The sequence below is a fragment of the Mycobacterium sp. 852002-50816_SCH5313054-b genome (assembly GCF_001667185.1).
In the GTDB taxonomy this organism is placed as follows: Bacteria; Actinomycetota; Actinomycetes; order Mycobacteriales; family Mycobacteriaceae; genus Mycobacterium.
On the sequence record NZ_LZIC01000054.1, the window covers coordinates 1 to 56,910 of the forward strand.

A 56,910-nucleotide genomic window follows, 5' to 3' on the forward strand; every position below is an offset into this window, starting at 1 on the left:
GCGAGTAGTAGGCGTACAGCGCAACCCGGTCGCCGAGGTCGTGCAGTGCGACGGCGAGGTTGGCGACCGCCGCGCGCTGTTGCTGGTGCACCGTGCGCCCAGAAGTTCCCGGCTCGGCCGCCGAGCCCGACACGTCGAGCAGGAGCAGCACCGACAGGTCCCGGCGGCGGCGCAGGCTGTCGAGGTAGACGGCCTCGTCGGGGACCGAACCGGCCCGCACCTCGACGCGGGCCTCCACCGCGGCGTCGATGTCGATGTCGTCGCCCTGCGATTGACGGTGGCGGCGGTGCAACCCCATGCCGAGACGCGACAGCGGCCGCCGCACCCCGATGGCGGCTTCGATTTCCTGAGTCGCCTGCGCTTTGATCGTCGGCTCGACCTCGCGCACGGTGCACCACGCGGGCCGGTAGCCCTTGCGCGCGGCGTCCCATTCCGGATATCTCAGTTCGTCCGCTGCCGCCGTGGCTGCCTCGTCACCGATGTCCTCGCTCGTGGCCGACGCGAGCGACGACACGGCGGGCACGCCGCGGATTCCCGAGTTCGTACGATGCGTCGGGGTGTCCGCGCCCGGCGGTCCGCCGCCGCTGCCGGTCTTGCGCACGGACGACAACATTTTCTTCAACCACTTGCCGATGAAGCCGCCCCCGCCCACCGGGCTCGTGAACAGGTCCGGATCGTCGGAATCGTCGGTCTCACCGTCATCGAGCTCGGCCAGTTCCTTCGCGCCCCGGCCGCGCGGCTCATGTCCGGGGTTCGCCTCGTCCCGCTGTTCGGCCCCGCGGCACGCGGCCAGCACCTTCGCCGCACGCAGCACACCGAATTCGGCCGGCGGGTCGTCGATCCTTGCCCGCCCCTTGGCGATTCGCAACGACGCCGCGGGGCAGTCGCTGCGGGCCGCGATCTCGCGGTCTCCCAACGACGCCAACAGGCCCGGGAGCAGGTCGCCGATGGTGACCAGCGCGCGGTGACCCTCGACCGAGAGGTAGCGCCGGGCCAACCGGGGCTGCCGGACCAACCGGCGCACGACGCCTGGGTCCAGGCTGCCCGCCGCGATCATCGATGCCTGCACGGCAACCGCTTCGAGTTGCGCGCGGCCCGGCGTCGCGGCGTCGATGTAAATGGTCTGGCCGTCCGTCCACGGGGGTTCACCCGGTCGCAGCCCGGCAACCGCCGTGGCGCTGCCCGCCAGCGCGGAGGCGAACATGCCCAAGGCCTGCAGCCGCCCGGCACGAGCGTCGTCCCCCACGCTCAACCTCCGAACTTTGACCAAATATCTGTTCCACCGTAGAGTCCGGCCTCAGACCAGTCAATCAACCCGGCCGTCGATTAGTCAGGAGCGCATCACGATTGACCTTCACCGACCGGGTGGCGGTGGCCACCGGCGCCGGTCCACGGAGAAGTTCATCGTGCCCGCGTCCATCGTCGACGAGGTACTGGAAGTGTGTGCGCGGCGCGGCGTCAGCGCCATGCCGGGCAACGCCGAAGTCGCATTCCCCGAGCACCCACGGACCTGACCGTGAACCGGCCCCTCGCGGCGCCGCGCGCGGTCACAGGCGTTGACCCACTATCTGCGCCAACGTAGTGTCCGGAAAAATGGATTTCTCCTACCCCTCGGAAGTGGAGCAGTTCCGCGCCGAGCTGCGCGACTGGCTGTCGGCGAACCTGACCGACGAGCTGGTGGCCGCCCGCAGGCCGCCCGGCCGCGACGACGCGGCCATCGAGCTGCTGCGGTCCTGGAGCCGGACGATGGCCGACGCCGGGTGGGCCGCGGTCTCCTGGCCGCGCGAATACGGCGGCCGCGGAGCTACCGTTCTCGAACAGCTCGTCTACACCGAGGAGACCACCCGCGCGCGGGCACCGATGCCGCTCAACGTCATTGGGATGAACAACATCGCCCCCGCCATCATGCACTACGGCACCGAAGACCAGAAGACAACGCTGCTTCCCCGCATGATGCGCGCCGACGACATCTGGTGCCAGGGAATGTCGGAGCCCGAAGCGGGATCCGATCTCGCAGCCTTGCGCACCCGCGCGGTGCGCGATGGCGATGATTTCGTCGTCAACGGCCAGAAGATCTGGACCTCGCTGGGGCATCGGGCGCACTGGTGTCAGCTGTACGTGCGCACCGATCCCGACGCCCCGAAGCACCAGGGGATCTCCTGCCTCATCGTGGACATGGCGCTGCCCGGCATCGAGGTCCGCCCGCTCGTCACGCTCAACGGCGACACCGACTTCGCCGAGGTGTTCTTCCACGACGTGCGGGTGCCGGCCGACGCACTGCTGGGTCCGCTCAACGCGGGCTGGCAGGTGGCGACCACCACGCTCAGCCACGAGCGCGCCGGGGCGGCGCGGCTGTACGCGGAGATGCAGGTGAGACTGGAAGAACTGGTGGACGACATCGCCGCGCAAAGCGATGCGCTCGAAGACCCCGTGATCCTGCGGCGCCTCGGCGAAATCGCGGTCCGCATCAAGTATCTCGAGGTGCTCTGCCAGCGGTCGATCTCGGCGACGCTGCACGGCGGCGACCCGTTCGCGTCCGCCAGCCTGGCCAAGACCGTATGGGGTGAGATCGGACAGGACATGGCCGCCCTGGCTTTCGACGTGCTCGGCACCGGCGGCGCCGGCGCTCCGTGGGCGAATTACCGCCTCACCTCACGTTCGCTGACCATCGCGGGCGGAACGACCCAGATCAACAAGAACATCACCGCGCAGCGGGTGCTCGGGTTGCCGCGCAAATGAAACTCGAACTCACCGACGAGCAGGCCGCGCTGCGCGACACCACGCGGCGCTTTCTTGCTGAGAAGGCACCGATTTCGGGCCACGTGCGCGAGCTGCTCGACGATCCGACCGGCGTCGACGAACCGGTCTGGCGCGGTCTGGCCGACCTCGGCGTGACCGGGCTGCTGGTGCCCGAAGAATGCGGCGGCGCCGGGATGACCATGATCGAGGCCGGCGTGGTGGCCGAAGAGCTCGGCGCCGCCCTGCACCCGGGGCCGTGGTTGTCCACCGCGGTCGCCGCCGTCCGCGCGCTGACGCGGCTCGGCGACAACGACAGTGCCGCCACAATTTTGGCCGGGATCGCCGACGGAACCACGGTCGCTACCGTCGGCTTTCTGGATGTCGAGCACGCCTCCGTCGCGGTTGCCGGGCGAGGTGACCACGTCGTCCTGCGGGGCGAGCTTGCCGGCGTACCCGACGCAGTGGCGGCCGACACCTTGCTGGTGCTCGCCGGGGACCAAGCCAGCACGGGGCTTTTCGCGGTAAGGACCGACTCCCCCGGGATTTCGGTGACGCCGGAGTCCGGAATCGACCAGACCCGCAAGCGGTTTCGCGTCGGGCTGGACGCCGCGTCGGCGCAGCGGCTGGCCACGGCGCCGCCGGATGCCGTCGCGGCCGTCGTCGACGACGCGCTCATCGCGACGGCGGCCGACGCGCTCGGCGCGGCGCGGGCGGTCATGCACCTCGCCGTCGAATACGCGAAAGTCAGAAAGCAATTCGGCCAGGTCATCGGCTCGTTTCAGGCGGTCCAACATCTGTGCGTCGACATGTATGAGACCGTCGAGCTCGCCCGCAGCGGCGTGATCCACGCGCTCTGGGCCGCCGACAACGCCGGCGCCGAGGTGCGCCACCTGTCCGCATTGCGGGCCAAGGCGTTCGCCGGGCGACTGGCCACCGTGGGCGACACCGCCATCCAGGTGTTCGGCGGCATCGGCTACACCTGGGAGCACGACGCTCACCTTTACCTCAAGCGCCTGCTGAGCTGGAGCGGACTCCTCGGTGGGCCCGACCGCTACCTCACTGAACTCGGTGCGCGCCTTGCGCGGAGAGGTCAGCATTGATGGACGTCGAGTACCTGCTCACCGCGACCCCGTCGGCGCGCAAGTCGCTCGACCTGGACGCACCCGTCGACCTCGCGGACATCCGCGCTTGCCTGCGCATCGGTTTGCAGGCGGCCAACGGGTCCAATCAACAGTCCTGGCGGTGGCTAGTGGTGACCGACCCGTCGTTGCGGGCCGAGATCGCCGGGCTGTACCGCGAGGCCTATCTGCTGCGGGTGGGCGGGCACATGCTGGCCGACCTGCTGCCGCCGGCACACCGGAGAGTCGCATCATGTCGTCGACGGAGTGGCTGGATCGAGGAACATGGGCCAAAAAGGCGACGTGCCGCTGCTGGTGATCCCATGCTATGAGCCCTACCTGCCACGCATCGACGGCGACGAGTCGTTTCATCAGGCGACGCTGTACGGCTCGATCTTCCCGGCGGTGTGGAATTTTCAGCTCGCCCTGCACACCCGCGGATACGGAACCTGCATCACGACCCTGCACCTGCACCGCGAAGCCGAGGTCCGCCGACTGCTCGGCATCCCGCAGACCTACACCCAGGGCTGCCTGCTGCCGGTGGGGCGCCTGCGCGCCGGGCGCACCTTTTCCGCGGCCCGCCGGCGCCCCATCGACGAGGTGGTCGCTCGCGACCACTGGGATGGCCCCGCGCTCTAGAATGGCCCCGTCACCTCTGCACGCAGGGCATTCGGCGCCGACGGTCTGATAGCCTTTAACAAACATTTGGTTCGGCGAGAGGGACGAATACGCATGCTCACGAGGCCGCAATCGTCCGGATCTGCACACCGTTAACATGGCCAAAGCGGAGCCATTGCGCGTCAGCGCCGCCGACGACTCCGGGACGCGCCGAACCGAAATCCTGCAGACCGCGGCGTCGTTGATCGCCTCCTCCGGATTGCGCACGTCCTTGCAAGAGATCGCCGACGCGGCGGGCATCCTCCCCGGCAGCCTGTACCACCATTTCGAGTCCAAGGAAGCGATCCTCGTCGAACTGATCCGCCGCTATCAGGAGGATCTGAACCGGATCGGGCAAACCGCGCTGGCGAGGCTGGATGAACCCGACCCGCGACCGGCTTCCGAGAAGATCGTCGAACTGGGAAAGGCGATCGCCAACTGCGCGGTGCGGCACGGCGCCGCCCTGCAGATGTCGTTCTACGAGGGGCCGAACGATGATCCGGAACTGATGAAGCTGACGCGGGAGGCACCCGACGCGGTGCAGGAGGCGATGCTGCAGACCCTGCGCGCGGGCAAGTGGAGCGGCTACATCAAACCCGACATCGACCTGCCCACCTTGGCCGACCGCATCTGTCAGACGATGCTGCAGGTTGGCCTCGATGTCATGCGCCACAAATCCCCCGCCGATCAGGTGGCCGCCCTGCTCTGCCGAATCATGTTGCAGGGGTTGGCAACCCGGCCGCCCACCGACGCCTTGCTCGACCGGTCCAATGCCTTCGCCGCGGCCACGGACGTCATCGAGACCTGGCCGGACGACAGCGACGCCGATCCCAGCGACAAAGCGGCCCACGTCCGTGCGGTCGCGCGAACGGAGTTCGGCCGCAGAGGGTATGAGGTCACCACCATCAGGGACATCGCCTCCGCGGCCGGCCTCGGCACGGGAACCGTCTATCGGGTGATCGGATCGAAGGACGAACTGCTCGCGTCGATCATGGAATCGTTCGGCCGAAAGGTCGAGGCGGGCTGGGTCAGCGTCTTGCGCTCGGACGCCACGCCGATCGAGAAGCTGGACGCGCTGAGCTGGGTCAATGTCAATGCGCTCGCTCGGTTTTCCGACGAGTTCAGGATCCAGCTCGCGTGGATGCGCCAATCGCCGCCGGACACCCCCAACCCCGGCTGGTTGTACGCGACGCGACTTCGGCAGATGAAAACGCTTCTCGCCGAGGGCATCCGGTCGGGGGAGATCAGTGTCGACGCGGCGTCCACCGCGATGCTGGCACGGTGCGTCATCGGCTTGCAGTGGATACCGGAGAACATCGTTGCCGAGGTCGGCAAACGCGCGGCGCTGGTGCACGCCCGCGACACGGTTTTGCGGGGCGCCGCGGTCCGCGCCAGGTAGGTGTTGAAACCAAATAACTGTTACCCATACAGTTGGGCAGTTAGAACCGGGTTAGCAGTGAACGAGAAGGAGATTTCCATGACTATCGTCGATCGGTTGCGCTACGACGGCAAGCGGGCTCTCGTCGTCGGCGGCGCCACCGGCATGGGCGCAGCGGCGGCCAAGTCGGCCGCCGAGCTCGGCGCCGAAGTGATCGTGATGGATTACGCGCCGGTGAGCTACGACGTCGCCAAATCCATCCAGGTGGACCTGCGCGACCCCGCGTCGATCGATGCCGCGATCGAGCAGCTGGACGGCCCGATCCACGCCCTGTTCTCGGCCGCGGGCATCGCCGACGGGACCACCGACCTGATGGCGATCAACTTCACCGGCCACCGCCATCTCATCGACCGCCTGGTCGAGAAGAACCGGCTTCCCTCCGGCTCGGCGATCTGCTTCATCTCCTCGGTGGCCGGCATGGGCTGGGAGAACGACCTGGACCTGCTGACTGAGTTCCTCGCCACACCGGACTTCGCTTCGGCACAAGAGTGGGTCAAAGCGCACGAATCGGAAGGCATCATCCACTACGGCTTCTCCAAGAAGGTCGTCAACGCGTACGTGGCGACGCAGGGTTACCCGTTGCTGAAGAAGGGCATCCGCATCAACGCGATCTGCCCGGGTCCCACCGACACCCCGCTGGCGCAGGCCAACGCCGACCTCTGGCTCACCTTCGCGCAGGACTACCGCGACGAGACCGGCTCCAAGGTCCACACCCCGGAGCAGATGGGCGACGTCATGGCGTTCCTCAACAGCGCGGCCGCGTTCGGCATCAACGGGATCACCCTGCTGGTGGACTACGGGCACACGATGGCCTCGCTGACCAACGCCTACCCGCCCGGCAAGCCGATCATCGACATCATCATGGGTCGCGTCAAGCTCTAGGGGCGAGAGGTGGTGGGGTCAGTGCACCTGGCCCACCATCCCCCAGGGTGCCCGCCTCGTCAGGGGGCACACCCAATGACACGGCACGTGGGGTTGTCCGCCGGCGGCGGGGGATTCGTTCCGTCGTAGAGATCGCTGGGCAGCTTGCCGTCATAGGGAACATTGCCCTTCCCGTTGACCCAGTAATAGGTGTGGCAGACATTCCAGTCCCAGCTGTGATGGGGGCCCGGCCCCGTCGGGTAGTAGATGGCGTCCCCCGGGCACCAGTGATGTGGGCCGGGTCCTTGCGCCTGGGCGGTGCCTGCGACCAGCCCGCCACCGGCAAACAGCAACGTCGCCGTCGCCAGCCCTCTCGGGCGTTACCGCACTTTGCTGACTCAGATGTGCGCCGCCGCGTTGCTACCGATCCCAACATCTCGCGCTCAGGCGATCAACACGATCCGATCCGGGGCGCCGGTCTAGCGCGGGTCTCCCCTCCGACCAGCCCACTGATCGCACCGCACGTCGACTTCACGACGGACCAGCTTTTCTCAGAGTGATCCACTACACGGCGGTAACGTCGGTTGGTATGGCACGCATCGTCGTCATCGGCGGACACGGCAAGGTCGCGCTTCAGCTGGCCCGCATCCTGACCGACCGCGGCGACGAAGTCACTTCGGTCTTCCGCAACCCCGACCACTCCGACGACGTCGCCGCGACCGGTGCCAGACCGGTGGTGGCCGACATCGAGCGGCTCGACACCGACGCGCTCGCGGGCCTACTGGCGGGTCACGACGCGGTGGTCTTCGCCGCCGGGGCCGGCGGCGGTAACCCGGCGCGCACCTACGCCGTCGACCGGGACGCGGCGATCCGGGCCATGGATGCCGCGGAGCGGGCGGGAGTCAAGCGGTTCGTGATGGTCTCCTACTTCGGTGCGGGGCCGGATCATGGTGTGCCGAGCGAGAATTCGTTCTTCCCGTATGCGGAGGCCAAGGCGGCGGCCGACGAGCACCTGCGTTCGAGTGACCTGGACTGGACGGTGCTGGGACCGGGACGGCTGACCCTCGAACCCGCGACCGGGCGCATCATCGTCGGCGCGGGAAGCGAGGTCTCGCGCGCCGACGTCGCGCTGGTCGCGGCGGCTGCGCTGGCCGATGACTCGACGATCGGCCGAACCATCGACTTCAACAACGGTGATATCCCCATCGCCGAAGCGCTGGCTGTTTGACCGCCGCACCGCGGAGATTCTGCAGGGATGGGCTACCGACGAGGGCTTAGTACCCGTCGGTCCCCTAAGGTTGCGCGGGACCGGGCGCAGGCGCCTTTCCCGACAGGCACTGCTGAAGCTCCGGACTACCGGGCGCGAAGTCGAAGCCGCAGTTGCAGTCGCGAGCATCCTTGGGCGGGAGCGCATTGCAATAGTCGGTGCCGGCCATGGCCGAGGGCGCGGTCCACATGACACCAGCGGCCAAGGCCGCCGCGGCAGCGCCGAACGTGGCCATCAATACTCTCGGCTTCATGTTGCGATTCCCTTCCTTTGGAGGCCCCGCTCGATCGCGGCAGTTCTGCCGCCGACCTGCAATTAACGGGCACGCTAACAGAGGATCAGTCACGGCTCATCTCGAGCAGGCGTTGATCGCTACCGCTTCGCTTCGATAGTCGGCGCGGTAAACTCCGCTGCGCAGCTGGTCTGCCGTCGCCGCAACCGTGGCGCCGGCATCGAGCGAGGCATGTTAAACGTGCGTCGCGAGAGGGAACCCGGTGAGAGTCCGGGACTGTCCCGCAGCGGTTTGCAGGAACGACCGCCGTCACAAGCACTGGTCGCAAGACCGGGAAGCGACGGCCAGTAGGAGCACCACCGGGTGCGCGCCTGCGAGTCCGAAGACCTGCCAGCTGTGCCGGGCGCGCCGCGTCCGGCCGGCTCATCGCCTCGTGGAATGGGCGTTTGGTCGTGGCCGTTAGCGGTTGTGTGCCTTGACGAAAATCAGGTACGCACCGCGACGGATTCGGCCGTGCGTCCGCCGGCGGTGATGACCACCCGTCGAGTGTTAGGACGAAACGTGACCTCTCAACCATTCACCGCCACCGTCACCGGCTCGCCGCGCATCGGCCCGAATCGCGAACTCAAGCGCGCCACCGAGGGCTACTGGGCCGGGCGCACCAGCCGGGCCGAGCTGGAATCCGTCGCCGCCGAATTGCGTCGCGACATGTGGTCGCAGCTGGCCGCCGCCGGCCTGGACTCGGTCCCGGTGAACACCTTTTCGTACTACGACCAGATGCTCGACACGGCGGTCATGCTGGGCGCGTTGCCGGCCCGGGCCGCGCGGGTTGCCGACGATCTGGACCGCTACTTCGCCGCGGCCCGCGGCAACTCCGACGTCGCGCCGCTGGAGATGACCAAGTGGTTCGACACGAACTACCACTACCTCGTTCCCGAGATCGAGCCCGCCACCAAGTTCTCCCTGAGCGCCGACAAGGTGCTCTTCGAGCTGAAAGAGGCCCTGCAGCAAGGGATTCCCGCTCGCCCGGTCGTCGTCGGGCCCATCACCTTCCTGCTGCTGAGCAAGGCCGTCAACGGCGGTGGCGCCCCGATCGAGCGGCTTGAAGAGCTGGTGCCGATCTACTCGGAGCTGCTCGGCTTGCTCGCCGACAGCGGGGCGCGGTGGGTGCAGTTCGACGAGCCCGCGTTGGTCACCGACATCTCGCCCGACGCGCCCGCACTGGCCGAGGCGGCGTACAACGCCCTGGGCGCGGTGGGCAACCGGCCGGCCATCCAGGTCGCCACCTACTTCGGGGACCCCGGCGCCGCCCTGGCGGGGCTGGCCCGCACGCCCGTCGAGGCGATCGGCGTTGACCTGGTCGCCGGAGCGGACACCGCGGTCGCGGGCATCCCGGAATTGTCCACCAAGCTGCTCGTGGCCGGCGTCGTCGACGGGCGCAACGTGTGGCGCACCGATCTGGAGGCGGCGCTGGGCAAGCTGGCCACCCTGCTGGGTTCGGCCGGCAGCGTGGCGGTTTCCACGTCGTGCTCGACGATGCACGTACCGTATTCGCTCGAACCCGAAACCGATCTCGACGACAACCTGCGCAGCTGGTTGGCGTTCGGCGCCGAAAAGGTGGGCGAGGTCGTCACCCTCGCGCGCGCACTGCACGACGGGCGCAACGCGGTGTCCGAGGAAATCGCCGCGTCCAATGCCGCCGTGGCGTCGCGCAGGGGCGATCCCCGGTTGCACAACGGTCAGGTTCGGGCGCGGATCGACTCGATCGTCAAGGAGGGTGCGCACCGCGGCGATGCGGAGCAACGCCGCGCCAGCCAGGAGGCGCGGCTGCACCTGCCGCCGCTGCCCACCACGACCATCGGCTCCTACCCACAGACCGCCGCGATCCGCAAGGCGCGCGCGGCGTTTCGGGCCGGCGAGATCGACGAGGCCGAGTACGTCGCCAAGATGCGCAAGGAGATCGCCGACGTCATCGAGCTGCAGGAGCAGCTCGGCCTCGACGTGCTGGTGCACGGCGAGCCGGAGCGCAACGACATGGTCCAGTACTTCGCCGAGCAGCTGCAGGGGTTCGTCGCCACGCAGAACGGCTGGGTACAGAGCTACGGCAGCCGCTGCGTGCGTCCGCCGATCCTCTACGGCGACGTGTCGCGACCGCATCCGATGACCGTCGAGTGGATCAGCTACGCCCAGTCCCTGACCGACAAGCCGGTGAAGGGCATGCTGACGGGGCCGGTCACGATCCTGGCCTGGTCGTTCGTCCGCGACGACCAGCCGCTGGCCGACACGGCCAACCAGGTGGCGCTGGCGATTCGCGACGAGACCGTGGACCTGCAGGCCGCCGGGATCGCCGTCATCCAGGTCGACGAGCCCGCGTTGCGCGAGCTGCTGCCGCTGCGCCGCGCCCAGCAGGACGACTATTTGCGTTGGGCCGTAGGGGCTTTCCGCCTGGCCACCTCCGGCGTCGCCGACTCGACGCAGATCCACACCCACCTGTGCTACTCGGAGTTCGGAGAGGTGATCGGGGCCATCGCCGACCTGGACGCCGACGTCACCTCCATCGAGGCGGCCCGCTCGCACATGGAGGTGCTCGACGACCTGAACTCCGTCGGCTTCGCCAACAGCGTGGGACCGGGCGTCTACGACATCCACTCGCCGCGGGTGCCGAGCGCCGACGAGATGGCCGAGTCGCTGCGCGCGGCGCTGCGAGCCGTGCCACCGCAACGGCTTTGGGTCAATCCCGACTGCGGGCTCAAGACCCGCAACGCCGACGAGGTGACCGCATCGCTGCGCAACATGGTCGCCGCGGCGCGGGAGGTCCGGGCGGGGGCCTAGGTCTCGGGCTTCTCGGCCGAATCCGACAGCACCTGGACCGGCACATCGTCGGCCCAGGGCTGCCGGCTCACCATGTCGGCGACCCGCACTATGCCCCGCTCGAACTCGCCGGTCGCGGCGTCCACCAGCCGGTAGGCCTGGGTCTGCTTGTGGATGGGCTGCGCGTCGAGCAGGACGACGCGCACCTCACCCGGCGCGAAGTGGCAGCGCTGCTGCATGGCGGTGATGAGCTGCTCGTTGTGCAGGTGGCCGTCGCCGAAGTTCCAGCCGATCGCGGTGCTGCAGATCCGCTCGCCGTCGGTGATGACGTAGTCGTCCTCGTTCTGCCCCGCCATGGCTCGGTGGGCCAGCGTGAACAGGGCCCGGCCGTGCGTGTTGAACCCGCGGAACGCATACCCCATGAAGATCGGGATCTGGGCCGCTTCCGGGCTGCCGTAGAACCGCTCCAGCTGGGCCTGCGGCATGCTCGCGATCGCGATGATGCCGCGGCCGATCTTCTCGTTGGCCGAGGGTTTGATGCACCACAGCGTGGTGTCCCAGTTGCCGGCGTAGTAGCGCATGCCCGGCAGGAACGAGACCTTGCGCGGGAACATGTTGCCCAGCAAGACGATTCCAGCGATGATGACGAACAGGATCGCGACCAACACCGGATGTTTCAGGTCGGTCAGCCCCAGGCGGGCGTGCGCGACGAACAACGACAGCACACCGAAGATCATGAAGACGTTCCACTCCAGCGGCACGCCCATCGGGATCGACACCAGGATGCCCAGGTGGAAGCACACCATCACGACGGCGGCCACCGTCGTCGGCCAGCCGCCGTGGCAGAAGAACAGCGGCAGCGGCACCAGCATCTCGATGGCGGTGCTCACGTGGGCGACGAACCGCGAGAGCCGGCCCGGCCGCAGATCGTCGGGGAACTTCTCGAAGAAGCGCCGTTTCAGCCACCGGGGCCGCATCAGCGGGTTGTTGGACATCATCGTGGAGATCACGAACGGGAAGTGCTTGTTGAGCTTCGAGGTCGCCGCGCCCATCCAGATGACCAGGAATACCACCTTCGACCCGACGATCATGTCGGGCCCGGCGAACAGGAAGGTCACCGCCATCGTCGCGTAGACCTCGCCGCGCGCGGCCAGGAAGATGACCTTGTCGCGCAGCCCCAGCACGCCGAGGATCAGCAGGATCCACACGATCTCCCACGTCGGCAGCAGCCCCACCTTGGTGCCCAGCTCGGGCACCGGACCGGTGCCGTCGGAGAACAACGCCCACAGCGTCATCACCAGCAGCGCGGCGTACAACAAGACGTCCACCGGGCGGCGGGCGCTGCCCTTGGTGAACGGGACGCGGTCCGGCCACGGTGGCAGCCGGATGGTGCCGAACCGCATCCAGTACAGGATCGAGCCCAGCGGCGGGAAGAAGCGGTTGTTCAAGGGCCCGAAGCCGCAACCCAGCCCGACCACCTCGAACAGCATCGTGTAGAGCACGACCTTCTCGAAGACGACGGGCTCCGACCACCAGTGCGCGACGTTGGTGAAACCGCCGAGTCCCTTGGTGGCCGAGGCGAACAGCCAGCCGCCGAGGATGTAGAGCAGGATCTTGAGGACGTAGAACAGGTGCAGTGCGACCGGCGTGCCGAAGCCCACCTCGGCCCAGTGCCGGGCCATCGGACGGATCTTCTCGCTGCGGGTGCCCTTGTTCCATTCCGCCATGTCGAGCTCGGGCAGCTCGGGCTTGAGGAATCCCATGGTTTGACAGATTAGAACGCGTTCTAGGCGCGCGGCTTGGGTAGGGGCAAAGAATCCTTTGCCTGGGGGTTAATCCCCGGATACCGTGAAGTCGCTAGGAGAACTCCACCATGAACAGACTTCGCTTCCTCGTCGCGGCGCTGATAGTAGCCGTCGCTCCGGTGGCCGGCGGCGGTGTCGCCAGGGCCAACGTCCCCGGGCCGGGCGACGCCTGCACGGTGCTGCACGCCACCACCCAGGACGCCAACGGCCGCACGATGTGGTGCAACCCGACCATGACCGGCAACCACAGCCTGGTGTGGCAGTACGGCGGGCCGTCCACGCCTTAGCGCGTCGCTCGATTTGCCATGCCGTCAAATCGTGGCGCGGCGACTCGCTGCGGAATAAAATGCCTTCGTCTCAATGATTTTGCCCGCAATATTGCTCTGCTAGAGGGAAATCATGCTCAAACTATTCCGGAGCAGATTGTCGGCAGTGGTCATTATTGTTGTTTTCACCGTTGCCTCATGCTGTTCGCCCTCTGAACGGGCAGATGCCTGTCAGGGCCCATCCGGGGAGACCACGACGCAACCCGCTGTCGACACGTATACGGACTCGGGTATGGACGACATGCAGACGGCCAAAAAGCCGGCTCGGGCCTGCCCCTTGTTCGACCTAGCCGAGGATGATCCACAGCCGCCGCCGTTGTACCCCTTCGTCGGAACCGCGCATTGGCCCGTGCCCGCGGGCCAGCCGTATTTTGATCAGGGCCTACAATTCTTTTTCGCGTTCAACAACCGTGAATCCTATAGGGCATTTCGCGCGGCCGCGGATGAGGCCGAGAGCGCAGGTATTGGTTGCTCGGCATGCTACTGGGGGCAAGCGCTCCCCCTGGGAGTGGACATCAATATGCCGGAACAATCAGAGCGAGACCGGAAGGCCGCGAGAGACGCGCTCCACCGCGCGATAGATGCGGATCCAAGTCCGGAAGACTGGGGGATCATCCGGGCTTTGTTCGAACGTTACCAGGATTGCACTGTCAAGGACCTGAAGGAATGCCAGAGGGTTCGCAACCAAGCCTATTACCGCGGGATGAAAAGAGTGCTTGACGAGTTCGGCAGCGACGACCCCAATGTCATCACGCTTTTCGCCGATTCGGCCATGAACCTGACGCCCTGGGATTACTGGGACGAAAACGGAAATCCGATCGCTGAGTGGAGCGGGCCGCTCCAGCAGGCACGGACGTCTCTCGAGAAGGCTTTGGACTTCGGCCGGTACTCGCAAAACGAAGGGCCCATACACTGGTATATCCACCTGATGGAGGGATCACGCACGCCGGGCAAGGCGAAACCATATGCGGGCCTGCTGGCGTCATTGGCGCCGAATGCAGGTCACCTGGTCCACATGCCGTCGCACATCTACTACCGCCTCGGGGAGATGCAGGACGCAATCTGGGCCAACAAAAAAGCCATCGAGGCGGACGAAGCGTATTTTGCCAAGGAGGATTTATATCGTCCGGACGACGATCGCTACAGGTATGACTATTACCTGCACAACATTCATTTCCTCCTCGCCGCCGCAGTGTTGAGCGGCGACAGTCAGGACGTCAACCCCTATGCAGATAAGCTGTTGAAATCGGCGCCCGGCAAAGGGAAGGGAAGCGGTGCGGACAGATACCTGACCATCTATTACCTCGCAAGGATGAATTTCTCAAGCACGGCGGATATTCGTAACTTCCGGGGACCGGATTCTTTCGACCAGCAGCCGCTCGCAAATCTTGCCTATGACTACACGCAGCTGATGGCGGATATCTGGGACGGAAATCGTTCCAGTAAATGGGCCGGCACATTCGGTAACGACCTCGCAAAATATCGCAAGAAGGCGTCGGACAAGGGCGAACAGAACGAGAACTGCAATCCTCCCGCGACCGGCGTCCAACTCCCCAGAAATTACAAAGGCCTATGCCTGGCCGCGATCCTGGATGAGCTGGGGCAGGCGCGGATCGCCGCCTCGGACGCCAAGTGGAACGAAGCGGTTGACCATGCGGACCGCGCCAGGATGATCCAGGACGCCCTGCCGTACAAGGAGCTTCCGGTATGGCTCTATCCCACGCGCCAGACCCTGGCCTCGGTCCTGATCCGGAGGGCTGATCCGGCCCGACACGATCTGGACACGGCCAAGCAGCTGCTGTTGGAGAGCCTGAATAAACTCCCGGGCGCCGATCCCGACCAAATCCCGACGGGAACTTTTCCCGGAAACGGCTGGGCTTACTACGGGCTATGGGAGATCGCGAACAAGGCCAGCCCGGCTGACGTTAATCAGGCCACGACGGATCTCGAAGCCCACTGGTTCGGGACCGACGAATTCCGAAACCTCGAACGCATGTAGGTCGGCGGGCACGCCTTGGCCGCGCCTGAGTGTGCGCTGACGGCTTTTGAGTGTGAGCCCTGGGCCACGACACGCCGAGCGGCTTCGCCCAAGGTTCACACTCAACGCCATGGCGCCGCAATGGCATTCACCCAAAGATGCCGGGCGGGATCGCCGGCGCGCCATCCAGCAGCCGCGGGTCGATGACCACGTTCAGCGCGTCCACCGACTCGAGGTCGGCCAGGGCGTCCACCGCCGACAGGAACCTGCGCTGCTGGTCCGGGTCCACGACGCCGTCGGCCAGCCCGGTGAACTTTTGCACGTACTGCGGGCGGCGGAACGGGTGGGCACCCAGCGGGTGGGCATCGGCCACCGCCAGCTCGTCGGAGATCACCTCGCCGCTCTTGAGCGTCACCTCCGCGCGCGCCCCGAACGCTTTCTCGGCCGGATCCGACGCGTGGTAGCGGCGCGTCCACTCGGGGTCCTCGACGGTGGAGATCTTGCGCCACAGTTCGACTGTGTCGGCCCGGTGCGCGCGCCCCGGGGAGTAGGAGCGGTCGTGATGCCACGTGCCGTCCTGCAGCGCGACGGCGAAGATGTACGGCAGCGAATGGTCGAGCGTCTCGCGTGACGCGTCGGGGTCGAACTTCTGCGGATCCCCGGATCCCGTCCCGATCACCACGTGGGTGTGATTGCTGGTGTGCAGCACGATGGCCGCGACCTGGTCGAGGTCGCCGATCCGTCGCCGCAGCCGCCGGGCCAGGTCGATCGGCGCCTGGCTCTGGTACTCCGCCGAGTGCTCCTTGGTGTAGCTGTCCAGGATGGCGCGCTTGGGTTCGCCGGGAGCCGGCAGGGGCACGTGGTATTCGCGCCCGGGCCCGCCCAGCAGCCGGGCGATCACCCCGTCCTCGCCCTCCCAGATCGGGGCCGGCGACCGCTCGCCGCGCATCGCCCGGTCGACGGCCTCGATGGCCGTCTTCCCGGCGTGCGCCGGCGCGAACGCCTTCCAGCTGGAGATCGAGCCCTTGCGCGATTGGCGGGTGCTGGTGGTCAGGTGCAGCGCCTGCCCGATCGCCTGGTAGATCGTCTCGGTGTCCAGCCGCAACATGGTGCCGAGGCCGGCGGCCACCGAGGGCCCGAGATGCGCGACGTGGTCGATCTTGTGCTCGTGCAGGCAGATTCCGCGGGCCAGGTCGATCTGGATCTCGTACGCGGTGGCCACGCCGCGGATCAGGTCGGCGCCGCGCACGCCCAGCTGCTGCGCGACCGCGACGAGCGAGGGGATGTTGTCGCCGGGGTGGGAGTACTCCGCGGCCAAAAACGTGTCGTGGAAGTCGAGCTCGCGCACCGCGACGCCGTTGGCCCACGCCGCCCATTCCGCCGAGTAGGCGCCGGCGACACCGAAGACCCCCGCCCCGGGTCGCCCGGGATGGGACAGCGCCTGCCGGCGGGCCACGGCGACGGGCCGGCGCAGCACCGCCGCCGCGCTGACGGCGGCGTTGTCGAGGATCCGGTTGGCCACCATCTCCGCCGTTGCCGGCTCGACGGCGACCGGATCGGCGGCGACGTCGGCGATCTTGGCGGCCAGGTGCTCGCCACGGGGGAAGTCCTCGGCGCTGCGCCGCGCCCGGACCGTATGCACGATCATCACCAACGATTATGAGGACGGACTGGTGTCCACCAACAATGGAGTACACGACTACTTAGTCCTGACCGATCGCACGGCTGCATGCCGAATGAGCCGTCGTCGCCGAATGCGCCGACTCCACGGCCGGGCAGGAGGACAGAAATGCCGGGTGTGATCGCGGTGCCGGAGGTAATGACCTCGGCAGCAACAGATTTGGCAACGATCGTGTTGATCCTCGACGCGGCGCACGCGGCCGCGGCCCCGCTGACCTCGGCGGCGCTGTCTCCCGCCAGGGACGAGGTGTCGACCGGCGTTGCCCACCTGTTCTCCCAGTACGGCAGTGACTATCAGGCGCTGGCCGGGCAGGCGACGGCGTTTCACGATCAGTTTGTCCAGCACCTGAGCGCGAGCGCGAACGCGTATACCGGCGCCGAGGCCACCAACGTTGCGTCGTTGCAGCCTTTCAGCGCGATTGCGGACTCGCTTGGCGGCTTGCAGGGTCAGGCGGCCAACTTGTTCAACAGCGTCCAGAGTCAACTGCTCAACTTGTTCAGCAGTGTCCACGGTGTGCTACTGAATCTGTTGACCACCGTTGCGGTTATCTTCATTGCGGTCTTGATCATCGCGTTTGTCGCAGCCGTCATCCGCATGAATACCTTTAACTCGGCACCGATGGAGTAACGGGGGCGCCCGACATCGAGCGGGCCGGCAAGGCCGCGGCACCCACGGCGGCGTTGTCGATGATCCGGTTGGCCACCATCTCCGCCTTCTCGGACTAGACGGCGACCGGACCGGCGGCGACCTTCCGATCTTGGCGGTCAGGTACTCGCCGCGGGGGAAGTCTTCGACGCCGCGCCGCGCCGCGCCGCGACCCGTAGGCAGCATCACGCTCCGCACATCAGGCAAGCGGGTGACGGGTCGACTTCGGACCCTCAGTGGTTCGCCGATTTGGCACATTTGCTTCGCCGATCGCCGTTTGATGCTGAGCTATCTCCTGGAAGGAGGTGCGCAGCGTGTCCCGATTCAAGTCGTGGGTGGGTCAGCCCGATCAGTTCGACTGGATCACGGCCGTCTTGCGCGAGCGCGGACTGCTTCGCGCGACACAGTGGAGCCTGGCCGGCATCTCCTCGATATCGGCGCTCGTCCCGGTGACCACCATGCTCAGCACCCGTCGGCCGACGGCCGAGGTGGCGCTCGTCGACACGGCCGCCGCGGTCTTCGTCGTCGCGGTCAGTGTCTTCTGGCTGACGCGGTGGCCGACCCGGGTCCAATCGGAAATTTTCGGAGTCGTCGCCGGGACATGCATTGCGGGATGGAGCCTGACCCAGCCGACCGCCGCTCTGGCGGCCGTCGGCTGCTGCGCCATGGCCACTAACAGCGGGTATGTCGCGCTCTTCCACAGCAATAAGTTTCTGGTGTTCAGCGCCGCCCTGTCGGCCGCCGTCTCCATCGCGACCGGGGTGCACCTGGCGCGTGAGTTCGACATCGGCACCGGGCTCGCCGCGTTTTGGGTGATCGCGATGCTCAACCTGTCGTTCCCCCTGGCGATGCGGGGAATGTCGCGGGCCATGGGGAGCTACGCGGAGCGCGCCGACGAAGACGCGCTGACGGGGTTGTTCAACCGCCGCGGGTTCATCGCCGCTCTCACCCGCAGACTCGGCGATCCGCGCGCCGGCGACACCCATCTGACCATGATCATGATCGACCTCGATGCGTTCAAACGCATCAACGACACCTTCGGCCACGCCGCGGGCGACCGCGCGCTGATCGCCGTCGCCGACGTGCTGCGGCAACACGTGGTACCCACAGCGCTGCTTTGCCGCGCGGGCGGCGAAGAGTTCCTGATCGCCGCGACCGGCCCGTCGCCGGACGCCGAGCCGATCTCGGCGCAATTGGGGGCTGCCATCGCCGAACTTCCTCAGGGACTGACTGCCAGCATCGGTACGGCCACCGCCGAACTGTCCCCGATGGGCGTATCCGACGTCCCCGGGCTCATCGAAAAGCTCATCGATGTCGCCGACAGCGCGATGTACACCGCCAAACGCCGCGGCGGCAATCAGGCCCACCACCTGTGATCCACCAATCACGGAGCACGACAAGGGCTTTGCAGCGCCGTCGGGGCCAGACAACGGCTACGGCCGGACAGTTGGCGCGTCAATCGATTTGAATCGCCCGAGAAATCCGGGTGAACACGCTACTGCCGGTCCGGCGATCGGTGTAGCTTGCTGCTGGGGCGGACTAGGTGAAGGAGCCGGTCGTGTCGGATGTCGATTACTGCGTGGTCGGGGCCGGATTCGCGGGTCTGACGGCCGCCCTTCGGTTGAAGCAAGCCGGTCGCTCGGTGGCCTTGCTGGAGGCACGTGACCGGATCGGCGGTCGCACGTTCACCGTCACTCGCGACGACGGCACCTGGATCGACCGCGGCGGCGCCTGGATCGGGCCGGGCCAGGATCGCATCTACGCGCTGATGGACGAGTTCGGCGTGCCCGAATACAAGCAGCACAACGACGGCGACGCGATGATGATCGTGGACGGCAAGAAGCACCGCTACGGCGGCACCATTCCGTGGTCGATGAGCCCGTGGGCGGTCACGAACCTCGGCATCGGCTTGATGTCGATCGAGAAGATGTGCAAATCGATTCCGCGCGAAGCGCCGTGGGAGGCGAAGCACGCCGACGAGTGGGACCGCATCAGCCTCGGGGAATGGATCGAGAAGAACACCATGTCCAAGGCCGCGCGCGAGATGCTGGACATGGCACTGTCCGGCGTGTACACCTCGGCCGGCTCGGAGACGTCGCTGCTGTGGGCGCTGACGCAGATGGGGTCCGGCGGCGGGCCCAACTTCGTCATCTCGGGCAAGGGCGGCGCCCAGGACGCCCGACCCGTGGGAGGCATGGGCGCCATCTACCGATCGATCGCCGCCGAACTCGGTGACGCGCTGCACCTTTCGCGTCCGGTCCGCCAGATCGCCCAGGATGCCGGCGGCGTCACGGTCACCGCGGACGGCTTGACGCTGCGGGCACGGCGGGCCATCGTGGCAATCCCGCTCGCCATCGCCAGTTCCATTGTGTACGAGCCGATGCTGCCGGTGGACCGCGCGTTTCTGCACCAGCGGATGCCAGGTGGCGCGGTCCTCAAGATCTCGATCATCTACGACGAACCGTTTTGGCGCGCGGACGGATTGTCGGGCCAGTCGGCCGCGCCGGGGACACCGGCGACGCTGACCATCGACGCCTGCACGAACACCGCCGACCCCGGGATCATGTGTGTGATCACCGAAGGACCGGCCGCACGTCGGCTGACAACGATGGAGGAGGCCGATCGCAAAGCCGCGGTCATCGGTGAACTCGTCGATCGATTCGGCGGCAAGGCCAACTCGCCGCTGGAATTCCACGAGCAGAACTGGACTACCGAGCGCTACTCCGGTGGCGGCATGATCAGCCACGCCCCGACCGGCGTGCTGACGGAATTCGGGTACACCCTGCGCGAGCCCTGCGGTCGGGTCCACTGGGCCGGCACGGAGAGCTCGGCCATCATGTGCGGGTGGATAGACGGTGCGATCCGCTCCGGCGAGCGGGCGGCGGCCGAAGTCATGACAGCCGACACCGCCGCGCCGGCCACGGCCCAGGCCTAACCGAGGATCACGGGAAGACGCTCGCCTGCCGCAACGCCGGGAACACGGTGCCGGACAGTTCGGCGATGACCGTGGCGGCGAGCGCCGACCGTCGCCGCGAGCCGTGTTCTTCCCCCCGGACGACCGCCCCGGTGAATCCGGTGGCGGCGACCGCGAAGAGCAGGTGCCCGGCAGTCATCACCGGCGCAGCCCACAACGCGACGAGGAGGCCGGATGTGATCGGGTGCCGAGCCGGCCACTGCAGCAGCTGAGTACCGAATCCGCGCCGCATATGGCGCTTTTCACGCCACATGAAGTACCTGATCCGTAGCTCGAACCAGTCGAGGTGCCGGATGCCGCCGGCTCCGGACACGACGATCGCCCAGCCCAGCCAGAACAAGACGTGCGGCCCCACCCGGGCCGCCGGTACTGGCACATCCCAGACCACCGCTGGCAGCGTCCGCCATTGCCAGTACAGCAGGAACAGGGCAAGGCTCCCGAACAGCGCGCCGGTGCCGCGTTCGATCGGCCGCGGCACGAAACGGTACCCAAACGCGAACAGCGCGAGCAGCATCAGGTCGATCACGATCGCTTTGTCGAGGGGTGCCCCCACCGCATGGTCGATACTTCGCGGAACCGCGACGCCTCCGGTGAAGCCGATCCCGTAGAGCAACGCCAAGCGAGACAACGCGTAACACGCGGCGCCATACCAGCGCACGAAAGTTGGCGACCCGCCGAGGAAAGGGTCGCCAACTTCCCTGCGCCGCAGCATCTGGTCAGGCCCAGCCGGAGCCCACCGCCGAATCGGTGCTCGCCATGTTGCTGCCCGCGGACTGCACCTTGGCGCCGTGCGCATTGGCCTGCTCGTAGATCGCCTGAAAGTTGCGGCCAAGCTGCGTGATGAACTCCTGGCAGGCCACCGATCCGGCGCCTCCCCAGAAATCCCCCGCCGCCAACACATTCCGCACGATGGCCTGGTGCTCGGCCTCGAGCGACGCCGCCTGGGCCCGGATCAACGCGCCATGCGCGTCGACGTCACCGAATTGATAATTGATCGTCATCGCGAAATCTCCTAACTGCCCAGAACCTGCTGCGAAGCCTGCTCTTGCTGCTCGTAGTTGTTGGCGTCGCGAACCAGCCCGTCGCGAACGCCGTGCAACATGCCCACGATGTTGCGAAACGCCTGATTCATGTGCCCCATCGTGTCGTAGGACATCGCCTGCGCCGCACCGCTCCAGCCCGCACCCGAAATGTTTTGCGACGACGCCCACATCCGGCGCGCCTCGTCCTCGACCGTCTGCGCGTGCACCTCAAACCGGCCCGCCATGGCCCGCATCGCGTCCGGGTCCGTCATGAACCGAGTAGTCATCACGGTCTCCTTTCAACAAGTGAATAGCTGTCTAATCACGCGCCGCCACAGGGCATTCGGCGGCCCCTCCGAAAAACCCGACCGCTCACCCCCGCCCTATCCGACCCCGACGCGCGGCACCACGGTCGGCCGCGACTGCATCACATGCGGACTGGCCCCGCCGCGGCCCAACATCCCGCCGGGCATTCCACCGCCCATCCCGCCGCCCATCGGCATCGGCATCATCGGCATACCGCCCGTGCCGGGCCCGACTCCCCCCGCGGCACCGGGCATTTCACCGCCCAGCCCTGACATGGCCGCACTGACCATGCGGGCCGGCGTCGAACCCTGCCACGTCGGTGGCACCGACATCGCGCCCACCAGCCGGGCCTGGCCCAAGCCCGCCGACACGGTCGGCCCCAGGCCCGCTCCTCCGCCGAACGGCTTCATGGCCGGGTCGGTGCTGCTCACAAACTTCGGGACGTCAGCACCGACCGTCGCGGCATTGGCCAGTCCCGCGGTGCCGGCGTTCGCGCCCTGCGCCAGCGACATGATCGGGGACATCAGCATGCTGACCGGGAGCGTCGCGACTTGCGCCAGCGACGACAGCGACTGCAGCGGCGTCCCGGAAACCAGCGACTGCACGAGGCCCGCCAGGGGCGAGGCGGCGTCTACGGCCTGGGATACCAAGCCCGCCAGGCTGATTGGCGGCGCCGCGAACGGCGTCAACGACGCCGCCACGGACATCGCGCCGGCGTGGTAGCCGACCATCGCGGCGACGTCCTGAGCCCACATCTCCACGTAGTGGAACTCGGTGACCGCGATCGCCGGCGTGTTCTGCCCTAGAAAGTTGGTCGCCACCAACGCCATCAGTTGCGTGCGATTGGCCGCGACGGCGGCCGGATGCACCGTCAAGGTCTGCGCCGCCTCGAACGCCGTCGCCGCCGCCTGCGCCTGCGCCGACGCCGCCTCGGCCTGTGCCGCCGACCCGGCCAGCCACGACACGTACGGCACCGCCGCGGCCGCCATCGCCTCCGACGCCGGGCCCGACCACGGACCGCCGATCAGAGCCGAGATCACCGAATGAAACGACGAGGCCGACGCCCGCAGGTCGGCGGCCAGCCCGTCCCAGGCGGTCGCCGCCGTGAACAACGGCCCGGCCCCGGCCCCGGCGTACATCCGCGCCGAGTTGATCTCCGGCGGCAGCAACGAAAAGTCTGACATCACAGTCCTTATTGGAAGAAGCCCGATTGCGCGTCGCGCTTGTTGAAGAAGCCCGAGTCGTCGTTGCCGGAGTTGCCGATGCCCGAGTTGAAGACGTTCGAGTTGCCGATGCCGATGTTGTCGAAGCCCGTGTTTCCGATGCCGGCCAGGAAGCTGCCCGCGTTGTTGATCCCGACATTGTTGCCGTTGCCCGAATTGCCGAAGCCCGACTCGAAGGCGAGGCCGGTGTTTTGGAAGCCGGAGGTGTCGCCGCCGGAGTTGAAGAAGCCCGACGAATCGAGGCCGGTGGTGCCGAAGCCGGAACTCTTGACGCCGACCGGGGTGACCGTGCTGCCGAAACCGGTGGTCAAGTTGCCGGAGTCAAAACCACCGGTGTTGCTGGCACCCGAGTTGCCCCAACCGGTGTTGAAGTTGCCCGTGTTGAAGTCCCCGGTGTTGAGGGAGCCCGCGTTGCCGCTGCCGGTGTTCTGGAAACCAGAGTTGCCCATTCCGAAGTTCTGCGAACCGCCGTTCAGCATCCCCATGTTGTTCGCACCGCCGTTGCCGACACCGAAGTTGCTGAAGCCGCTGTTCAACAAGCCGGTGTTGCCCTGCCCCGAATTCGTGAAGCCGGTGTTGAAGCTGCCCGAGTTTTCGAAACCGAAGCTGTGGTTGCCGGAGTTGAAGAGGCCGACGTTGCCGGTGCCGGAGTTGAAGAAGCCGATGTTGCCGGTGCCCGAGTTGCCGAAGCCGATGTTCCCGGTCCCCGAGTTCAGCCCGCCGAAGCCGATCTGGTTGTCGCCGGTGAGCCCGAAGCCGATGTCGTTGTTGCCCGTGTTGCCGAAGCCGAAGTTGTGGGTGCCGGTGTTCGCGATGCCGACGTTGTTGCTGCCGCGGTTCCCGATGCCCATGTTGGAGTCGCCGCGATTTCCGCTGCCGACGTTCCCGCTGCCCAGGTTTCCGTTGCCGACGTTGGTGTTGCCGAGGTTGCCGCTACCCATGTTCCCGACGCCGGCGTTCCCGAAGCCGGTGTTGTTGTTGCCCGCGTTTCCGGCGCCCAGGTTTTGGTTGCCGCGGTTGCCGCTACCGATGTTGCCGACGCCGTTGTTGCCGTTACCGACGTTGGTGTTGCCGATGTTGCCGCTGCCCACGTTCTGGCTGCCGTTGTTGCCGCTGCCCAAGTTTTGGTTGCCCTTGTTGCCGCCGCCCACGTTGCCGCTGCCGGCGTTGCCCGCACCCAGGTTGAAGTTCGCGAGGGCCGCCTGAACCTGACCCAGTGGCCCGGGCAGGGTTTGCAGCGCCTGCGCCATGGGCGTCAGCTGCGCGGCCACCGCCGACGCCCCGCCGTGATACCCCACCATCGCCGACACGTCGGCCGCCCACATCTGCTCGTACTGCGCCTCGGCCGCCGCGATCGCCGGGGCGTTGAACCCCAACAGGTTCGACCGCACCAACGACACGAACTGGCTGCGATTGACCGCCACCGCCCCCGGATGTACCGTCGCCGACACCGCCGCCTCAAACGCCGACGCCGCCGCCCGCGCGTGGCCCGCCGCGTCCTGCGCCTGCGCCGCCGCCGCCGACAACCACCCCAGATACGGCGCCGCAGCCCCCACCATCGCCGCCGACGCCGGGCCCTGCCAGGCCGCGCCCGCCAACCCCGACGTCACCGACCCGAAAGAGCTCGCGGCCGAACCCAACTCACCGGCCAACCCCTCCCAGGCCGCCGCCGCCTCCAACATCGGCCCCGGACCCGCACCTAGATACATCCGCGCCGAATTGATCTCCGGCGGCAACATCAAGAAATCCATCACAACCGTCCTTCGCCATCAGTCGTGGCCGCCGCGTTTGCCGCGCTCGGTGCCGAACGGACGTCCGCCAGATCCGCCGACGGCACCGCCGGCGCCTCCGGGTCCGTTATCAGGTACGACATCGCCGTCCTCCCGCTCCCAAGCCGTCCGGGCGATCGGTGAAAGCGCAGCGAATTGCGATTCCGGGCCCGACTTTTATTCCAAGCGAGTCAAATATGCGGGGTCCGACGTCGAACTAACGTCGGTCTAATCGCGTAGATAGTCAGCATGAGGGGTCGTAATTGCAGCCCGGCGCGGGGTCGTAGGACCGTCCGCGGCAAACCGGCAGCCGGTGTCCGCGGGCCGGCCGTGGCTCGCTCCGCCGCCTCGATGACCTCAATAGTTTTCGGTTGGTATTGGACCCTGGGTGGGTGGCATGAGCGAAACTGAGGTGCACGGGGGCATACGGTCATGGAACAGGAGTGACCCTGGTGTCAGGGAGTTCATGCCCACCGGAACGGTGACCCTGCTTGTCGCCGATTTCGATGGTTCCGAGCGACTATGGGAGTCCCAGCCGGAGCAAATGACGGCGGCGCTCGTGCTCCTGGAGCGCGCCGCCTCCGAGGTGGTCCCCGCCCACGACGGTGTGCTGGCAATCGAGCCGGGCGTGGGCGACAGCTTCATGGCCGCTTTCGCGCACGCGACCGACGCGGTGGCGTGTGCTGTGGAGTTGCAGCGCGCGCCGCTGGCGCCCATCCGGTTGCGCGTCGGCCTGCACACCGGAGAGGTCCAGTTGGACGACGCCGGCGATTACGTCGGCTCGACGCCCGAGCGGGCGGCTCTCCTCCGCGAGCTGGCGCATAGCGGGCAGATCCTGCTCTCGGGGATCACCCGCGACCTTGTCGTCGACCAATTACCGGCCGACGCCTGGCTGACCGATCTGGGCGCCCATCAGCTCGGTGACCTTCCCCGCCCCGAGCGGGTGGCGCAGCTCTGCCACTCCGACCTGGACGTCGAGTTCCCGCCGCTGCGCACCACCGGCAGCGTCGTCCCGCACGGCCTCCCGGTGCAGCTGACGCGGTTCGTGGGTCGCGTCACCCTCACCAACGACGTCGTCAAGGCCCTGTACGAAAACCGGCTGGTGACCCTGGCCGGCGCAGGCGGTGTCGGCAAGACGCGGTTGGCGGTGCAGGTCGCGGCGCAGGCGGCGGCCGAGTTCGACGGCAACGTGTGGTTCGTCGACCTGACGCCGGTCACCGACCCGGAGGTGGTGCCGGTCGCGGCGCTCCGCGCGCTCGGCCTCCCGGACCAGCCGGGCCGCTCGGCGACGGACACGCTGGTGCGGTTCCTCGGCGATCGTCGGGTATTGCTCGTTCTGGACAATTGCGAGCACCTGATCGACGAGTGCGCGGACCTGACGGCCGCGCTGCTGGAGGCGTGCCCGCAGTTGACGATCCTGGCCACCAGCCGCGAGCCGATCGGGGTGGCGGGTGAGGTGACCTGGCGGGTGCCGTCGCTATCGCTCGCCGACGAGGCGATCGAGCTCTTCGTCGACCGTGCGCGCCTGGCCCGGCCCGACTTCGGCATCGCCGTGGACGACACCGGCGCGGTGCGCGAGATCTGCGACCGCCTGGACGGCCTGCCCCTGGGGATCGAGCTGGCGGCGGCGCGAGTGCGGATGATGTCGCTGACCGAGATCCTCGACGGGCTGCGTAACCGGTTCCGGTTGGTCACCGGCGTCCGTCCCGGGACGCGGCGCAAACGGACGTTGGGTGAATCCGTCGACTGGTCCCACGAGCTGCTGAGCGAACCGGAGCGCATCCTCTTTCGCCGGCTGGCGGTTTTCCGGGCCGGCTTCGACCTCGAGGCCGCGCGGGTCATCGGCGATGGCGACCCCGCGCAGCAACTCCAGATCCTCGATCGGCTCGCCCAGCTGGTGGACAAGTCCCTCGTCGTTGCGGAAAACGCCGGCGATCGCACGCGCTTCCGGCTGCTCGACACGGTGCGTCACTACGCGATGGCCAAGCTGCAGGAATCCGGTGAAGCCGACGAGGTCCACGCGCGTCACCGCGACTATTACGCCGCGATGGCCGCCCTGCTGGACAGCGCCGCGGACACCGACCACCACCGCCGCATCGAACAGGTCGAGATCGAGATCGACAACCTGCGGGCGGCGTTCGCGTGGAGCCGCCAAACCGGTGACATCGAAAAAGCGCTGGAGCTGACGTCGTCGCTGCAACCGCTGTGGCAGACGCGGGGCCGCATCCAAGAGGGGCTGGCCTGGTTCGACGCCACCCTCACCGAGCACGACGCGCGGCACTCCGACATCTCGGCGGTGGTGCGCGGGCGCGCCCTCGCCGACAAGGCGGTCCTCGACGCGTCGCGCAGCATCGGCGACAACCTCGAGCAGGCGCAGCAAGCCGTGGCGATCGCCCGCGAGATCGACGACGCCGCGCTACTGGCGCGCGCGCTCACCGCCTGCGGCGCGATCGCTTCCTACAGCGCCGCCGCGGCCCGCCCGTACCTGGCCGAGGCGATCGGCATCGCACGCGCGCTCGATGACCAGTGGCGGCTGACGCAGATCCTGACCTGGCAGGCCAACGGCGCGTTCTACGCGGGTGACCCGATCGCCGCGGAAGAGACCTCCCAAGAGGGATGCGAGATCGCCGACGCGATCGGCGACCGGTTCCACGCGCGCTCGTGCCGCTGGACCCTCGGCTTGGCGCACATGATGAAGGGCGATCTGGCCGAGGCCGTGGAGCAATTCGAGGCGGTGACCGCCGACGCGGACGCGGCGCACGACGTCTTGTTCAGGTGGGGCGCCCGACTGAGCCTCAGCCTCGCACTCTCTTTCCAGGGCGATACCAGCGCGGCCGCCGCCACCGCCCGCGCATCGCTGGATGCGGCCGGCGATCTCTGGCCCTACAACGAGGGATTCAGCTACGCGGTCCTGGTCACCGCGGCGGCGGCCGCCGGCGATCTGACGACGGCGACCGAAGCGAGCGAAGCTGCCCAGCAACGCCTGAGCGCGCAGGGCGAGCTCGGCGCGGCGATCGTCAACCCGATGGCCGACGTGGCCCTGGCGCGCGGCGATCTCGTCGAGGCCCGGCGCTGGGCCGACCAACAGGTCGCGGCGTCGGCGGGCTGGCACCTGGCCCGGGCGCTCACCACGCGGACGCGCATCTCGATCGCCAAAGGCGAACCCGACCAGGCGGAGCGCGACGCGCACAAGGCGCTCGGCTGCGCCGCGGAGTGCCAGGCGCACCTGGCCGTCCCCGACATCCTGGAGTGCCTCGGGCGGCTGGCCGCGGACGGCCAGAGCCATCGCGACGCCGCGCGGCTGTTCGGCGCGGCCGACCAGATTCGCGGGCTAATCGGCGCGGTGCGGTACCGCATCCACGACGCGGACCACGAGCGGTCGGTCGCCGCGCTCCGCGACGCCATGGGCGAGCAGGACTTCGACAGCGCCTGGGCGGAGGGAGCCGGGCTGTCCCTCCACGAGGCCATCGCCTACGCGCGCCGCGGCCGCGGGGAGCGCAAGCGCCCGACGAGCGGCTGGGCCTCCCTCACCCCGACCGAGCGCGACGTCGCGCGGCTGGTGGCCGAGGGGCTGGCCAACAACGAGATCGCCGCCCGGCTGTTCATCTCCCGGCGCACGGTGCAGACCCATCTCACGCATGTGTACGCGAAGCTGGGCATCAACTCCCGCGTGCAGCTCGCCCAGGAAGTCGCCGGCCGCAGCTAAGCGCCGCCGGCGCGCGAATCTACGACCCCCGGGCGTGCGCTATTACGAGCTTTGACCGACGTTCCGTCGGCGCATCCCCCGCATCCTGAATTCGATTCCAGACGAGCGTCCGGATGGGCACGACGCGCATCCGCCCCACGCTCGATGACGACCGGGAGGACAACGATGTCGTTGGTAATAGTGGCCCCCGAGCTGGTGGCGGCGGCGGCGGCGGATGTGGAGAGCATCGGATCGGCGCTCAGCGTCGCGCATGCGGCCGCGGCGGCCCCGACCACCGGGATTCTGGCCGCCGGCGCCGACGAGGTGTCCGCCGTGCTGGCGTCGCTGTTCTCCGGGCACGCCCAGGCCTACCAGGCGCTGAGCTCCGAGGCCGCGTCGTTCCACCAACAGTTCGTTCAGACCATGAGCGCCAGTGGGGCGATGTTTGCCGGCGCGGAGGCGGCCAACGTGTCCCCGCTGCAGAGCCTGCTCGACGCCATCAACGCCCCGGTCCAGGCGGCGACCGGGCGCCCGCTGATTGGCAACGGCGTCAACGGCGCCCCCGGGACGGGGCAGAACGGGACGAACGGCGGCTGGTTGATCGGCAACGGCGGCGCGGGCGGGTCGGGCACCGGCGGCGGCAACAACGGCGGCAACGGGGGCAACGGCGGGAACGCCGGGCTGATCGGCAACGGCGGGACCGGCGGGGCCGGCGGAACCCCCTTGGCCCTGGCCGGCACCGGCGGCAACGGCGGCCACGGCGGGTCCGCGGGATTGTTCGGCTCGGGTGGCGTCGGCGGGGCCGGCGGTAGCTCGGACGCGGGAACCGGCGGGAACGGCGGGGGCGGCGGCAACGCCGGCATGCTCTCCGGCGCGGCCGGGACGGGCGGCGTCGGCGGGCGCAGCGACAGCATCACCCGTCCCGGCGGGGACGGGGGCGCCGGCGGCAACGGCGGCCTGTTCTCCAGCGGGGGCGCCGGCGGGCTCGGCGGAACCAGCGTGAGCGGGACCGGCGGCACCGGCGGGGCCGGCGGAACCGGCGGGATGTTCGGCGCCGGCGGCAGCGGCGGAGGCGGCGGAGCCACAAATGGCGGCACCGGCGGGTTGGGTGGAGCCGGCGGGTCCGGCGGCATCTTCGGGGCCGGCGGAGACGGCGGGACCGGCGGGCACGGCTCAACCTTCGGCGGGGCCGGCGGAGCCGGCGGCAACGCCGGCATGCTCAGCCTCGGGGCGGGTGGCGCCGGCGGCGCCGGCGGCGAAAGCATCACCCCGGTGGTCGGCATCGGCGGGGCCGGTGGCGCCGGCGGCAACGGCGGGCTGCTCTTCGGCGACGGCGGCGCAGGCGGCAACGGCGGCTTCGGCCCCCAGACCGGCGGGCGCGGCGGCGCGGGCGGCGCCGCCGGCATGCTCACCGGCTCCGGGGGTGCCGGCGGCGCCGGCGGAGACGGCCTGACCTCTCAGGGCGGGGCCGGGGGCGCCGGGGGCAGGTCGGGCCTCATCGGCGACGGCGGCAACGGCGGTAACGGCGGCACCAGCCAGGGCGCAACCAGCAGCACCGGCGGTGCGGGCGGAGCCGGCGGCAACAGCATGCTGATCGGCGACGGCGGCAACGGCGGCAACGGCGGCCTCGGCGCGACGCGGGGCACGACCGGCGCTGGCGGCATCGGCGGACAGCTGCTGGGCCTGGACGGCTCCAACGCCCCCGTCAGCGCCAACCCGCTGCACACCCTGCAGCAGCAGGCGCTCAACGCGATCAACGCACCCGTCCAGGCAGCCACCGGGCACGCGCTGATCGGCAACGGCGCCAACGGGGCTCCCGGCACCGGGGCCGCCGGCGGGCCCGGCGGGCTGCTGTTCGGCAACGGCGGGACCGGCGGCTCCGGGGCGGCCGGCGCCACCGGCGGCCACGGCGGGGCCGGCGGCGGACTGTTCGGCTCCGGCGGTGCAGGCGGCACTGGCGGCGCGTCGGCGACCGGCAACGGCGGCGCCGGTGGGGCCGGCGGCGACGGCGCGCTGTTTGGCTCCGGCGGAACCGGCGGAGCCGGCGGCAGGGCACCGGCCGGCGCCAACGGCGGCGCGGGCGGGGCCGGCGGCAACGCGGGCCTGTTCGCCGGCGCGGCCGGGGACGGCGGCGCGGGCTCCGTGGCCTTCACACCCGGCACAGCCGTCACCGGCACGGGCGGGGCCGGCGGCGCCGGCGGCACCGGAGGTCTGTTCGCCCGCGGCGGAGTCGGCGGCGACGGCGGCTTCGGCCTCACCAGCGGGGCCGGCGGGGCGGGCGGCGCCGGCGGCATGTTGTCCGGAGACGGCGGGGGCGGCGGCGCCGGCGGATTCAGCAACCTCAACGGCAGCAGCGGCAACGGCGGCGCCGGTGGTAACGGCGGACTGTTCGGCGGCGGCGGTGCCGGCGGCTCCGGCGGAGCCGGCCAAACCGCCGCCGGTGCCGGCGGGCGCGGCGGCAACGCGGGCGTGCGGAGCATGGGCGCCACCGGCGGGGCCGGCGGCACCGGCGGGAGCAGCGACGGCACCGCCGGGGCTGGCGGCAGCGGCGGCAACGGCGGCACGTTGTTCGGCGACGGCGGGTTCGGCGGCGCGGGCGGCGCCGGCGATTCCAGGGGTGGGGCCGGCGGCGCCGGCGGCAACGCCGGCATGCTCACCGGCTCCGGCGGCGCCGGCGGCGGAGGAGGACTTGCGGGCGCCAGCCCGCTGACCCCCGGCGGCGCAGGCGGGGCCGGCGGCAAGAGCGGGGTGATCGGCAACGGCGGCGACGGCGGCGCCGGCGGGTCCGGTTCCGGCGGCGCGGGCGGCACCGGCGGCAATGGCGGCAGCGCCGTCGCGATCGGCGACGGCGGCAACGGCGGCAACGGCGGCAACCCGGGCAACCCGACCGGGACACCGGGCACCGGCGGCACCGCCGGGGTGCTGCTCGGCCAGAACGGGAACAACGGGAAGCCCTAGCCCAGCTGGGCGCCTCGGATGCTGCGCGACTGTAACGCCACTGCGAAAAATCGGGCCGATTTTCGCAGTGGCGTTACGCTCGCGGCCGGCGCTCAGCCCGCCTGTTTGACCGGCGGCCGGTAGAAGATCAGCAACTGCCCGACGGCGCCGGCAAGACCGAGTCCCGCCGAGATCAGCAGGCCGGGCCAGCCGTCGTACCAGTTCTTGCCGAAGATCACCCAGTCCAGGCTCAACCGCCCGGCGCCCAGCGTGGCCACCACGATGGCGCTGACGGCCAGCACCAGGTTGTACTCCCAGCCCTCCTTGACGATGAAGAAGCCGTTGGCGCGGTGCACGGTCCAGGCCGCGACCAGCATCAGCGAGACGAAGCCCGCGGCCGGGATCGGCGTCAAAAGCCCGGCCGCCAGGCCCAGCCCGGCGGCCATCTCCGTGGTCGCGGCCACGGTGGCGTGGAACTTGCCGGGTTTCATGCCGATGCTCTCGAACCAGCGCGCGGTGCCCGGTATGCGGCCGCCGCCGAAGAACTTGTTGAAGCCATGCGCGGCGAGCGTCAGTCCCAGCACCAGCCGCAGGATCAGTAACCCGACGTCATACACATTCATAGGTGCAAACCTAGCGGGTAGCCCTCGCGACCCGGAAAGGAGCGCGCGACATCAAGATCGCGATCATCGGCGCCGGCAACGTCGGCAACGCGTTGGGCACCGCGTGGCGCAACCGGGGCCACCGGGTCATGTTCGGCGTCCGCAACCCCGACGACCCCAAATACGCGTCGCTCGACGCCGTCGAGACCAACGAATTCGCGACGGCCGCGGCCGATGTCGTGGTGCTGTGCACGCCGTGGCGGGGCACGCGGGCGGCGGTGCAGGGGTGCGGTGACCTGTCGGGCAAGGTCCTCATCGATTGCACCAATCCGCTGACCCCCGACGTGGCCGGGCTCGAGGTCGGGTTCGTCACCTCCGGGGCCGAAGAAGTGGCGAAGTGGGCGCCCGGCGCCCGCGTCTGCAAGGCCATGAACCAGATCGGCGCCGCGATGATGGACGGGCCGCAGTTGCCGGGCGAACCCGTCATGTTCATCTGCGGCGACGACGACGAGGCCAAGTCGGTGACCGCCGGCCTGGTCGCCGAGCTTGGTTTCGAGACGGTCGACGTCGGCGACCTGACGCTGGCACGGCTGCTCGAGCCCTACGGGCTGCTCTGGATTCACCTGGCGCTGCGCCGCGGGTTCGGCACGAGCTTCGGTTTCGGGCTGCTGCGCGGGCGGTCCTGACATACTCGTCGGGGCCTGCCGGGAAGGCCCCGACAGGTCGGGCCGCACGACGAGGGGGTGCACCACGACCCGCATCAATCCCGTGGTCGAGCTGAACGGCGGCGCGCGGCACCCGCGCGGGCTGCTGGGCAACAAGGGCCACGGCATCGACGCGATGCGCCGGCAGAACCTGCCGGTGCCCCCGGCGTTCTGCATCACCACCGAGGTGGGCCTCGACTACCTCGCCGACCCCGCGGCGACGATCGACGCGATCTGGGACGACGTGCTCGACCGGATGCGCTGGCTGGAGACGGAAACCGCACGGACGTTCGGCGAGGGCCCGCGGCCGCTATTGGTCAGCGTGCGTTCGGGAGCCACCCACTCGATGCCCGGCATGATGGACACCATCCTGGACGTGGGCATCAACGACGCCGTCGAGCAGGCGCTCACCTCCGAAGGCGGCCCGCAGTTCGCCCGCGACACCCGACGGCGATTCACGGCGATGTATGAGCGGGTCGTCGGGCAATCCGCACCCGCCGACCCCTACGCGCAGCTGCGCGCCGGCATCCAGGCGGTGTTCGCCTCGTGGGATTCGCCCCGCGCGGTCGCCTACCGCGCCCATTACGGCCTCGACGGCGGGGGCGGCACCGCCGTCGTCGTGCAGGCGATGGTGTTCGGCAACCGCGGCCCCGATTCCGGTGCCGGGGTGTTCTTTTCGCGCAACCCCATCACGGGCGCCGACGAGCCCTTCGGCGAATGGCTGCCCGGCGGCCAGGGTGACGACGTCGTTTCGGGACTGGTCGACGTCGCGCCGATCTCCGCCCTGCGCGACGAGCAACCGGCCGTCTACGACCAGCTGACGCACGCCGCCCGCGGCCTGGAGCGGCTCGCGTCGGACATCCAGGAGATCGAGTTCACCGTCGATGGCGGCACGTTGTGGCTGCTGCAGACGCGGGCGGCCGAGCTCTCGGCGCAGGCCGCGGTGCGGCTGGTCCTGCAACTGCGCGGCGAGGGGCTGATCGACGATGCCGAGGCGCTGCGCCGGGTGACCCCGGTGCACGTAGCGGCTTTGTTGCGTCCCGCCTTGCAGCCCGAAACGCGTTTGGCCGCACCCCTTTTGGCGAAGGGCCTGCCCGCCTGCCCCGGCGTGGCATCGGGTAGGGCGTACGTCGACGTCGACGAGGCGCTGGACGCCGCCGACCGGGGCGAGCGCGTCATCCTGGTGCGCGACCACACCAGGCCAGAGGACGTCCTGGGGATGCTGTCCGCCCAGGGCATCGTCACCGAGGTCGGCGGCGCCGCCAGCCACGCGGCGGTGGTCAGCCGCGAACTTGGTCGGGTGGCCGTGGTGGGCTGCGGTCGCGGCGCCGCCGCAGCGCTGGCCGGCAAGCAGATCACCGTCGACGGCTACGAAGGCGAAGTGCGCGAAGGCAATCTGAGCCCGTCGGCCTGGTCGGAGAGCGACACGCCGGAGCTGCGCGAGCTGGCCGGCATCGCACGGGGCATCAGCCCGCTGCGCGCCCATGCCACCGGCGACCACCCGAGGCTGGATGACACCTCCGATGCCGCGGTGCGCGCGGCCCTGGAGGCCGGCCATACCGACGTGCTCTCCGCAAACCCGCTGACCGTCATGCTGACCGCGATCCGGTTGACGGCCGAGGTCGCCGGATGACCGAACTGGCGGTGCTGCAGGCGGTCCGACTGAAGGGCCGGGTGCGTCCCGCCGAGCTGGCCGCGACCCTGGGCCGGGATCTTGGCGGCCTCGCCGACCCCGTCGAGCGGCTCACCGCGGCAGGGCTGCTGGTCGACGACGCGACCCTGCGGATCAGCCCCAGCGGTCGCGCCCGGCTAGAGACGTTGCTCGCCGAGGAGCGCCGGGGAATCGACGCGGCCGCGATCGCCGCCGCCTACCGCGACTTTCGGCCGGTGAACGCCGATTTCAAGTCGCTGGTCACGGATTGGCAAGTCAAGGGTGCCGCGCCCAACGCCCACGATGACGCGGAGTACGACACCGCGGTGCTGGCCCGCCTCGACGAGGTGCACGCGCGGGTGGTGCCGATCATCGAGGCGGCCGCGGCCCAGTTGCCGCGGTTGGGCGCCTACGCGACGAAACTGGTTGCCGCGCTGGACAAAGTCAAAGCCGGCGATACCGCCTGGCTGAGCCGGCCGCTCATCGACTCCTACCACACCGTGTGGTTCGAGCTGCACGAGGAGTTGATCGGCGCCGTCGGGCTGACCCGCGCGGAGGCGGCGAGATCCGGTGACGCGCAATAACTTTCACAGCGCCGCGTCGAGCAGCTCGAGATATGCGTCGATGTCGGGGATGGCCGACTCGGCGGCGTGCACGCTGATCGCTATGGTGTCGCCGATGCCGTGCACCCCATGAGTCAACCCCATCACCGGCGACAGGGCCGGGTATCCGGCCGTCAGCACGACCCGGGCGCCGCCGAAGCTCAGATCGGCGGCCCCGCGGTTGACGCTGGACACCACGGTGTTGCCGGCCACCTGCGTGGGCCGGACGAAGGGGTCGAACTGCTCGACGCCCCAACGCAGTAGCGCCGCGGGCACCGCCGCGAAAGCCCGGTCGGAGGCGCGGGTCGCCGGGTGCTCGAAGCGGCGCCGCCCGTTCGCCAAGTCGGCTGCGATCCGTTCCACGCGCGCGGCGGGGTCGAGCTTCGGGTACAGCCCGACGACCACGTTCCCGAAGTGGTTATGCGCCCGCGGCGCACCGGGTTTGGCCATCGGAACCTCGGCGCCCAGCGTGTCGGACCCCTCGCCGAGCAGTCTCGACAGCGCCGTGGACACCGCCGTCAGCACCGCGACGGTGACCGTCGGGCCGCGCAGTTGCGAACGGCGCCGCACCAGCGTGCGCACCGACCGGGTGCGGCCGGGACGGGCATTGGTGGGTTGCAGCGGCCGCGACCCGGCCCCCGGCGCCAGCAGCCCGGCGCGGGTGTCGCGGACCAGCCGGCGATGGGCGCGCGCCGCCTCGACGGCCCGCCAGGGCAAGAACCCCGCCGTCGGCGCCGCCACCTCGGGCACCGGGGCCGCCCGCCCGAACAGCCACGCCGCCATCGCCGCGGCGCGGGCGCCGTCGGCCAGCGGGTGCGCGACCTGCATGACCGCGACGCTGCCCGGCCCGGAAACGCCCGGGATGCCGAACACCGGAGTGAACACGTGCAGCCGCGACGGCATCGCCCGGACGTCCAACTGGTGGTCGGCTAGGGCGACGACGGCCGCCAGGCACTCCCGCCAACCGGGGTCAGCCAGGTCGTGGCCGACCACCCACGCGGGCCCGAGGGCGGCCGGCACCCACTGCGGATAGGCCAGCCGTCCGCGGTCGGCGACCCGCATCGCCAGGGCCGGGCAAGCGCGCGCCCGCGCCCACACCCGCTCGACGGCGCCCGCGCAATCGGCGGGTTCGCCGTCGAACGCGTAGAGCAGGAACTCGTCGCCGGGGATTTTGGCCGACACCCAGTAGAACTGCGCATCGACCGCGGCCATCCGCTGCGCCGCCATGGCGTCAGCCGGGCGAGCCGATGAACGTCAGCACCAGGTTGGCGACCTTGTCCGGCTGTTCGAGCTGCAGGAAATGCCCGGCGTGTTCGACGATGGCGACCTCGCTACCCGCGGGCAGCGCCTTTTCCGTCCAGCGGGTGAAAGCCGATGTCATGCAACCGTCGTCGCGGCCGTGCAGATAGAGGCACGGCAGCAGCGGCTCTTGAGTCCACAGCCGGTTCAGGTCGGCATACTCCGCCGGCGGCCGGGGGTGGCGGATGGTGGCCCGGTACGTTCCCAGCGCCGCCCGCCAGCTCTCCGATGTGCCGATGGCCGCGTCAACGTGGCGCAGGTCCTCGTCGGCCCGATAGCCCGGCGACCATCGCCGCCACAGCAGCGGCAGCACCCAGGACGCGGAACGCTCTGGCAGCCAAGGCAATTGGAAGTACAGGATGTACCAGCTGCGCACCAGCTGCGGCGGCAGGTGGCCAAGCAGCCGCAGCCGGTCGGCCGCGCTGCCGCGCCGGCGAAATCCCGCGGAGACGGGCACCGACATGATCACGGCCTTGGCGAACGGGCTGTCGGGCATCGCGGCCAGGCCGGTCGCGGCGATCGCGCCCCAGTCGTGGCCGATCACGACGTCGCGCTCGGTGCCGCCCGCGGCCGCGCGCACCCGCAGGGCGTCGTCCATCAGCGCGCCGACGTGAAAGTCGCCGTCGGCCGGGAGCGACGACGGCGCGTAGCCGCGCATGAACGGCGCGACGACCCGCCACCCCGACTCCACGAGTCGCGGGGCGAGCTTGCGCCATCCGTAGGCGGTGTCCGGGAAGCCGTGCAGGCACAGCGCGATCGGCGCATCCGGCGGCCCCCACGTCAGGGCCTTCAGATCCCCTGCCGGGCCGGGCACGTCGAGCCAGCCCGGTTCACCCATCGGGGGCTCGCTCGGTGTCTTCAGCCATGTCCACTCCCTCATCGGCGCGCGTCCGCACCGACCAACCTAACGCCTGTTCACTCGATGCGCACCGACCCTGGTGGAAAATTGCCCAGTTCCTCAGGGCGCCAACCACTTTCGAAGCTGGTGTGGTCTACTGATAGCGTCTGGGGTATGGCGACCCCAACGCAGGCCCGTCGGTGGGCCAAGACCGGCGCCACCCAGCAGCGGATCCTCTACGCGGCCACCGAGGTCTTCGCGACCAGGGGCTTCACCGCGGCGACAATGGCCGACGTGGTGGCCGGTTCGGGCGCCAGCGTCGGCAGCATCTACCACCACTTCGGCGGCAAGAACGAGCTGTTCCTGGCGATCTTCGAACAGATGGCCACCGCCGTCGACCGCCGCATCGAGGAGGCGATGCGCCAGGCCGGCGAGGCGGCCGACCCGCGGCGCATCTTCGAACTGCACGTCCGCGCCTACCTCGAGGCGATGTGGGAAAACCGGCACCTGGCGCGCGTGCTGACGTCCGGGGACACGCCTCCGGGGTTCGAGGTCGCCCGTCGCGATCGTATGCAGGCGGCCTTCCGCCGCTGGATGGCGGTGCTGGAGCTGGACAAGTCGGTGCGCGGACAACTCCTGAGCCGCATCCTGGTGGCGACCATGGCCGAGTCGTCGCTGATGGTCGCCGGCTGCGAGGACCCCGACGAGGTGCCGGCCATCACCGACGCCACCATCGAGTGGATCGGCCAGCTTACCGAGTGAACTCGCCCGCTGCGGCCCGCTCCAGGTCGGCAATGACGATCTTGCGCATGCCGTACATCGCCTGCGTGGCCGCCGCCGCGCGGGCGCGGTCCGGGTCGCCGATCAACTCGTACAGCCGATCCGGGATGATCTGCCAGCTCAGGCCGAAGCGGTCTTTGCACCAGCCACACTGCGATTCCTCGCCGCCGTCGGTCAGCCGCTCCCAGTAGTAGTCGACCTCGTCCTGGTCCTTGCAGTGGACGGTGAAGGACACCGCCTCACTGTGCGGGAACTGCGGCCCGCCGTTGATGCCGATGAACCGGGTGCCGTCCAGCACGAAACTGCCCGACAGGACCGTTCCCGGCTCCCCCGGGCCGGCCTCGGTGGTCCGGTTGAGGCCCTCGATCCGCGAGTTGGGGAACACCGACGTGTAAAACTCCGCCGCCTCCTCGAGGTCGTGGTCGAACCACAGCGAGGGCGTGATCGGGGGCATGGACAACTCCTTGTGCATTCGTTGATGGGCGGTCTCAGTGATAGACCGCGGCGCCGGCGAGAACTCATCGCGGCGAAGACGACCGCAATGCCTGGCGACGGATCCCCAGGCATAAACCGTTGCGACACATCTCGGCGTGTCGTCGCTGACGTTTATGTGTCGCGCTAAGCCGGGAGTCGTCAGACCACCCGGTCGCGTGAATCTGCCACGCTGCACCAGCTGTTCGATGGCGTGGACGCCAAGACCAGGGACCGCATCCTGTTCGGCAGCTTCGCCGAGCTTTTTCCCCGGCGCACCGCTACCACCGGGGGCCCACGTCGGCGGTGAATAGATTGCCTAGGTAACGTCGAAGGGCGATCTACGAAAGAGGACACCCGTGAGCGCCGTGAGCAGCACCAATGAGACGGTCGAGTTTTCCGGCCACAACGGGATCACCCTCGTCGCCGACGAGTGGAACCGCGGCTCGGCCGCTGCGGCCGACCGGCCCACAATCCTGATGTTGCATGGCGGCGGCCAGAACAGGTTCTCCTGGAAGAACACCGGCCAGATCCTGGCCGACGACGGGTTTCACGTGGTGGCGCTGGACTCCCGGGGGCACGGCGACAGCGACCGCTCGCCCGACGCCGACTACGACGTCGAGACGCTGACCGCCGACGTCATGCACATCTTGGACGCCATCGGCCGGCCCGTGGCGATCATCGGCGCCAGCATGGGCGGGTTGACCGGCATCCTCGCCGCCGACCGCGCCGGTCCCGACCGGGTGACGCAACTGGTGCTCGTCGACGTGGTGCCCCGCTTCGAGAAAGGCGGGAGCGCCCGCATCCGCGATTTCATGTTCAGCGGCCTCGACGGGTTCGAAACGCTGGAGCAGGCCGCCGACGCCGTCGCGGCCTACCTGCCCTACCGCAAACGGCCGCGCAGCCCCGAGGGGCTGAAAAAGAACCTGCGGCTGCGCGACGGGCGCTGGTATTGGCATTGGGATCCGGCGTTCATGACCAAGCCGGGCGACGACCCGGAGCTGCGCACCGAAAAGTTCGAACACGCTGCGACCGGCCTGACGATCCCGGTCCTGCTGATTCGCGGCAAGCTGTCCGACGTCGTCAGCCCCGAGGGCGTCGAGCATTTCCTGACGCAGGTGCCGCGCGCCGAGTTCGTCGAGCTGTCCAACGCCGGGCACACCGCGGCCGGCGACGACAACGACGCGTTCAGCGAGGCCGTCGTGGCCTTCGTCGAACGAGGCTGACCCGATGGCGGCGACCCGCTTCGCCCGGCTTCGCCGCGCTCGCGATCGCCGCTAGTTAGCCGGCTTTTCGGCGTGCCCGCCGAATTGCTTGCGCATCGCCGACAGCGCCTTATTGGCGAAGTCGTCGAGTGAACGTGAGGCAAAGCGGGACTGCAGCGCGGTCGTCAGCACCGGCGAGGGGACGCCCTCGTCGATCGCCGCGATGGCGGTCCAGCGGCCCTCCCCGGAGTCGGAGACCCGCCCGGAGAAGTCCTGCAGGTCGGGCGATTCGTGCAGCGCGATCGCGGTCAGGTCCAGCAACCACGAGCCGATGACGCTGCCGCGGCGCCACACCTCGGCGACATCCGGGATGTCGAAGTCGTATTGGTAGAACTCGGGATTCGACAGCGGCGCCGTTTCGGCGTCCCCCTGCTGGATTTGCTTGCCGATGTCGGCGTTGCGCAGGATGTTCAGCCCCTCGGCCAGCGAGGCCATCATCCCGTACTCGATCCCGTTGTGCACCATCTTCACGAAGTGCCCCGCCCCGGACGGGCCGCAGTGCAGATAGCCCTTTTCCGCTTGTGCGACGGCGCCGTCGCGGCCGGGCGTGCGCGGCGCCGCGTCCACCCCGGGCGCGACGGTCGCGAAGATCGGCTCCGCGTGCTCGAACGCATCCGTGTCCCCGCCGATCATCAGGCAGTAGCCGCGTTCGCGGCCCCACACTCCGCCGCTGGTGCCACAGTCGAGCAAGTGAATGCCCTTCTCCGACAATGTCTTTGCGTGCGTGATGTCATCGCGGTAGTAGGAATTGCCGCCGTCGATCACGATGTCCCCGGGCTCCAGCGTTTTGGCCAGTTCGTCGATCACTCCCGTGGTGATGGTCCCGGCCGGCACCATCACCCAGACCACCCGAGGGGTGGAGAGTTTCTCGGCGAGCTCTTGCAGCGAGGACACCCCGGTCGTGTTGTCCTCGCCGTCCATCGCCTTGACCGCGTCGGCGCTGTGGTCATACACCACGCACTCGTGGCCGCCCTTGGCAACCCGCCGAACGATGTTGGCGCCCATGCGACCCAGGCCGATCATCCCTAGCTGCATCTTGTCCCGTCTCCTTAGTCTTTCGTCTGCTTGGTGTGGGGCAGCCACGGTTCCTGCCAGCTGTGGTGGCCGTGCAGCAGCGACTGCGCGGCCTCGGGTCCCCAGGAGCCGGGCTCGTAGTGATGAATGCGGCCGGGCTTGTCCAGCACGGGCTGCACGATCCGCCAGGTTTCCTCGATGGCGTCCTCCCGGGCGAAGAGCTGGCGGTCGCCGTTGAACGCGGCGTAGAGGAGCCGTTCGTAGGGCCGCACGGCTTCACCGAGGTCTTCGGCGAACGACGAATCGAGGTGAACGTCGTGCCACGAGTTGCCGGCCTGGGCGGACAGCTGCAGGCGCAGCCCCGGGTCGGGGTCGATGCGCAGCACGATCTGGTTGGGCTCGGGCGGCCGGCGGTTGGGCAGAAACGAGAACCCGGGCACGTGATGGAGGAACATCCGGACCTCGGTGACCCTTTCGGGCAGCGCCTTGCCGGCGCGCAGGAAGATCGGTACCCCGGCCCAGCGCCAGTTGTCGATTTCGGTGCGCAGCGCGATGTAGGTCTCGGTCTGCGAATCCTTTGCCACCCCGGCGACGTCGGTATAGCCGCGGTATTGCCCACGCACGCAGCGCTCCGCGTCCAGCGCCGGCATGGCCCGGAACACCTCGGCCTTCTTGTCGTTCAGGTCGTCGTCGCTCGGGCCGACCGGCGGTTCCATCGCCACCAGGGCCAGCACCTGCAGCAGATGGTTTTGCACAACGTCACGCAGCGCACCCACCGCGTCGTAGAACTTGCCGCGGTCCTCGATCCCGAAGTCCTCGGCCATCGTGATGTGGATTTCGGAGATGCTGTCGCGGTCCCACACCTTGGCGAGGCCGTTGTTGGCGAAGCGCAGGTATTGCAGTTCTTCGACGGGCTGTTTGCCCAAAAAGTGGTCCACGCGCAGGATTTGGTCCTCGTCCAGCACCGCGCGCAGCCGGGCGTTCAGGTCGCGCGCGGAGGCGAGGTCGTGGCCGAACGGCTTTTCCACCGCGACGCGCGCGCGCTCCAGCAGCTCGACCTTCGCGAGGTTCTCGACGATCGGCGCGAACAGTGACGGCGGCATCTCCAGGTAGTACAGCGGGCGGCAGTCCTTGCCGACCCGCTTGGCGAGCTCCTTGTACAGCTCGGGGTCGGTGACGTCGCCGTGCAGGTAGGACAACCGGCCCGCCAGCCGGTCGAACACGGCGTCGTCGAGGTTCTCGCCGGAGGCCTTGATGGCATCGCGCGCCCGCTCGGCCAACTGCTCGACCGACATGTCGTCACTGGCCACACCGATGATCGGGCACTTGAGCAGGCCGCGCGATTCGAGCCGGTACAACGCGCGATACGTCATCTTGCGGGCCAGATCACCGGTAATGCCGAATATCACCAGCAGATTTGACGAACTATCACCGTCGGCCAAGACGCGCACCTCCCTTGAGATTCGCTACCCGCGGCGGCCCGCGCTCAACCCTAGACATTGCATTTGGGCCCGACAACCCGAATCGAACGCGGCCTTTGGCAGGATGCCAAGCGTGGGTTCCCAAGCAGGAGACGTCCTGCATATCGCGCTCTACGTCCTGGCCGGAATCGCCGCGGTCGAAGCCGGCACGATCGGCGTTCTCTCGGTCCTGCTGGTGCGCGCCCGCCGCGAGGTCGAAGAGTTGCAGCAGAGGGCCGACGCGCGCACTCAGCTGCTGTCGGGCGGCCGCGAAGCCGTCAAGAGGGTGTGGAACGCGGCCAACGTGATGCGCAAGGAGGGCTTCGGCGCGGCGGTGCGCAGCTCGATCGAGGACCTCGCCGACTGGGCCGAGGTGGAGCGGCCGGACCTGGCCCGCGTCACCCCGGACGGCCGGGTGGTGATCCTGTTCTCCGACATCGAGGAGTCCACCGCGCTCAACGAGCGGATCGGCGACCGCGCCTGGGTCAAGCTGATCGGCTCGCACGACAAGCTCGTTTCGGGACTCGTGCGGCAACATTCCGGGCACGTCGTCAAAAGCCAGGGGGACGGCTACATGATCGCGTTTTCGCGCGCCGAGGACGCGGTGCGGTGCGGCCTCGACGTCCAGCAGGCGCTGCACAAGGACGCAAAACGCAAGCGGCACGACGGCATTCGGGTTCGGATCGGGATCCACATGGGCCGCTCAGTGCGGCGTGGCGACGATCTGTTCGGGCGCAACGTCGCGATGGCGGCGCGCGTCGCCGCCGAGGCCGTCGGTGGCCAGATCCTGGTCAGCGAACCGGTGCGGGATGCCGTCGCCGACTGCGACGGCATCGGATTCGACGAGGGCCGTGACGTCGAACTGAAAGGATTTTCGGGCAGCTACCGCTTGTTCGCCGTCGAACCCGAAGCCGACCCCGACTTCGACTGAAACCTCTCCCCGTCGGATTCGGCCAGCCGCTGATGCAGCCGCGCGCGGATCTCGTCGGCGGTGTAGGCACGTCGCTTGCGTTGGTCGCGGGCTACCAACACCCCCCCGGCGACGACGCCGGCGACACCGGCCAGGCCGATCCACTTCCAAACGCTGCGCATGGTTGACAGGCTATTACCGCAATGCACACCCTTCGCGACAAGGTCGCCGTCGTCACCGGAGCGGGCAGCGGCATCGGGCGCGCCATCGCCGGCGCGCTCGCCGGACGCGGGGCACACATCGTGGCCGTCGACATCGACGACGCCCGCTTGGCGGCCTTCCCCGGCGGTCTGACCGACGCCGGCGTGCTCGTTGTGCCCGCCGACGTCTCCGATCCGGTTGCCTTCGACGGCGTTCGGGACGCCGCGCTGCGGCGATTCGGCCGGGTCGACATCGTGGTGAACAACGTCGGCGTGCTGACGAACGGCCTGCCCGAAGACATTCCGGTGACCGAGTGGCAACGCATTCTCGATATCAACCTGATGTCGGTGGTACGCAGCAACGCCGCCTTCCTGCCGCTGCTGCTCGATCAGGGCAGCGGGCATCTGGTCAACACCGCGTCCTTCGCCGGGCTTTTCACCTATTCCTACGACCGGCTCCCGTATGCCGCCACCAAGGCCGCCATCGTGCAGATCAGCGAGGGCCTGGCAATTTATCTGCGCCCCAAGAACATCGGCGTCACCCTGCTGTGCCCGGGGCCGGTGCTGACCAACATCGCCGCCGTCGTGCCGACGTTCGGCGACGGGGCGCCGCTGCGCGTTCCCGGTGAGCAGTTCGAGTTGCTCGACCCCGCGCCGGTCGGCGAGCTGGTCGCCGACGCGATCCTGCGCAATCGATTCTTCGTGCCCACCCACGCGGGTGTCGTCGACGAGTTGCGCCGCCGCGTCGATGACTGGGACGCATACATCGACTACCAGATATCCCGGGAACCACGAAAACGAAAGGCAGACAACGATGGCTGACGCCCGAACCGAGGGCCTGGATGCGCTCAAGGAGATGTTGCCCGGCGTCATCCCGGACAACGCCCCCGGACTGAGCGATGGCGGCATTGCCGACGAACTCGGTGACATGAGCCTCGATCACGTTTTCGGCGCCCTGTGGACGCGGCCCGGCCTCGATCGGCGCTCTCGCAGCCTGGTAACCCTCGGCGCGCTCATCGCCCTGCGGGCCAGCGACGAACTGAAGCTCCATTTCCAGATCGCGCTGCACAACGGGTTGAGTCTCGAGGAGATCGAAGAGGTGATCTACCACATGACGGGCTATGCGGGTTATCCGGCGGCCATCAACGCGCGCAGGGTCGCACGCGAAGTTCTTCGACACTCATAGGCTGGCTTGCATGCTGACACTGGACCAGGCGCTGGAAGAGACCCGGACCGGCGACCTGTGGCTGTTCCGCGGGCGCTCGCGACCCGACCGCGCGATCCAGACCTTGACGAACAGTCCGGTGAACCACGTCGGCATGACCGTGGCCATCGACGACCTGCCCCCGTTGATCTGGCACGCCGAACTGGGCGACAAACTCATCGACGTGTGGACCGGCACCAACCACCGCGGCGTGCAGCTCAACGATCTTCGCGAGGCGGTCGGGCAATGGATGGAGCGCTACCAGCAGCGGTGCTGGCTGCGCCAGCTGACGCCGTACGCCACCCGTGAACAGGAGAACAAGCTGCTGCGGGTCATCGCGCGGATGGACGGCACCGCGTTTCCGACCACCGCTCGGTTGACCGGCCGGTGGTTTCGCGGGCGACTACCGACCATCAACGACTGGGTGCGCGGGATCCCGTTGGTGGACAGAAAGATTCGCGAGCAATCGCAGCGACGCAGGCAAGAGCGCAAGATGAGCCTGGAGACGGCGTATTGCGCGGAGACGGTGGCGATCACCTACGAAGAAATGGGCTTGCTCGTCACGGATAAGGACACGAACTGGTTTGACCCGGGGAAGTTCTGGAGCGGTGACGTGCTCCCGCTCGCCCCAGGGCACCGGCTGAGCGACGAAATCGCTGTTGTCGTCGGTTAATCGACCGACATCTCGCCCATCTCGGACCAGCCCACGGCGTCGATGGTCTGGCTGACGATCTTGGGCGTGGACTTCAGCGCCTGCGGGAGTTCGCGCATCGCGCGCTTGAAGTGATCGCTGTTGACGTGGACGCCTCCCGCGTCACCGTCCCGGAACGCCTCCACGAGGACGTACTCCGCCGGGTTGTCCAGGCTGCGCGACCACTCGAACCACAGGTTGCCCGCTTCGGCGCGAGTGGCGGCCGTGAAGGCGGAGACCAGTTCCGGCCAGCGATCGGTCCACTCCGGTTTGGTCTCGAACTTGACGACGATGAAGATCATGACCGCTCCCCGTCTTTGCTTGCAGCCCCGGGCAGCGCCAGGATACGTGGCCGCCCCGCGGCCCGCACGATTCGAGCTGCAGCAAAGTTTGCCTAGACATCCTCATTGACGCCTAGGCAAATCTTTGCTAATGAACGTTCGTCAGCCCGACAGTGACGTATGCCACAAATTCCGTGCATGGGGGGTCAGATCACAATCACGATGAATTGCTAAATGCTTCGCATAAACCGAATCACTCGCGATTCAATTTGTTACGTATTCGCAATTCCCGGGGCGCCGGGCGGCGGCAGGTCCGGCGCCGGGGGCGCGGGAGCCGGCGCGTCGACCAGAAGCGGCGCGGGCGGGGCGTCCGGCGGCGGCGGCGGGGCGTCCGGCGGTGGCGGCGGCGCATCCGGCGGCGGAGGTAGTGCGAAGTCGCCATCCGGCAACGGCAGGAACATGTGGTGGGTGAATCCGGCCTGGTAGGCGCCCGCGCCACCGATGTGCACGCCGCCGCGCTCACCGCTGGACACCGGCGTGCCGTCCGGCAGGGTCACCGCGGTGTGACCGCCGTTCCAGCCGATCACCAAGGCATTGGGGGCGGTTCCGTACTGGAAACCCCGGGCCAACAGCGCGGCCTCCTCGTTGCCGGTGTTGAACCTGCTGCCGTAGACCGGCCGGTCGGTCGCCGCGTTGGCGACCCATGAGGCGAGCCCGGAGCAATCGGTCCCGGCGGGAGAATCTCCACCCGGGATATAGGGCGTCCCAGAGACCTGATTGATGAGTGTCATCAACGTTGCTAGTACAACCATGGGCAGGCACGCTAGCAATAGAATTCACCGCAAGCCAAAATTTGTGGCGTAGGTCATTCACACTCCGGATAATGGTGTTCGCCGCATCGGTAGCAAATCGATTACAAAGCAGCAAATATCCGAACAGGAAATAGCGCGATGGCCCTACAGGCGCGGCTGCAGGACCCACTACGGCCCTTGGTACGACACGGCGGGGCTTCCTGGCGGATTGGATCGCGCCGTCGGTGCGCGCACGCCGTCGCGCGGCGCTGAGCCGTTAAGTCCTCTTGCGCGACAGTCACACGCCGAATTTTGCGCGGGCCTCGTCGGTGACTGGAGTGAACAGGTTGAGGAGGTTGCCGTCCGGATCGCGGAACAACAGGGCGCGGTTTCCCCACGGCATGGTGGTCGGCTCCGTCACGACCTCGCCGACGCGGTCGCGGAGCCGCTCGTATTCGGCGTCCACGTCCTCGACGAGGAATTCCACGATCGCGCTCCGGTTGGCCGCCGGCTCGGCGGATCCGACCCCGAACAGCGGCACCGTCTTGTCGCTACCGATGGCCAGCGTTCCGACCGGCGTCGGGATCTCGGCGAACAGCTCGTTCCCCCAGACGGCGGGGACCTCCGTGACCGCCTCGTAAAAATCGACGAGCCGCTTGACGTCGGCCGTGATGATGCGGGTCGAAACGAACTTCATGGAGCCTCCCCAGTGGGCCGGTGCGCGGTGTCCTGCGTCGACGCAAGGCTAGGCGGCGCCTCCGACAACCAGGGTCAGACCGGAGTCCAGACTCCGTTGTTCCAGAATCCCCACACGTTGACGGTCGGGTTCCACATCAGCTGCGCCCCGGGCGCCCACGGCGGCGGGGGCGGCTGGGGCGGCGCCCACCCCATCGTGGGTCCCCATGGCCCCCATCCCGCCGGACCGCTCTGGCCGGGCCGGCCTTGCCAGTCGTGGCACTGATGCCAGTCCCAGTTGTAGACGGTGCCCCAGCCAGGGTCCCATTGATCACCCGGGCACCAATGATTGCCGGGTGCGGGGAGCGGAGCCGCCTGCGCCCAGGGGGCCAGGCCCAACGCGGACAACGCCAACCCGCCACCCAGCAGTGTGCTCGCGAACCGCTGAACCCACGGTCTCGTGTGCCTTGAGGTCGCCATCGCCCACCAATCCACTACGTCGCGGTCCCCTCGTCCGGCGAAGACGGGAGTTCTTGGAGACGTCGCCGGGTTTCGGACACCGCGCGCCTGATTTCGGCCGTTTCCCGTTGGGCGGCGGCGTGCTCGCGATCCTCGTGTTCGTCGACGCGTTGCAGTCTCTCACGCTCGCGCTCTTCGGTCGTGCCCTCGCGGATGTCGGCATCCACCTCTCGGTCGTCGGCCCATTGCTCGCGGATGTCCGCGATCCGGTCCCGCTCATCGGCGATGCTGTCGCGTTCGTCTGCGAGCCGCTCGCGCCCCAATAGCTCACTCTCACGCAGCGCGATTGCCTCCTCCCGCCTGTAGGACTCATCGTCGGGGGGATCGAGTTCAGCCGGCGTGTCGGCACGGTTCTCGGCGGCGACCAAGGTTCAACGATAACTCCGCGGGGGTCACTCGCGCTGGTCCTGCCCGTCACAGTGGAACCCCATCATGCTGGGCCTCCGCGTCGTGGATTGCTTATATCGACATCCGCGGGCATGAACGCTCACACGCCGGGGTCGTCGAAGTTTTCGGCCGCCCGGCGCCCACGGCGCACCCTGAGATGAAGTCGGCGGGGCCAAGGCCCGACCGATCGCGAGCGTCGCCGAGGCGGCATGCCGTCTGGAAGCGCGTCGCGGAGCGTCCTCGCACGGCGCTGATCTTGCCCTTGCACCCAGGCGACATTGGGCCGGCCCGATGTCGCCAACGAGGCTGCTGATCTCCGTCAGAAGGCTGGGCATGGGCCGTTATTCACACAAAAGCGGATCGCGGCAAACCCATTACTGGGCCTGTATTTTGCGGTGACATGGTCGTATTGTGCTGCCGGAGGGCTACCAGTTAGGAACGCCGATGAGGAAGATCCCAGCGATAGCGACCGCCGCGCTGGCCGCCGTGGCTGTCCCGCTCGCGGCACCGGCATCGGCCGACCCGGTGATGGCCGACCAGATGGTGAGTGGGATGTATAGCCTGCACTTCCCTGATGGAAGCCTCGCAGATCAAACGTTCAAGGCCACGTCGTGCAGTATCGGGTGCGTCCAAATCGATTTTTCCAACACCTCGGGCCAGGCCCAGTTCTACGCCGATCGGTGGCACGCAACCTTTCCGCCGAATCCTGCGGCGTGGCGCTGCAGCGACGGGTCGGTGCACAGGGGCTTCGACGAATGGACGTGGGACCCCGGCACCGGGATCGGCACGATGGTTGTCGTTCGTACCGAGGCAGCCTGCGGCTATACGGACCACAGCAGCATACCCATCGCGCACCGCTTCGCCTTGACCAAGCTGAGCGGCCAGTCGGGTCAGCCAGGCAGTCTGGCGCCCGCCGTCGCGTAGCGAGCAGACCCACTAGACGTTGAACCGGAACTCCACCACGTCGCCGTCGGCCAATGCGACTACTGCTGTACTTCGAGCAGATGGGCATACGGGTCTGCTTCGGCCCCAACGGATTCCGGCATCGGATAGTACGTCTTGATGAGCAGGTTTCCGTCGTCATCCCACGCGAAGGTCTCGATACTGTGCGCAACTCCAACGTTCGGCTCCTTGCCGAAGTGGTTCTCGCACACCCACGCCATCTCGTTCCCATTGACCTGAACCTTGATCATATTGATCTTGAGGATCGACTGAAACATGTCGAAGGCATCCGACGTGGCGGCTGCGAACCCGTGTTTCTCCTCGGTGCCCACCGGGTCGAACATGCGGACCTCGCCGGGACAGATGGTGCGCCATGACGCCACCCACTCGTCCTTCTTGCCCGCATTCCACAGATCGGCGTGCTTGGACGCGTGCGCTAAACGAGCCTCCCGGCTCGGAACCTTGCTCATCTCTGCCCCATCTCCCTCCTCATCAACCCTGATGGCCACGGTAGCTGGACGCCTGTCCAGCCGAAAGGGTCTACGCCTTGGCTTTCGACGTAGACGTTGTTCCGAACCGGAACTCGACCACGTCGCCGTCGGCCATGACGTAGTCCTTCCCCTCCATGCGGACCTTGCCGGCCGCTTTGGCCGCCGCCATGGACCCGGCGGCAATCAGGTCGTCGTAGGACACGATTTCGGCCTTGATAAAACCCTTCTCGAAGTCGGTGTGGATGACCCCGGCGGCCTTGGGCGCGGTATCGCCTTGATGAATTACCCACGCCCGCGCCTCTTTTGGGCCGGCCGTCAGGAAGGTCTGCAGCTTGAGTGTGTGAAAGCCCGCGCGGGCCAGCGCGTCCAGGCCGCGCTCGGTCTGCCCGATCGACTCGAGTAGCTCGGCGGCCGACTCGTCGTCGAGCTCAATCAGCTCGGATTCGATTGCGGCGTCGAGGAATACGGCGTCGGCGGGGGCGACGAGCCGGCGCAACTCGGCGACCCGCGCGGCGTCGCTGAGCACCGCCTCGTCGGCGTTGAAGACGTACAGAAATGGCTTGGTGGTCAACAGGTTAAGCTCGCGCAGCAAGGACACGTCGGCGCCCGCGCCGAACAGCGTCTTGCCGCCGTCCAACACCGCCTGGGCGGCGACCGCCGCGTCGTGGACGGGCTTGCGCTCCTTGCTGGTGCGCGCCTCCTTCTCCAGCCTCGGCAGCGCACGCTCGAGCGTTTGCAGGTCGGCCAGGATCAACTCGGTTTCGACGATCTCGATGTCGGATTTCGGATCGACCTCGCCCGCCACATGGGTCACGTCGTCATCGGAGAAGACCCGCACCACCTGGCAGATGGCGTCGCATTCGCGGATGTGGGCCAGGAACTTGTTGCCCAGCCCGGCGCCCTCCGAAGCGCCCTGGACCAGTCCGGCGATGTCGACGAATGTCACCGGCGCCGGGACGATGCGCTCGGACCCGAACAGCTCCGCCAGCTCGGCCAGCCGCGGGTCCGGCAGCGATACCACGCCCTCGTTGGGCTCGATCGTCGCGAACGGATAGTTCGCCGCCACCACGTTGTTCCTGGTCAGCGCGTTGAACAGCGTCGACTTGCCCACGTTCGGCAGGCCCACGATTCCCAGGCTCAGGCTCACGGGGATCCAAGTCTAGGGCGCGCCGCGACAGGCCGTTCAGGCGTGTGCGACGCCGTGGCACGCCAGCGGTCCCTAACAAGGTCTTTACCGGCGTTTCGGCCCATTCCCGGTACGGTCTACATGTGTCAGAACAGCGGGCAAGATCGGCGGTCGAGGCTGGCCACCGTTCGATCCACCCCAACATTCCAGGTGTGCCGTGGTGGGCGGCCCTGGTCCTTGCCGTAGCCGCGACGGCTGTCGGTTATGCGATCGACGCCGGTCACAAGGATCTGACCCACGTCTTCGCCGGCTTCTATATAGCCGGCTGCGTGGCCGCGGTGCTGGCCGTGCGGCAAGACGGCGTGTTCACCGCGATCATTCAGCCCCCGCTGATTCTTTTCTGTGCGGTGCCGGGCGCCTACTGGATGTTCCATGGCCGCAAAACCGGCAACCTGAAAGACCTCCTGATCAACTGCGGCTATCCGCTCATCGAGCGTTTCCCGCTGATGCTGGGCACCGCGGGCGCCGTGCTGCTGATCGGCCTGGTGCGGTGGTATTTCGGCAAGTCGCAGCCGGCGGCCGCCGAAGCCAAGGACGACGCCGAGGCCACGGGGACCCGTGGCTCCTTCGTCGGCGCCCTTGGCGGGAAACTGAATTCGCTTCTCGGCCTCGGGGGTACCGAGGACGCGGAGGAAGCGGCGCCCAGCGGCTCGAAGCGGACCCGCCAGCCCGGCCGTTCGCCGAAAGCCGCTTCGAGGGCCGGCCGCACGACGCGTGGCGATCGGCCCGAACGTCCCGGCCGAGCGCACTCCCGGCGGGCCCGACCCCCGCTGGACGACGAGCGCGATCCCAGAGACGCCCGCGACGAGCGGCCGCGGCGGGGCCGCCCGGCGCCGCCCGGCGACTTTGATCCTGCCGACCCGCCGCCCCGGCCACGGCGCCGCCCCCGGCCGCACGACGATGCCGACATCCGCCAACCGCCGCGCGAGACCCGTCGCGAGCCGCGCACCCGCCGCAATCCCTACGAACCGCCGGCTCCTCGCGGCAGCCGCTTCGACGGTTATGACCCGTACGAGCCCTACGAGCCCCCGCGGCGCCGCGCCGCCCCGACCGGGAACGGCTCCAACCCGACACACCACCCGATCTCACAGGTGCGTTACCGCGATTCGGGCGCGGCCGAAGATCCCGGACCCGCGCAGCGCCGCCGCGCGCCGCGCGGCTTTCCGTCGGAGTCCTGGGAGTACGAAGGCTAGCGAGCGGACCTGATCTCGCGGGGCAGCGCGAACACCAGGGTTTCCTGGGCCGTCGTCACCGGCTGCACCACATCGAAGCCGCATTCGGCCAACCGCTCCAGCACGCCCCGCACCAGCACCTCGGGGACCGACGCGCCGGAGGTGACGCCCACCGTCGTGACGCCCTCCAACCACGTCGGGTCGATGTCGTCGGCCCAGTCGACCAGGTAGGCGGCCGCGGCTCCACCGCCCAGCGCCACCTCGACCAGCCGCACCGAATTCGACGAGTTGCGGGATCCGACGACGATTACCAGCTCGCACTCGGGCGCCATCGCCTTGACCGCGACCTGCCGGTTCTGGGTCGCGTAGCAAATGTCGTCGCTGGGCGGGTCCTGCAGCTTCGGGAAGCGTTGCCGCAGCCGCTCGACGATTTCCATCGTCTCGTCCACCGACAGCGTGGTCTGCGACAGCCAGACCACCTTGTTCTCGTCGCGGATCGTCACGTTGTCCACCGCGCCGACCCCGTCGACCAGTTGCACGTGCTCGGGCGCCTCGCCCGCGGTCCCGATGACCTCCTCGTGACCCTGATGCCCGATCAGCAGGATGTCGTAGTCGTCCCTAGCGAACCGCCTGGCTTCGTTGTGCACCTTGGTCACCAGGGGGCAGGTGGCGTCGATGGTATGCAGGTTGCGTTCGGCGGCCGCGGCGTACACGGTCGGCGCGACGCCGTGCGCGGAGAACACCACGATGGCCCCCTCGGGGACCTCGTCGGTCTCCTGGACGAAGACGGCGCCGGCCTTTTCCAGGGTGTCGACCACGTGCCGGTTGTGCACGATCTCGTGGCGCACGTAGACGGGGGCGCCGTGCTTTTCCAAGGCGCGCTCGACCGTCTCGACGGCCCGGTCCACACCCGCGCAGTAGCCACGCGGCTCCGCCAGGAGCACCCTCCTGCGGACCGGATCGTTGACTACCGAGCTGGCTGCACCGGGAATTCCCATGTCGACAGTCGGCGGCATGACATTCAGGGTACCGGCCGGCGGCGGGCTTGGAGTTGGCCGCGGGTTAAGGCAGGCTTGGACTCATGGCTACTGCACCGTACGGAGTTCGGCTGATAGTCGGCGCGGCGACAGTCGCCGTCGAGGAGACGATGAGACTGCCGAAGACGATCCTGATGTATCCCATGACGGTTGTCAGCACCGCGGCTCACCTGGTGATGCGGTTTCAGCAAAACCTGGCCGAGCTGGTGATCAAGGGCGACAGCACCCTGGAGTCGATCTTTCCGCCCAAGGATGAGAAGCCGGAGTGGGCGACCTTCGACGAGGATCTGCCCGAGGACGCAATCGAGGGGGCCAACGCCGCCGCGCCGGAAGGCGGCGACGGCGAGCGCAGGGCCGAGGGCCGATTCGCGCTGTACTCGGTCGCCGACGCGCACGAGGACGCCAGCGCGCTCGTCAAACCGGCCAGGAAATCGAAGGCTGCCGCCACCAAGACGGCTGCGCCGGCACCGGCCGTGGTGGCCGAACTCGACTATGCGAGCCTGACGCTGGCCCAGCTGCGGGCCCGGCTGCAATCGCTGAGCGTCGACGACCTCGAAGCCCTGCTGGCCTACGAACAGGCCACCAAGGCCCGCGCACCGTTCCAGACGCTGCTCGCCAACAGGATCACCCGCGCGAACGCCAAGTGACCCGAGCTAATCCCGAGGCGAACTCCGCGGAGAACCCCTTTCCGGTGCGCGCGGTGGCGATCCGGGTGGCGGGCTGGATCGACCGGCTGGGCACCGTCTGGGTCGAGGGCCAGTTGGCCCAGATCTCGATGCGGCCCGACGCCAAGACGGTGTTCATGGTGCTGCGGGACCCGGCCGCGGACATGTCGCTGACCGTGACGTGTTCGCGCGACCTGGTGGCCAACGCGCCGGTGAGACTCGACGAGGGCACCCAGGTGGTGGTCTGCGGCAAGCCCTCGTTCTACACCGGGCGCGGCACATTCTCGTTGCGGCTCAGCGAGATTCGCGCCGTCGGCGTCGGCGAGCTGCTGGCGCGCATCGACCGGCTGCGCCGCCTGCTGGACGCCGAGGGGCTGTTCGACCCGCGGCTCAAGCGGCCAATCCCCTTCCTGCCCACCATGATCGGTCTGATCACCGGGCGGGCGAGCGCCGCCGAACACGACGTGACGACGGTGGCGGCCGCACGCTGGCCCGCGGTGCGTTTCGCCGTGCGCAACACAGCGGTGCAGGGGCCGAACGCGGTCGCGCAGATCGTGGAGGCCCTGCGTGAACTCGACCGCCACCCCGAGGTCGACGTGATCGTGGTGGCCCGCGGCGGTGGGAGCGTCGAGGACCTGCTGCCCTTCTCCGACGAGACGCTGTGCCGCGCGATCGCGGCGTGCCGCACCCCCGTCGTCAGCGCGGTGGGCCACGAACCCGACAACCCGCTGTGCGATCTGGTAGCCGACCTGCGCGCCGCCACTCCCACCGACGCCGCCAAGCGGGTGGTGCCCGACACCGCCGCCGAGCAGCGGCTCATCGACGACCTGCGCCGGCGTAGCGCCCAGGCGCTGCGCAGCTGGGTGTCCCGCGAGCAACGCCACCTGACCCAGCTGCGCAGCCGGCCCGTGCTGGCCGAACCGCTGACGGCCCTGACGGCGCGCGCCGACGAAATCCACCGCGCGCGCTCGGCGGTGCGCCGCGACATCCGGCGGCTGGTCACCGCGGAGACCGACCGCGTCGGCCACCTCCGCGCGCGGCTGGCCACGCTGGGCCCCGCGGCCACCTTGGCCCGCGGCTACGCCGTGGTGCAGGCGCTTCCTGACGCCGGACCACCGACTGTGCTGCGCTCGGTCGACGACGCGCCCCCGGGCACCCGGCTGCGGGTGCGGGTGGCCGACGGCGCCGTGGCGGCCGTGAGCGAGGGAGGCACCGATGGGCGCTAACGAGGAGCAGTCCATGCCGTCGATTACGCCCATTAGTCAGCTCGGGTACGAGGCTTGCCGCGACGAGCTGATCGAGGTGGTACGGCTGCTCGAGCAGGGTGGCTTGGACTTGGATGCGTCGCTGAAGCTGTGGGAAAGAGGCGAGGAACTCGCGAAAAGGTGCGAAGAGCACTTAGCTGGCGCCCGCAAGCGGGTCGAGGACGCGCTCACGGCGGGCCAGCCCGAAGAGGGCTGACGGCCGGCCGTACCGGGAAACCGGCTACCAGAGCTTTGGAACAGGTTTCAGTTTTTCTCGACTATGCTTCGCGAACTATGGGTGATGCATCACTGACAACCGAACTGGGCCGCGTTCTGGTCACCGGCGGCTCGGGCTTTGTCGGCGCCAACCTGGTGACCACCTTGCTCGACCGCGGTCACCAGGTGCGGTCCTTCGACCGCGCCCCCTCGCCGCTCCCCGAGCACGCCAACCTAGAGGTGCTGCAGGGCGACGTCACCGACTCGGGCGTTTGTGCCGCGGCCGTGGACGGCATCGACACGGTGTTCCACACCGCGGCGCTCATCGAGCTGATGGGCGGCGCGTCGGTGAGCGACGAATACCGTCAGCGCAGCTTCGCCGTCAACGTCGGGGGCACCGAGAACCTGGTGCACGCGGGGCAGGCGGCCGGGGTGAAGCGGTTCGTCTACACCTCGTCCAACAGCGTGGTGATGGGCGGGCAGAACATCGCCGGCGGCGACGAGACCCTGCCCTACACCGACAGGTTCAACGACCTCTACACCGAGACCAAGGTGGTCGCCGAGCGATTCGTCCTGAGCCAGAACGGCGTCGGCGACATGTTGACGTGCGCTATCCGGCCCAGCGGCATCTGGGGCCGCGGCGACCAGACGATGTTTCGCAGGCTGTTCGAAAGCGTGATCGCCGGCCACGTCAAGGTGCTGATCGGCCGCAAGTCGGCCCGGCTCGATAACTCCTACGTGCACAACCTGATTCACGGTTTCATCCTGGCCGCCCAGCACCTGGTGCCCGGCGGCGCCGCACCTGGTCAGGCCTATTTCATCAACGACGCCGACCCGATCAACATGTTCGAGTTCGCCCGGCCGGTGGTCGAGGCCTGCGGGGTGAACTGGCCGCGGGCCCGGGTCAATGGGCCGCTGGTCCGCGCGGCCATGAGTGGTTGGCAGCGCATGCATTTCCGGTTCGGGATACCGGCGCCGCTGTTGGAGCCGCTGGCCGTCGAACGACTGTATCTGGACAATTACTTCTCGATCGACAAGGCCCGCCGCGACCTCGGCTACGAGCCGCTGTTCACCACCGACAAGGCGATGTCCGAATGCCTGCCCTACTACGTGGACCTGTTCCAGCAGATGAAAAGCCAAGCGCAGCAGGCCAAGCCGGCGCGGTAGCACCGCAGTCTCGGTAGCCGCATCAGCCACACCGGCACCGTCGAGCTGCCCATTGGGCATTCCCATTTGCGGTATCACCGGCGATACCGCAAATCGAACTCGCCTATTGGCCGGTAGCGCAGGCCCGCTTTCGTTCAATGCGCCACACTGGACACATGACGCTTCTCGGCGCCGACCCCGTCCTCGCCGTGCATGACCTTGACCGCGCGGCGGAGTGGTTCACCCGAATACTGAATTGCACGGTGACTGAGCCCGATCCGGGCAACTGGGCATTCTGCTCGGCAGGGTCGGTGACGTTCAGGCTCGGCCGCTGTCCGGAGTCGTTGCCGGCCTCGGACCTCGGTGACCACAGCTACATCGCGTATTTGACCGTTGCCGGCATCGACGAGTACTTCAGGCGCGCCGTCGCTGAAGGGACTGAGATCCTCAAACCCCCGACGATCGAACCCTGGGGTCTGCGCGAGATGGGTCTGCGATCACCCGAAGGACACCGGATCATGCTCTCGGAGCCGCTGTAGCAGCGGCCTTGACGACCCTAGCGGAAGCTCACCATCTCGGTGCCCCACGCCGCCCGGATGGGTGCGTCAACGTCGTTGACGATCGTGTCGCGCTTGTCGATGAGCAGACAGGCGCGATCCGCCGCCTGGTAGGGCGTCCAGTCCGGCTCACCGGCCGGGCCCGCGGGTTTCCCGTGGGTGGCGAAGTTGGTCCACCGGGTGCGTACCCGTTTCGACACCGCCTTGGCGGTCTTGGTGCCGCCGAGCTTCAGGGTCGGGTCCTTTGGCGCCCCGAGATTGCCCCAGACGTAGGGCAATTCGGTGGCGTGGGCGGCGTTGACCAGGAGCACCTTCAGCAACGGTGTCGAGTAGTCGAACCGATAGAGATACACCGGCGCGACCCTGCTGTGGCCTTCGGCCAGCCACACCGACGGCATCCGGAACCCGACGTCGGTCGCGATGCTCAAAAACCTTG

53 protein-coding genes, 2 pseudogenes and 1 riboswitch (1 of these 56 only partly in view) are annotated in these 56,910 nt (G+C 68.5%); of the genes and pseudogenes, 31 read left to right on the plus strand and 24 right to left on the minus strand.

The genetic code is table 11. The annotated features are described in order from the left end of the window. Positions 1-1,246: nitric oxide reductase activation protein (locus A5787_RS11160; protein ID WP_066966012.1), on the minus strand; the 1,246-nt coding region annotated here is incomplete at its 3' end. Positions 1,247-1,388: 142 nt separating this feature from the next. Here A5787_RS11160 and A5787_RS27320 point away from each other — a divergent pair. The 8 genes and pseudogenes from A5787_RS27320 to metE all read left to right on the plus strand — a co-directional run. Further along, positions 1,389-1,514 (plus strand): annotated as a pseudogene (locus tag A5787_RS27320) (short-chain dehydrogenase); the annotation flags it as partial. Positions 1,515-1,593: 79 nt separating this feature from the next. Then, the gene (locus tag A5787_RS11165) at positions 1,594-2,739 is read left to right on the plus strand and encodes an acyl-CoA dehydrogenase family protein (protein WP_066966016.1); all 1,146 of its coding nucleotides are present in this window, start codon (positions 1,594-1,596) and stop codon (positions 2,737-2,739) included. After that, positions 2,736-3,839: an acyl-CoA dehydrogenase family protein gene (locus tag A5787_RS11170; protein WP_066966019.1), complete on the plus strand. Its 1,104-nt coding sequence runs from the start codon at positions 2,736-2,738 to the stop codon at positions 3,837-3,839. Before A5787_RS11165 ends, A5787_RS11170 begins: the two co-directional genes overlap by 4 nt. Then, positions 3,839-4,496, plus strand: a pseudogene (locus A5787_RS11175) (nitroreductase family protein). The gene A5787_RS11170 and the pseudogene A5787_RS11175 overlap by 1 nt, the downstream one beginning before the upstream one ends. A gap of 136 nt (positions 4,497-4,632) precedes the next feature. After that, complete coding sequence (locus A5787_RS11180) at positions 4,633-5,913, plus strand: TetR/AcrR family transcriptional regulator (protein WP_066966022.1); 1,281 nt, start codon at positions 4,633-4,635, stop codon at positions 5,911-5,913. A 78-nt stretch (positions 5,914-5,991) separates the two neighbouring features. Beyond that, entirely contained in the window at positions 5,992-6,834 is an 843-nt protein-coding gene (locus tag A5787_RS11185) for an SDR family oxidoreductase (protein ID WP_066966322.1), read from the plus strand. Positions 6,835-7,402: 568 nt separating this feature from the next. Continuing rightward, a complete protein-coding gene (locus A5787_RS11190) occupies positions 7,403-8,041 on the plus strand; it encodes an SDR family oxidoreductase (RefSeq protein WP_066966024.1) in 639 nt (212 codons plus the stop codon). A gap of 499 nt (positions 8,042-8,540) precedes the next feature. Next, a riboswitch (cobalamin riboswitch) is annotated at positions 8,541-8,704 on the plus strand. Between the two features lie 139 nt (positions 8,705-8,843). Further along, the gene (gene metE, locus A5787_RS11200) at positions 8,844-11,144 is read left to right on the plus strand and encodes a 5-methyltetrahydropteroyltriglutamate--homocysteine S-methyltransferase (RefSeq protein WP_156763897.1); all 2,301 of its coding nucleotides are present in this window, start codon (positions 8,844-8,846) and stop codon (positions 11,142-11,144) included. Here metE and A5787_RS11205 read toward each other — a convergent pair. Then, positions 11,141-12,886 (minus strand): DUF3556 domain-containing protein, encoded by a 1,746-nt coding sequence (locus tag A5787_RS11205; protein ID WP_066966035.1) that lies wholly within the window; start codon positions 12,884-12,886, stop codon positions 11,141-11,143. The genes metE and A5787_RS11205 overlap by 4 nt on opposite strands. A 110-nt stretch (positions 12,887-12,996) precedes the next feature. On the opposite strand from A5787_RS11205, the gene A5787_RS11210 reads away from it, so the two are divergent. After that, a complete protein-coding gene (locus A5787_RS11210) occupies positions 12,997-13,215 on the plus strand; it encodes a hypothetical protein (RefSeq protein WP_066966039.1) in 219 nt (72 codons plus the stop codon). Positions 13,216-13,486: 271 nt separating this feature from the next. Beyond that, complete coding sequence (locus A5787_RS11215) at positions 13,487-15,253, plus strand: hypothetical protein (protein WP_231993930.1); 1,767 nt, start codon at positions 13,487-13,489, stop codon at positions 15,251-15,253. Positions 15,254-15,380: 127 nt separating this feature from the next. On the opposite strand, the gene prpD is transcribed toward A5787_RS11215, so the two are convergent. Beyond that, positions 15,381-16,880 (minus strand): 2-methylcitrate dehydratase PrpD, encoded by a 1,500-nt coding sequence (gene prpD, locus A5787_RS11220; protein ID WP_066966041.1) that lies wholly within the window; start codon positions 16,878-16,880, stop codon positions 15,381-15,383. A gap of 141 nt (positions 16,881-17,021) precedes the next feature. On the opposite strand from prpD, the gene A5787_RS11225 reads away from it, so the two are divergent. The 3 genes from A5787_RS11225 (at position 17,022) to A5787_RS11235 (ending at position 20,493) form a co-directional block, all read left to right on the plus strand. Then, the gene (locus tag A5787_RS11225; protein ID WP_066966044.1) at positions 17,022-17,540 is read left to right on the plus strand and encodes a PE family protein; all 519 of its coding nucleotides are present in this window, start codon (positions 17,022-17,024) and stop codon (positions 17,538-17,540) included. A gap of 332 nt (positions 17,541-17,872) precedes the next feature. Continuing rightward, positions 17,873-18,934 carry a GGDEF domain-containing protein gene (locus A5787_RS11230; RefSeq protein WP_156763894.1) on the plus strand — a complete coding sequence of 354 codons (1,062 nt, stop codon included), beginning with the start codon at positions 17,873-17,875 and terminating at the stop codon, positions 18,932-18,934. Between the two features lie 182 nt (positions 18,935-19,116). Then, positions 19,117-20,493, plus strand: a complete 1,377-nt coding sequence (locus tag A5787_RS11235) for an FAD-dependent oxidoreductase (protein WP_066966331.1) — start codon at positions 19,117-19,119, stop codon at positions 20,491-20,493. 7 nt (positions 20,494-20,500) lie between these two features. Here A5787_RS11235 and A5787_RS11240 read toward each other — a convergent pair whose 3' ends face one another. From A5787_RS11240 to A5787_RS11260, 5 genes are all read right to left on the minus strand, one after another. Further along, positions 20,501-21,085 carry a hypothetical protein gene (locus A5787_RS11240; protein WP_231993931.1) on the minus strand — a complete coding sequence of 195 codons (585 nt, stop codon included), beginning with the start codon at positions 21,083-21,085 and terminating at the stop codon, positions 20,501-20,503. 163 nt (positions 21,086-21,248) lie between these two features. Continuing rightward, positions 21,249-21,533, minus strand: a complete 285-nt coding sequence (locus tag A5787_RS11245; RefSeq protein WP_066966048.1) for a WXG100 family type VII secretion target — start codon at positions 21,531-21,533, stop codon at positions 21,249-21,251. An 11-nt stretch (positions 21,534-21,544) separates the two neighbouring features. Next, positions 21,545-21,841, minus strand: coding sequence for a WXG100 family type VII secretion target (locus tag A5787_RS11250; RefSeq protein ID WP_066966051.1), 297 nt, complete (start codon positions 21,839-21,841; stop codon positions 21,545-21,547). A 96-nt stretch (positions 21,842-21,937) separates the two neighbouring features. Further along, entirely contained in the window at positions 21,938-23,044 is a 1,107-nt protein-coding gene (locus A5787_RS11255; RefSeq protein ID WP_066966054.1) for a PPE family protein, read from the minus strand. Positions 23,045-23,052: 8 nt separating this feature from the next. After that, positions 23,053-24,834 (minus strand): PPE family protein, encoded by a 1,782-nt coding sequence (locus tag A5787_RS11260; protein WP_066966057.1) that lies wholly within the window; start codon positions 24,832-24,834, stop codon positions 23,053-23,055. A 484-nt stretch (positions 24,835-25,318) separates the two neighbouring features. Between A5787_RS11260 and A5787_RS11265 the strand changes: the two genes are divergently transcribed. Together A5787_RS11265 and A5787_RS11270 are read left to right on the plus strand one after the other, a co-directional pair. After that, complete coding sequence (locus A5787_RS11265; protein ID WP_231993932.1) at positions 25,319-28,558, plus strand: LuxR C-terminal-related transcriptional regulator; 3,240 nt, start codon at positions 25,319-25,321, stop codon at positions 28,556-28,558. A gap of 165 nt (positions 28,559-28,723) precedes the next feature. Continuing rightward, positions 28,724-31,495, plus strand: coding sequence for a PE family protein (locus tag A5787_RS11270; RefSeq protein ID WP_066966064.1), 2,772 nt, complete (start codon positions 28,724-28,726; stop codon positions 31,493-31,495). Between the two features lie 92 nt (positions 31,496-31,587). Here the strand turns inward: A5787_RS11270 and A5787_RS11275 are convergent, their stop codons facing one another. Further along, entirely contained in the window at positions 31,588-32,097 is a 510-nt protein-coding gene (locus A5787_RS11275) for a DoxX family protein (protein WP_066966067.1), read from the minus strand. A 56-nt stretch (positions 32,098-32,153) separates the two neighbouring features. Between A5787_RS11275 and A5787_RS11280 the strand changes: the two genes are divergently transcribed. From A5787_RS11280 to A5787_RS11290, 3 genes are read left to right on the plus strand one after another with little or no spacing between them, the layout of a single operon-like run. Continuing rightward, positions 32,154-32,762, plus strand: coding sequence for an NADPH-dependent F420 reductase (locus A5787_RS11280; protein ID WP_255361719.1), 609 nt, complete (start codon positions 32,154-32,156; stop codon positions 32,760-32,762). 1 nt (position 32,763) lies between these two features. Next, positions 32,764-34,413 carry a pyruvate, phosphate dikinase gene (locus A5787_RS11285; RefSeq protein WP_369829107.1) on the plus strand — a complete coding sequence of 550 codons (1,650 nt, stop codon included), beginning with the start codon at positions 32,764-32,766 and terminating at the stop codon, positions 34,411-34,413. Next, a complete protein-coding gene (locus A5787_RS11290; protein ID WP_066966076.1) occupies positions 34,410-35,015 on the plus strand; it encodes a hypothetical protein in 606 nt (201 codons plus the stop codon). The genes A5787_RS11285 and A5787_RS11290 overlap by 4 nt, the downstream gene beginning before the upstream one ends. Before the next feature lie 3 nt (positions 35,016-35,018). On the opposite strand, the gene A5787_RS11295 is transcribed toward A5787_RS11290, so the two are convergent. Both A5787_RS11295 and A5787_RS11300 read right to left on the minus strand, forming a co-directional pair. Further along, positions 35,019-36,260, minus strand: a complete 1,242-nt coding sequence (locus A5787_RS11295) for a WS/DGAT domain-containing protein (RefSeq protein ID WP_066966079.1) — start codon at positions 36,258-36,260, stop codon at positions 35,019-35,021. A 4-nt stretch (positions 36,261-36,264) separates the two neighbouring features. After that, the gene (locus A5787_RS11300) at positions 36,265-37,170 is read right to left on the minus strand and encodes an alpha/beta fold hydrolase (protein ID WP_066966082.1); all 906 of its coding nucleotides are present in this window, start codon (positions 37,168-37,170) and stop codon (positions 36,265-36,267) included. Positions 37,171-37,344: 174 nt separating this feature from the next. Between A5787_RS11300 and A5787_RS11305 the strand changes: the two genes are divergently transcribed. After that, positions 37,345-37,932, plus strand: coding sequence for a TetR/AcrR family transcriptional regulator (locus A5787_RS11305; RefSeq protein WP_066966085.1), 588 nt, complete (start codon positions 37,345-37,347; stop codon positions 37,930-37,932). Here A5787_RS11305 and A5787_RS11310 read toward each other — a convergent pair. After that, positions 37,922-38,404 carry a VOC family protein gene (locus A5787_RS11310; RefSeq protein WP_066966334.1) on the minus strand — a complete coding sequence of 161 codons (483 nt, stop codon included), beginning with the start codon at positions 38,402-38,404 and terminating at the stop codon, positions 37,922-37,924. The two genes, A5787_RS11305 and A5787_RS11310, sit on opposite strands and share 11 nt — an antisense overlap. A gap of 376 nt (positions 38,405-38,780) precedes the next feature. On the opposite strand from A5787_RS11310, the gene A5787_RS11315 reads away from it, so the two are divergent. Then, on the plus strand, positions 38,781-39,647 hold the full coding sequence (locus A5787_RS11315; protein ID WP_066966088.1) for an alpha/beta fold hydrolase: 867 nt from the start codon (positions 38,781-38,783) through the stop codon (positions 39,645-39,647). Between the two features lie 51 nt (positions 39,648-39,698). Here A5787_RS11315 and gnd read toward each other — a convergent pair whose 3' ends face one another. Further along, a complete protein-coding gene (gene gnd, locus A5787_RS11320) occupies positions 39,699-40,721 on the minus strand; it encodes a phosphogluconate dehydrogenase (NAD(+)-dependent, decarboxylating) (RefSeq protein WP_066966091.1) in 1,023 nt (340 codons plus the stop codon). 14 nt (positions 40,722-40,735) lie between these two features. Next, complete coding sequence (locus A5787_RS11325; protein ID WP_066966337.1) at positions 40,736-42,142, minus strand: glucose-6-phosphate dehydrogenase; 1,407 nt, start codon at positions 42,140-42,142, stop codon at positions 40,736-40,738. 112 nt (positions 42,143-42,254) lie between these two features. Between A5787_RS11325 and A5787_RS11330 the strand changes: the two genes are divergently transcribed. Then, entirely contained in the window at positions 42,255-43,091 is an 837-nt protein-coding gene (locus A5787_RS11330; RefSeq protein ID WP_231993934.1) for an adenylate/guanylate cyclase domain-containing protein, read from the plus strand. On the opposite strand, the gene A5787_RS11335 is transcribed toward A5787_RS11330, so the two are convergent. Then, positions 43,043-43,252 carry a hypothetical protein gene (locus A5787_RS11335; protein WP_066966097.1) on the minus strand — a complete coding sequence of 70 codons (210 nt, stop codon included), beginning with the start codon at positions 43,250-43,252 and terminating at the stop codon, positions 43,043-43,045. The genes A5787_RS11330 and A5787_RS11335 overlap by 49 nt on opposite strands. 21 nt (positions 43,253-43,273) lie before the next feature. On the opposite strand from A5787_RS11335, the gene A5787_RS11340 reads away from it, so the two are divergent. Genes A5787_RS11340 through A5787_RS11350 form a run of 3 tightly spaced genes read left to right on the plus strand, consistent with a single transcriptional unit; the run spans position 43,274 to position 45,147 of the window. Next, positions 43,274-44,092: an SDR family oxidoreductase gene (locus tag A5787_RS11340; protein WP_066966100.1), complete on the plus strand. Its 819-nt coding sequence runs from the start codon at positions 43,274-43,276 to the stop codon at positions 44,090-44,092. Further along, entirely contained in the window at positions 44,085-44,456 is a 372-nt protein-coding gene (locus A5787_RS11345; protein ID WP_066966104.1) for a carboxymuconolactone decarboxylase family protein, read from the plus strand. The genes A5787_RS11340 and A5787_RS11345 overlap by 8 nt, the downstream gene beginning before the upstream one ends. A gap of 10 nt (positions 44,457-44,466) precedes the next feature. Beyond that, positions 44,467-45,147: a guanylate cyclase gene (locus A5787_RS11350; protein WP_066966107.1), complete on the plus strand. Its 681-nt coding sequence runs from the start codon at positions 44,467-44,469 to the stop codon at positions 45,145-45,147. Here A5787_RS11350 and A5787_RS11355 read toward each other — a convergent pair. The 5 genes from A5787_RS11355 to A5787_RS11370 all read right to left on the minus strand — a co-directional run bounded on the left by A5787_RS11355 (position 45,144) and on the right by A5787_RS11370 (position 47,799). Then, on the minus strand, positions 45,144-45,467 hold the full coding sequence (locus A5787_RS11355; RefSeq protein ID WP_066966110.1) for a putative quinol monooxygenase: 324 nt from the start codon (positions 45,465-45,467) through the stop codon (positions 45,144-45,146). The two genes, A5787_RS11350 and A5787_RS11355, sit on opposite strands and share 4 nt — an antisense overlap. Before the next feature lie 251 nt (positions 45,468-45,718). Then, a complete protein-coding gene (locus A5787_RS11360; protein ID WP_066966113.1) occupies positions 45,719-46,258 on the minus strand; it encodes a glycoside hydrolase in 540 nt (179 codons plus the stop codon). Between the two features lie 277 nt (positions 46,259-46,535). After that, positions 46,536-46,934 carry a VOC family protein gene (locus tag A5787_RS11365; RefSeq protein WP_066966116.1) on the minus strand — a complete coding sequence of 133 codons (399 nt, stop codon included), beginning with the start codon at positions 46,932-46,934 and terminating at the stop codon, positions 46,536-46,538. Between the two features lie 74 nt (positions 46,935-47,008). After that, on the minus strand, positions 47,009-47,392 hold the full coding sequence (locus tag A5787_RS26635; RefSeq protein ID WP_082977178.1) for a hypothetical protein: 384 nt from the start codon (positions 47,390-47,392) through the stop codon (positions 47,009-47,011). A 14-nt stretch (positions 47,393-47,406) separates the two neighbouring features. Continuing rightward, positions 47,407-47,799: a hypothetical protein gene (locus A5787_RS11370; protein ID WP_066966120.1), complete on the minus strand. Its 393-nt coding sequence runs from the start codon at positions 47,797-47,799 to the stop codon at positions 47,407-47,409. Positions 47,800-48,262: 463 nt separating this feature from the next. Between A5787_RS11370 and A5787_RS11375 the strand changes: the two genes are divergently transcribed. Continuing rightward, positions 48,263-48,742, plus strand: a complete 480-nt coding sequence (locus A5787_RS11375; RefSeq protein WP_156763895.1) for a hypothetical protein — start codon at positions 48,263-48,265, stop codon at positions 48,740-48,742. 59 nt (positions 48,743-48,801) lie between these two features. Here the strand turns inward: A5787_RS11375 and A5787_RS11380 are convergent, their stop codons facing one another. Beyond that, positions 48,802-49,230 carry a hypothetical protein gene (locus A5787_RS11380; protein ID WP_066966128.1) on the minus strand — a complete coding sequence of 143 codons (429 nt, stop codon included), beginning with the start codon at positions 49,228-49,230 and terminating at the stop codon, positions 48,802-48,804. A gap of 70 nt (positions 49,231-49,300) precedes the next feature. Further along, positions 49,301-50,398 (minus strand): redox-regulated ATPase YchF, encoded by a 1,098-nt coding sequence (gene ychF / locus A5787_RS11385; RefSeq protein WP_066966131.1) that lies wholly within the window; start codon positions 50,396-50,398, stop codon positions 49,301-49,303. 122 nt (positions 50,399-50,520) lie between these two features. Here ychF and A5787_RS11390 point away from each other — a divergent pair, with 122 nt between their 5' ends. Continuing rightward, on the plus strand, positions 50,521-51,630 hold the full coding sequence (locus tag A5787_RS11390) for a DUF6542 domain-containing protein (RefSeq protein WP_066966134.1): 1,110 nt from the start codon (positions 50,521-50,523) through the stop codon (positions 51,628-51,630). Here A5787_RS11390 and A5787_RS11395 read toward each other — a convergent pair. Next, positions 51,627-52,625, minus strand: coding sequence for a 4-hydroxy-3-methylbut-2-enyl diphosphate reductase (locus tag A5787_RS11395; protein WP_066966137.1), 999 nt, complete (start codon positions 52,623-52,625; stop codon positions 51,627-51,629). The genes A5787_RS11390 and A5787_RS11395 overlap by 4 nt on opposite strands. 65 nt (positions 52,626-52,690) lie before the next feature. Between A5787_RS11395 and A5787_RS11400 the strand changes: the two genes are divergently transcribed. From A5787_RS11400 to A5787_RS11420, 5 genes are all read left to right on the plus strand, one after another. Continuing rightward, positions 52,691-53,293 (plus strand): lipid droplet-associated protein, encoded by a 603-nt coding sequence (locus tag A5787_RS11400; RefSeq protein ID WP_066966140.1) that lies wholly within the window; start codon positions 52,691-52,693, stop codon positions 53,291-53,293. Further along, complete coding sequence (gene xseA / locus A5787_RS11405; RefSeq protein ID WP_066966143.1) at positions 53,290-54,537, plus strand: exodeoxyribonuclease VII large subunit; 1,248 nt, start codon at positions 53,290-53,292, stop codon at positions 54,535-54,537. Before A5787_RS11400 ends, xseA begins: the two co-directional genes overlap by 4 nt. Further along, positions 54,527-54,772, plus strand: coding sequence for an exodeoxyribonuclease VII small subunit (locus A5787_RS11410; RefSeq protein ID WP_066966146.1), 246 nt, complete (start codon positions 54,527-54,529; stop codon positions 54,770-54,772). Before xseA ends, A5787_RS11410 begins: the two co-directional genes overlap by 11 nt. A gap of 77 nt (positions 54,773-54,849) precedes the next feature. Then, complete coding sequence (locus A5787_RS11415; RefSeq protein WP_066966150.1) at positions 54,850-55,938, plus strand: NAD-dependent epimerase/dehydratase family protein; 1,089 nt, start codon at positions 54,850-54,852, stop codon at positions 55,936-55,938. 155 nt (positions 55,939-56,093) lie between these two features. Then, positions 56,094-56,456 carry a VOC family protein gene (locus tag A5787_RS11420; RefSeq protein ID WP_066966152.1) on the plus strand — a complete coding sequence of 121 codons (363 nt, stop codon included), beginning with the start codon at positions 56,094-56,096 and terminating at the stop codon, positions 56,454-56,456. A gap of 17 nt (positions 56,457-56,473) precedes the next feature. Here A5787_RS11420 and A5787_RS11425 read toward each other — a convergent pair whose 3' ends face one another. Beyond that, a protein-coding gene (locus A5787_RS11425) for a carboxylesterase/lipase family protein (protein ID WP_066966155.1) crosses the window boundary here: on the minus strand, positions 56,474-56,910 show its end. The gene runs 1,099 nt beyond the window's last position; only the last 437 of its 1,536 coding nucleotides appear in the window; its start codon lies beyond the right edge, outside the window; it ends in the stop codon at positions 56,474-56,476.

Bases quoted from the DNA above. Each gene is read 5' to 3' on its own strand.
- A5787_RS11165 (WP_066966016.1), top strand. From the start codon at position 1,594: ATGGATTTCTCCTACCCCTCGGAAGTGGAGCAGTTCCGCGCCGAGCTG.
- A5787_RS11170 (WP_066966019.1), top strand. From the start codon at position 2,736: ATGAAACTCGAACTCACCGACGAGCAGGCCGCGCTGCGCGACACCACG.
- A5787_RS11180 (WP_066966022.1), top strand. From the start codon at position 4,633: ATGGCCAAAGCGGAGCCATTGCGCGTCAGCGCCGCCGACGACTCCGGG.
- A5787_RS11185 (WP_066966322.1), top strand. From the start codon at position 5,992: ATGACTATCGTCGATCGGTTGCGCTACGACGGCAAGCGGGCTCTCGTC.
- A5787_RS11190 (WP_066966024.1), top strand. From the start codon at position 7,403: ATGGCACGCATCGTCGTCATCGGCGGACACGGCAAGGTCGCGCTTCAG.
- metE (WP_156763897.1), top strand. From the start codon at position 8,844: ATGACCACCCGTCGAGTGTTAGGACGAAACGTGACCTCTCAACCATTC.
- A5787_RS11205 (WP_066966035.1), bottom strand. From the start codon at position 12,886: ATGGGATTCCTCAAGCCCGAGCTGCCCGAGCTCGACATGGCGGAATGG.
- A5787_RS11210 (WP_066966039.1), top strand. From the start codon at position 12,997: ATGAACAGACTTCGCTTCCTCGTCGCGGCGCTGATAGTAGCCGTCGCT.
- A5787_RS11215 (WP_231993930.1), top strand. From the start codon at position 13,487: ATGGACGACATGCAGACGGCCAAAAAGCCGGCTCGGGCCTGCCCCTTG.
- prpD (WP_066966041.1), bottom strand. From the start codon at position 16,880: ATGATCGTGCATACGGTCCGGGCGCGGCGCAGCGCCGAGGACTTCCCC.
- A5787_RS11225 (WP_066966044.1), top strand. From the start codon at position 17,022: ATGCCGGGTGTGATCGCGGTGCCGGAGGTAATGACCTCGGCAGCAACA.
- A5787_RS11245 (WP_066966048.1), bottom strand. From the start codon at position 21,533: ATGACGATCAATTATCAATTCGGTGACGTCGACGCGCATGGCGCGTTG.
- A5787_RS11250 (WP_066966051.1), bottom strand. From the start codon at position 21,841: ATGACTACTCGGTTCATGACGGACCCGGACGCGATGCGGGCCATGGCG.
- A5787_RS11255 (WP_066966054.1), bottom strand. From the start codon at position 23,044: ATGTCAGACTTTTCGTTGCTGCCGCCGGAGATCAACTCGGCGCGGATG.
- A5787_RS11260 (WP_066966057.1), bottom strand. From the start codon at position 24,834: ATGGATTTCTTGATGTTGCCGCCGGAGATCAATTCGGCGCGGATGTAT.
- A5787_RS11265 (WP_231993932.1), top strand. From the start codon at position 25,319: ATGCCCACCGGAACGGTGACCCTGCTTGTCGCCGATTTCGATGGTTCC.
- A5787_RS11270 (WP_066966064.1), top strand. From the start codon at position 28,724: ATGTCGTTGGTAATAGTGGCCCCCGAGCTGGTGGCGGCGGCGGCGGCG.
- A5787_RS11275 (WP_066966067.1), bottom strand. From the start codon at position 32,097: ATGAATGTGTATGACGTCGGGTTACTGATCCTGCGGCTGGTGCTGGGA.
- A5787_RS11290 (WP_066966076.1), top strand. From the start codon at position 34,410: ATGACCGAACTGGCGGTGCTGCAGGCGGTCCGACTGAAGGGCCGGGTG.
- A5787_RS11295 (WP_066966079.1), bottom strand. From the start codon at position 36,260: ATGGCGGCGCAGCGGATGGCCGCGGTCGATGCGCAGTTCTACTGGGTG.
- A5787_RS11300 (WP_066966082.1), bottom strand. From the start codon at position 37,170: ATGGGTGAACCGGGCTGGCTCGACGTGCCCGGCCCGGCAGGGGATCTG.
- A5787_RS11305 (WP_066966085.1), top strand. From the start codon at position 37,345: ATGGCGACCCCAACGCAGGCCCGTCGGTGGGCCAAGACCGGCGCCACC.
- A5787_RS11310 (WP_066966334.1), bottom strand. From the start codon at position 38,404: ATGCCCCCGATCACGCCCTCGCTGTGGTTCGACCACGACCTCGAGGAG.
- gnd (WP_066966091.1), bottom strand. From the start codon at position 40,721: ATGCAGCTAGGGATGATCGGCCTGGGTCGCATGGGCGCCAACATCGTT.
- A5787_RS11335 (WP_066966097.1), bottom strand. From the start codon at position 43,252: ATGCGCAGCGTTTGGAAGTGGATCGGCCTGGCCGGTGTCGCCGGCGTC.
- A5787_RS11340 (WP_066966100.1), top strand. From the start codon at position 43,274: ATGCACACCCTTCGCGACAAGGTCGCCGTCGTCACCGGAGCGGGCAGC.
- A5787_RS11345 (WP_066966104.1), top strand. From the start codon at position 44,085: ATGGCTGACGCCCGAACCGAGGGCCTGGATGCGCTCAAGGAGATGTTG.
- A5787_RS11350 (WP_066966107.1), top strand. From the start codon at position 44,467: ATGCTGACACTGGACCAGGCGCTGGAAGAGACCCGGACCGGCGACCTG.
- A5787_RS11355 (WP_066966110.1), bottom strand. From the start codon at position 45,467: ATGATCTTCATCGTCGTCAAGTTCGAGACCAAACCGGAGTGGACCGAT.
- A5787_RS11360 (WP_066966113.1), bottom strand. From the start codon at position 46,258: ATGGTTGTACTAGCAACGTTGATGACACTCATCAATCAGGTCTCTGGG.
- A5787_RS11365 (WP_066966116.1), bottom strand. From the start codon at position 46,934: ATGAAGTTCGTTTCGACCCGCATCATCACGGCCGACGTCAAGCGGCTC.
- A5787_RS26635 (WP_082977178.1), bottom strand. From the start codon at position 47,392: ATGGCGACCTCAAGGCACACGAGACCGTGGGTTCAGCGGTTCGCGAGC.
- A5787_RS11375 (WP_156763895.1), top strand. From the start codon at position 48,263: ATGAGGAAGATCCCAGCGATAGCGACCGCCGCGCTGGCCGCCGTGGCT.
- A5787_RS11380 (WP_066966128.1), bottom strand. From the start codon at position 49,230: ATGAGCAAGGTTCCGAGCCGGGAGGCTCGTTTAGCGCACGCGTCCAAG.
- A5787_RS11395 (WP_066966137.1), bottom strand. From the start codon at position 52,625: ATGCCGCCGACTGTCGACATGGGAATTCCCGGTGCAGCCAGCTCGGTA.
- A5787_RS11400 (WP_066966140.1), top strand. From the start codon at position 52,691: ATGGCTACTGCACCGTACGGAGTTCGGCTGATAGTCGGCGCGGCGACA.
- A5787_RS11410 (WP_066966146.1), top strand. From the start codon at position 54,527: ATGGGCGCTAACGAGGAGCAGTCCATGCCGTCGATTACGCCCATTAGT.
- A5787_RS11415 (WP_066966150.1), top strand. From the start codon at position 54,850: ATGGGTGATGCATCACTGACAACCGAACTGGGCCGCGTTCTGGTCACC.
- A5787_RS11420 (WP_066966152.1), top strand. From the start codon at position 56,094: ATGACGCTTCTCGGCGCCGACCCCGTCCTCGCCGTGCATGACCTTGAC.